The organism is Cupriavidus sp. SIMBA_020 (assembly GCF_046535395.1).
Classification (GTDB): Bacteria; Pseudomonadota; Gammaproteobacteria; order Burkholderiales; family Burkholderiaceae; genus Cupriavidus; species Cupriavidus campinensis.
The window spans coordinates 340768-397711 of record NZ_JAWRWU010000001.1 but is presented as its reverse complement, the minus strand read 5'-3'; the positions used below and the strand labels follow the sequence as shown (position 1 = coordinate 397711).

The 56944-nt window shown below is 66.1% G+C and carries 48 protein-coding genes and 4 tRNA genes (2 of these 52 running past the window's edge); 33 read left to right on the top strand and 19 right to left on the bottom strand.

Annotated features, from left to right (window positions below):
- Together SB751_RS01810 and SB751_RS01805 are read right to left on the bottom strand one after the other, a co-directional pair.
- Positions 1 to 525, bottom strand: the 5' end (the start) of a protein-coding gene (locus SB751_RS01810; protein ID WP_144195898.1) for an NAD(P)/FAD-dependent oxidoreductase. 579 nt of this gene lie to the left of the window's left edge; only the first 525 of its 1104 coding nucleotides appear in the window; its start codon is at positions 523 to 525; its stop codon lies off the left edge, out of view.
- Positions 526 to 567: 42 nt separating this feature from the next.
- A complete protein-coding gene (locus SB751_RS01805; RefSeq protein WP_144195896.1) occupies positions 568 to 1269 on the bottom strand; it encodes a FadR/GntR family transcriptional regulator in 702 nt (233 codons plus the stop codon).
- Positions 1270 to 1458: 189 nt separating this feature from the next.
- Here SB751_RS01805 and SB751_RS01800 point away from each other — a divergent pair, with 189 nt between their 5' ends.
- Positions 1459 to 2412, top strand: coding sequence for a flagellar brake protein (locus SB751_RS01800; RefSeq protein WP_211942942.1), 954 nt, complete (start codon positions 1459 to 1461; stop codon positions 2410 to 2412).
- 99 nt (positions 2413 to 2511) lie between these two features.
- Here the strand turns inward: SB751_RS01800 and SB751_RS01795 are convergent, their stop codons facing one another.
- Positions 2512 to 4191 carry an electron transfer flavoprotein-ubiquinone oxidoreductase gene (locus tag SB751_RS01795; protein WP_144195892.1) on the bottom strand — a complete coding sequence of 560 codons (1680 nt, stop codon included), beginning with the start codon at positions 4189 to 4191 and terminating at the stop codon, positions 2512 to 2514.
- A 311-nt stretch (positions 4192 to 4502) separates the two neighbouring features.
- Here SB751_RS01795 and SB751_RS01790 point away from each other — a divergent pair, with 311 nt between their 5' ends.
- From SB751_RS01790 to SB751_RS01770, 5 genes are all read left to right on the top strand, one after another.
- Complete coding sequence (locus SB751_RS01790) at positions 4503 to 5288, top strand: SDR family oxidoreductase (RefSeq protein ID WP_144195890.1); 786 nt, start codon at positions 4503 to 4505, stop codon at positions 5286 to 5288.
- A 288-nt stretch (positions 5289 to 5576) separates the two neighbouring features.
- Positions 5577 to 6170: a TRAP transporter small permease gene (locus SB751_RS01785; protein ID WP_211942943.1), complete on the top strand. Its 594-nt coding sequence runs from the start codon at positions 5577 to 5579 to the stop codon at positions 6168 to 6170.
- Positions 6167 to 7471, top strand: coding sequence for a TRAP transporter large permease (locus SB751_RS01780; RefSeq protein WP_144195886.1), 1305 nt, complete (start codon positions 6167 to 6169; stop codon positions 7469 to 7471). The genes SB751_RS01785 and SB751_RS01780 overlap by 4 nt, the downstream gene beginning before the upstream one ends.
- 37 nt (positions 7472 to 7508) lie before the next feature.
- A complete protein-coding gene (locus SB751_RS01775; protein ID WP_144195884.1) occupies positions 7509 to 8537 on the top strand; it encodes a DctP family TRAP transporter solute-binding subunit in 1029 nt (342 codons plus the stop codon).
- Between the two features lie 22 nt (positions 8538 to 8559).
- Entirely contained in the window at positions 8560 to 8958 is a 399-nt protein-coding gene (locus SB751_RS01770; protein WP_144195882.1) for an acyl-CoA thioesterase, read from the top strand.
- A 21-nt stretch (positions 8959 to 8979) separates the two neighbouring features.
- Here SB751_RS01770 and SB751_RS01765 read toward each other — a convergent pair whose 3' ends face one another.
- A complete protein-coding gene (locus SB751_RS01765; protein ID WP_144195880.1) occupies positions 8980 to 9525 on the bottom strand; it encodes a PAS and helix-turn-helix domain-containing protein in 546 nt (181 codons plus the stop codon).
- 211 nt (positions 9526 to 9736) lie between these two features.
- Here SB751_RS01765 and SB751_RS01760 point away from each other — a divergent pair, with 211 nt between their 5' ends.
- On the top strand, positions 9737 to 10435 hold the full coding sequence (locus SB751_RS01760) for a CoA transferase subunit A (RefSeq protein ID WP_144195878.1): 699 nt from the start codon (positions 9737 to 9739) through the stop codon (positions 10433 to 10435).
- A gap of 11 nt (positions 10436 to 10446) precedes the next feature.
- Positions 10447 to 11085 carry a CoA transferase subunit B gene (locus tag SB751_RS01755; protein WP_144195876.1) on the top strand — a complete coding sequence of 213 codons (639 nt, stop codon included), beginning with the start codon at positions 10447 to 10449 and terminating at the stop codon, positions 11083 to 11085.
- 94 nt (positions 11086 to 11179) lie between these two features.
- Here the strand turns inward: SB751_RS01755 and SB751_RS01750 are convergent, their stop codons facing one another.
- Entirely contained in the window at positions 11180 to 11956 is a 777-nt protein-coding gene (locus tag SB751_RS01750; protein WP_144195875.1) for a 3-hydroxybutyrate dehydrogenase, read from the bottom strand.
- Positions 11957 to 12129: 173 nt separating this feature from the next.
- Between SB751_RS01750 and SB751_RS01745 the strand changes: the two genes are divergently transcribed.
- From SB751_RS01745 to SB751_RS01670, 16 genes are all read left to right on the top strand, one after another.
- Positions 12130 to 13011 (top strand): alpha/beta fold hydrolase, encoded by an 882-nt coding sequence (locus SB751_RS01745; protein ID WP_144195873.1) that lies wholly within the window; start codon positions 12130 to 12132, stop codon positions 13009 to 13011.
- A gap of 39 nt (positions 13012 to 13050) precedes the next feature.
- Positions 13051 to 13413: a RidA family protein gene (locus SB751_RS01740; protein WP_144195871.1), complete on the top strand. Its 363-nt coding sequence runs from the start codon at positions 13051 to 13053 to the stop codon at positions 13411 to 13413.
- Between the two features lie 16 nt (positions 13414 to 13429).
- Entirely contained in the window at positions 13430 to 15661 is a 2232-nt protein-coding gene (locus tag SB751_RS01735; RefSeq protein WP_144195869.1) for a RelA/SpoT family protein, read from the top strand.
- A gap of 21 nt (positions 15662 to 15682) precedes the next feature.
- A tRNA-Val gene (locus tag SB751_RS01730) sits at positions 15683 to 15759 on the top strand.
- Between the two features lie 375 nt (positions 15760 to 16134).
- On the top strand, positions 16135 to 18042 hold the full coding sequence (gene thrS / locus SB751_RS01725) for a threonine--tRNA ligase (protein WP_144195867.1): 1908 nt from the start codon (positions 16135 to 16137) through the stop codon (positions 18040 to 18042).
- A gap of 47 nt (positions 18043 to 18089) precedes the next feature.
- Positions 18090 to 18611 carry a translation initiation factor IF-3 gene (gene infC, locus SB751_RS01720; protein ID WP_144195865.1) on the top strand — a complete coding sequence of 174 codons (522 nt, stop codon included), beginning with the start codon at positions 18090 to 18092 and terminating at the stop codon, positions 18609 to 18611.
- 167 nt (positions 18612 to 18778) lie between these two features.
- Positions 18779 to 18976 (top strand): 50S ribosomal protein L35, encoded by a 198-nt coding sequence (gene rpmI / locus SB751_RS01715; protein ID WP_006575466.1) that lies wholly within the window; start codon positions 18779 to 18781, stop codon positions 18974 to 18976.
- Between the two features lie 26 nt (positions 18977 to 19002).
- Entirely contained in the window at positions 19003 to 19359 is a 357-nt protein-coding gene (gene rplT / locus SB751_RS01710; protein WP_092292801.1) for a 50S ribosomal protein L20, read from the top strand.
- A gap of 181 nt (positions 19360 to 19540) precedes the next feature.
- Positions 19541 to 20566 (top strand): phenylalanine--tRNA ligase subunit alpha, encoded by a 1026-nt coding sequence (pheS, locus tag SB751_RS01705; RefSeq protein WP_250025345.1) that lies wholly within the window; start codon positions 19541 to 19543, stop codon positions 20564 to 20566.
- A gap of 66 nt (positions 20567 to 20632) precedes the next feature.
- Positions 20633 to 23080 (top strand): phenylalanine--tRNA ligase subunit beta, encoded by a 2448-nt coding sequence (gene pheT / locus SB751_RS01700; protein ID WP_410747745.1) that lies wholly within the window; start codon positions 20633 to 20635, stop codon positions 23078 to 23080.
- Between the two features lie 74 nt (positions 23081 to 23154).
- Positions 23155 to 23571, top strand: a complete 417-nt coding sequence (locus tag SB751_RS01695; RefSeq protein ID WP_144195859.1) for an integration host factor subunit alpha — start codon at positions 23155 to 23157, stop codon at positions 23569 to 23571.
- 182 nt (positions 23572 to 23753) lie between these two features.
- Positions 23754 to 24188 carry a MerR family transcriptional regulator gene (locus tag SB751_RS01690; protein WP_144195857.1) on the top strand — a complete coding sequence of 145 codons (435 nt, stop codon included), beginning with the start codon at positions 23754 to 23756 and terminating at the stop codon, positions 24186 to 24188.
- A gap of 64 nt (positions 24189 to 24252) precedes the next feature.
- Positions 24253 to 24329, top strand: a tRNA-Pro gene (locus tag SB751_RS01685).
- A gap of 473 nt (positions 24330 to 24802) precedes the next feature.
- On the top strand, positions 24803 to 25219 hold the full coding sequence (locus SB751_RS01680; RefSeq protein WP_144195855.1) for a hypothetical protein: 417 nt from the start codon (positions 24803 to 24805) through the stop codon (positions 25217 to 25219).
- A gap of 179 nt (positions 25220 to 25398) precedes the next feature.
- Positions 25399 to 25617 (top strand): hypothetical protein, encoded by a 219-nt coding sequence (locus SB751_RS01675; protein ID WP_144195853.1) that lies wholly within the window; start codon positions 25399 to 25401, stop codon positions 25615 to 25617.
- Between the two features lie 77 nt (positions 25618 to 25694).
- Entirely contained in the window at positions 25695 to 26093 is a 399-nt protein-coding gene (locus SB751_RS01670) for a hypothetical protein (protein ID WP_144195850.1), read from the top strand.
- A 38-nt stretch (positions 26094 to 26131) separates the two neighbouring features.
- Here the strand turns inward: SB751_RS01670 and SB751_RS01665 are convergent, their stop codons facing one another.
- The 5 genes from SB751_RS01665 to SB751_RS01645 form a co-directional block, all read right to left on the bottom strand.
- Positions 26132 to 31009 (bottom strand): NAD-glutamate dehydrogenase, encoded by a 4878-nt coding sequence (locus SB751_RS01665; protein WP_313816944.1) that lies wholly within the window; start codon positions 31007 to 31009, stop codon positions 26132 to 26134.
- Between the two features lie 141 nt (positions 31010 to 31150).
- Positions 31151 to 31672, bottom strand: coding sequence for a MarR family transcriptional regulator (locus tag SB751_RS01660; protein ID WP_144195846.1), 522 nt, complete (start codon positions 31670 to 31672; stop codon positions 31151 to 31153).
- Between the two features lie 292 nt (positions 31673 to 31964).
- Positions 31965 to 32297, bottom strand: a complete 333-nt coding sequence (locus SB751_RS01655; protein ID WP_144195844.1) for a hypothetical protein — start codon at positions 32295 to 32297, stop codon at positions 31965 to 31967.
- A 195-nt stretch (positions 32298 to 32492) separates the two neighbouring features.
- A complete protein-coding gene (locus SB751_RS01650) occupies positions 32493 to 33473 on the bottom strand; it encodes a Bug family tripartite tricarboxylate transporter substrate binding protein (RefSeq protein WP_144195842.1) in 981 nt (326 codons plus the stop codon).
- A gap of 218 nt (positions 33474 to 33691) precedes the next feature.
- Positions 33692 to 33767, bottom strand: a tRNA-Lys gene (locus SB751_RS01645).
- Between the two features lie 116 nt (positions 33768 to 33883).
- On the opposite strand from SB751_RS01645, the gene SB751_RS01640 reads away from it, so the two are divergent.
- Both SB751_RS01640 and SB751_RS01635 read left to right on the top strand, forming a co-directional pair.
- Entirely contained in the window at positions 33884 to 34783 is a 900-nt protein-coding gene (locus tag SB751_RS01640) for a LysR family transcriptional regulator (RefSeq protein ID WP_410747744.1), read from the top strand.
- Between the two features lie 124 nt (positions 34784 to 34907).
- On the top strand, positions 34908 to 36296 hold the full coding sequence (locus tag SB751_RS01635) for an 8-oxoguanine deaminase (protein ID WP_410747743.1): 1389 nt from the start codon (positions 34908 to 34910) through the stop codon (positions 36294 to 36296).
- Between the two features lie 73 nt (positions 36297 to 36369).
- Here the strand turns inward: SB751_RS01635 and SB751_RS01630 are convergent.
- Positions 36370 to 36445 (bottom strand) — tRNA-Lys (locus SB751_RS01630).
- 257 nt (positions 36446 to 36702) lie between these two features.
- On the opposite strand from SB751_RS01630, the gene SB751_RS01625 reads away from it, so the two are divergent.
- Positions 36703 to 36966 (top strand): DUF1488 domain-containing protein, encoded by a 264-nt coding sequence (locus tag SB751_RS01625; RefSeq protein WP_061959393.1) that lies wholly within the window; start codon positions 36703 to 36705, stop codon positions 36964 to 36966.
- A 122-nt stretch (positions 36967 to 37088) separates the two neighbouring features.
- On the opposite strand, the gene SB751_RS01620 is transcribed toward SB751_RS01625, so the two are convergent.
- The 7 genes from SB751_RS01620 to SB751_RS01590 form a co-directional block, all read right to left on the bottom strand.
- Positions 37089 to 38993, bottom strand: a complete 1905-nt coding sequence (locus tag SB751_RS01620) for a SulP family inorganic anion transporter (protein WP_144195836.1) — start codon at positions 38991 to 38993, stop codon at positions 37089 to 37091.
- 27 nt (positions 38994 to 39020) lie between these two features.
- Positions 39021 to 39818: an exodeoxyribonuclease III gene (gene xth, locus SB751_RS01615; RefSeq protein WP_144195834.1), complete on the bottom strand. Its 798-nt coding sequence runs from the start codon at positions 39816 to 39818 to the stop codon at positions 39021 to 39023.
- 40 nt (positions 39819 to 39858) lie between these two features.
- Positions 39859 to 40257, bottom strand: coding sequence for a hypothetical protein (locus SB751_RS01610; protein WP_144195833.1), 399 nt, complete (start codon positions 40255 to 40257; stop codon positions 39859 to 39861).
- A 42-nt stretch (positions 40258 to 40299) separates the two neighbouring features.
- Positions 40300 to 42387, bottom strand: a complete 2088-nt coding sequence (locus SB751_RS01605; protein WP_211942947.1) for a M3 family metallopeptidase — start codon at positions 42385 to 42387, stop codon at positions 40300 to 40302.
- Positions 42388 to 42520: 133 nt separating this feature from the next.
- On the bottom strand, positions 42521 to 43375 hold the full coding sequence (gene folD, locus SB751_RS01600) for a bifunctional methylenetetrahydrofolate dehydrogenase/methenyltetrahydrofolate cyclohydrolase FolD (protein ID WP_144195829.1): 855 nt from the start codon (positions 43373 to 43375) through the stop codon (positions 42521 to 42523).
- A gap of 261 nt (positions 43376 to 43636) precedes the next feature.
- Entirely contained in the window at positions 43637 to 44269 is a 633-nt protein-coding gene (locus tag SB751_RS01595) for a response regulator transcription factor (RefSeq protein ID WP_092292841.1), read from the bottom strand.
- Positions 44270 to 44433: 164 nt separating this feature from the next.
- Positions 44434 to 47022, bottom strand: coding sequence for a PAS domain S-box protein (locus tag SB751_RS01590; RefSeq protein WP_410747742.1), 2589 nt, complete (start codon positions 47020 to 47022; stop codon positions 44434 to 44436).
- Between the two features lie 370 nt (positions 47023 to 47392).
- On the opposite strand from SB751_RS01590, the gene aceE reads away from it, so the two are divergent.
- The 5 genes from aceE (at position 47393) to SB751_RS01565 (ending at position 55533) form a co-directional block, all read left to right on the top strand.
- Complete coding sequence (gene aceE / locus SB751_RS01585) at positions 47393 to 50080, top strand: pyruvate dehydrogenase (acetyl-transferring), homodimeric type (RefSeq protein WP_144195825.1); 2688 nt, start codon at positions 47393 to 47395, stop codon at positions 50078 to 50080.
- 181 nt (positions 50081 to 50261) lie between these two features.
- Positions 50262 to 51947 carry a dihydrolipoyllysine-residue acetyltransferase gene (aceF, locus tag SB751_RS01580; protein WP_144195823.1) on the top strand — a complete coding sequence of 562 codons (1686 nt, stop codon included), beginning with the start codon at positions 50262 to 50264 and terminating at the stop codon, positions 51945 to 51947.
- Between the two features lie 72 nt (positions 51948 to 52019).
- Complete coding sequence (locus SB751_RS01575) at positions 52020 to 52679, top strand: MFS transporter (RefSeq protein ID WP_211944309.1); 660 nt, start codon at positions 52020 to 52022, stop codon at positions 52677 to 52679.
- Between the two features lie 39 nt (positions 52680 to 52718).
- Positions 52719 to 54536 (top strand): dihydrolipoyl dehydrogenase, encoded by a 1818-nt coding sequence (gene lpdA / locus SB751_RS01570; RefSeq protein WP_410747741.1) that lies wholly within the window; start codon positions 52719 to 52721, stop codon positions 54534 to 54536.
- 184 nt (positions 54537 to 54720) lie between these two features.
- The gene (locus SB751_RS01565) at positions 54721 to 55533 is read left to right on the top strand and encodes an SAM-dependent methyltransferase (RefSeq protein WP_410747740.1); all 813 of its coding nucleotides are present in this window, start codon (positions 54721 to 54723) and stop codon (positions 55531 to 55533) included.
- Positions 55534 to 55644: 111 nt separating this feature from the next.
- Here SB751_RS01565 and phaP1 read toward each other — a convergent pair whose 3' ends face one another.
- Positions 55645 to 56223: a TIGR01841 family phasin PhaP1 gene (phaP1, locus tag SB751_RS01560; protein ID WP_144195815.1), complete on the bottom strand. Its 579-nt coding sequence runs from the start codon at positions 56221 to 56223 to the stop codon at positions 55645 to 55647.
- Between the two features lie 441 nt (positions 56224 to 56664).
- Here phaP1 and SB751_RS01555 point away from each other — a divergent pair, with 441 nt between their 5' ends.
- Positions 56665 to 56944 carry the beginning of a histone deacetylase gene (locus SB751_RS01555; RefSeq protein WP_144195813.1) on the top strand. Its footprint extends 656 nt past the window's final position, so 280 of the gene's 936 nt are visible here — the first part of the coding sequence; its start codon is at positions 56665 to 56667; the stop codon falls past the right edge of the window.

Genomic DNA, 56944 nt, shown 5'->3' with positions numbered 1-56944 from the left:
GCCCGTGCGGACCGGCGACTGCACGGCCAGCATCGCGCCGGCGTTCTCGGCATCGCCCAGCAGCGCGGTCATCAGGCCATGGCTGTCGATGATGCCGGTGGAGGGCGAGAGCAGCGCGGCATGGCATTCGAGCTGCGGCTCCAGTGCGCGCGCCGCGTCGCGGCTCAGCAGCGCCATGTCGTGCACGCCGTTGGCCTCGGCCTTGGCGCGGATGCCTTCGAGCGTGGCCACCTGCGCGGCGCTCGTCGCCACGATCAGCTTGCCGCAACGCTGGTGCGGCACATGGTGGGAGGCGCAGAAGTCGTACAACATCGCCTTGCCGCGCACGCACAGTTCCGCCTTGAGCGAGCCCTTCGGATAGTAGATGCCGGCATGGATCACCTCGCTGTTACGCGCGCTGGTGATGGTGCCGAACGCGTTCTCGGCCTCGAGGATGATGACTTCGCGGCCCTGCAGCGCCAGCGCGCGCGCCACGGCCAGCCCGACCACGCCAGCGCCGATCACGACGCAATCCACTTGTTCCATGTGAGGGTCTCCTTGGTGTCTTGTCTCGGAATGTCTTGAAATTCAGGCCAGGCCCATGCGGGCGGCGGCTGCGGTCAGGTGCGCACGGGCCGCGGCGCGCGCGGCGGCCGGGTCGCCGGCGGCGATGGCTTCGACCAGCGCGGCATGCTCGGCATCGGCGGCACGCGGCGTGCCCTGCGTGGCGGCAAGGCGCGCGCTGTTCTCCCACGCATGTTGGCGCGCCACCAGCAACTGCTGGCTGACGAAATCGGTCAGGCCGGTGAAGCAGGGGTTGTGCGTGGCGTGGGCGATGGCGTGATGGAAGGCGATGTCGGCCGCCGCCGCACTCGGGAAGTCGGTGGCATGGGCGGCCATCGCGGCCAGTGCGGCCCGGATGGCGGCGAGGTCGGCGGCGGTGCGGCGCATGGCGGCCATCTCGGCGCAGGCGGTCTCCACCACGCGGCGCAGCTCGAACAACTGCGCCAGTGTCGGGCCCCCATCAGGCTGGCTCGCCACGCGCCAGACCTGGCCGCCCGGCGTCTCGGATACATAGGCGCCGGAGCCCTTGCGGGTGACGACTACGCCATCCGCCTTCAGCAGCGCGATAGCCTCGCGGACGATGGGCCGGCTTACCTCGAAGTTTTCGGCCAGCGCCGATTCGGCGGGCAGGCGCGCGCCGGCGGCGAAACGGCCGGCGGCGATGTCATCGCGCAGCGTCTGGGCGAGGCGGCTGGCAAGCGAGGCGGGGCGGGACAAGGGGTCCATTGGGATGGGGGCGGGCGCAGAAGGTGTCAGGCTGTCTGACAGCTTTTATCGATTTGGCTGATTCTGGCGGCTCCGCCGTCCAGCGTCAAGCCGGGTTTGCGCGAGTTTTACAATTTCTGCCCCGGAGGAGGGGTCAAGCTTGGCGGCTGGCGGTCGATAGTGACTGATTACATCGTGGAGACTCAGGCCATGATCCAACTTTCTCCGCAAGACCTGCCCGTCGGCCAGCCATTGCCCTGGTCGCTACATGACGGTGAAGGCAACCTCGTGCTCGGCAGCGGCAGTGTCATCCCGGACGCGCGCGACCTTGCGCTGGTCTTTCGCCACGGCACGGTCTGCCGTCCCGACGACATGCCAGAAGCCGGCAACGAAGCCGATGGCACCGGCCTGGCGCGGCTCGCCGCCGGCCCGCTCGGCTTGCAGGTGGGCACGCTGCTGCATGTGAAAACGCCCGGCGATGCCTCGCGCGCCGCCGCCAGCCGCCTGATCGGCTTTATCGATCAGGGCCTGTTCGTGACCTGGCCCACGCTTGGCGGCCGGGATCTGGCCGTGCAGGCCGGCGAGACCGTGCTGCTGCGCGGCTTCTCGGGGCAGGCGATCCACAGTTTCACCTCGACGATCACGGCCGTGTGCCGCAGCCCGTTCCGCTACCTGGTGCTGTCCGCGCCAGCGCAGACCGATCAAATGCCTGTGCGCAGCGCTGCCCGCGTGCCGACGCGGCTGGCTGCGTATCTGGTGGAAAACGGCGTGGGGGAGGCGGGTGCGCCGTCGATGGACAGCGCACCGGAAATGGCCGCCGACAGCGCCTCGAATAGCACGCCCGACGTAGACACTCACGTGGCCAGCGGTCTGGCGCGGCTTGGCCTGCTGTCCGACCTGAGCACGGGCGGGGCGCTGGTGCAGACCTCGCATCCGGCGCCGCCGGTGGGCCGGAAGGTGCGGCTGAGCTTCCAGTTGCGCACGGCGTCGCTCGACGCCGAGGTCATTGTCGATGGCTGGGTACGCAGCGCGCCGTCCGCATCGGAAGACGACGAGTTTCCGGCCTTTGGCGTCGCCTTCGACGCGCTGGGCGAACGCGAGCTGACCTTGCTCCAGTGCTTTATCTACGAGCAGTTGCTGACCAGCACGCGCCTGCAGGTTTGACCTCCGGTTGCCGATCGATCGGCAATCGTGTCGCCATGAAAAAAGCCGGCCACTGGCCGGCTTTCCTCCGCTCAGGCCCGCATCGCTGCGCGGCCTGGCTTACATCCCTACGTAGTTCGGACCGCCCGGGCCTTCCGGCGTGACCCACACGATGTTCTGCGTCGGGTCCTTGATGTCGCAGGTCTTGCAGTGCACGCAGTTCTGCGCGTTGATCTGCAGGCGCTCCTTGCCTTCATCGTTCTGCACGAACTCGTACACGCCAGCCGGGCAGTAGCGGCTTTCGGGGCCGGCGTACTTTTCCCAGTTGATGTCCACCGGCACGCTCGGGTCCTTGAGCGTCAGGTGGGCCGGCTGGTTTTCCTCGTGGTTCGTGTTGCTGATGAACACCGAGGACAGGCGGTCGAACGTGAGCTTGCCGTCCGGCTTCGGATACTCGATCTTCGGGCAGTCCGCGGCCGGCTTCAGGTAGACGTGGTCCGGCTTCTCGCGGTGGATGGTCCACGGCGGGTTGCGGATGCCGAGCTTCGGCAGCAGCCATTGCTCGATGCCGGTCATCAGCGTGGCCGTGGTGCGGCCCTTCTTGAACCACTGCTTGAAGTTCTTGGCCTGCAGCAGTTCCTTGTGGAGCCAGCTGGCTTCGAATGCGGCCGGGTAGGCGGTCAGCTCGTCGTGCTGGCGGCCGGCCTGGAGGGCGTCGTAGGCGGCTTCGGCGGCCATCATGCCGGTCTTGATCGCGGCGTGGCTGCCCTTGATGCGCGAGGCGTTCAGGTAGCCCGCGTCGCAGCCCACCAGCGCGCCGCCCGGGAATACCGTCTTCGGCAGCGACAGCAGGCCGCCGGCCGTGATGGCGCGCGCGCCGTAGCCGATGCGCTTGCCGCCTTCGAAATACGTGCGGATCTCCGGGTGCGTCTTGAAGCGCTGGAATTCCTCGAACGGCGACAGCCACGGGTTGGTGTAGTCCAGACCGACCACGAAGCCCACGGCCACCTTGTTGTCCTCCATGTGATAGAGGAAGGAGCCGCCGTAGGTGGCGGGGTCGAGCGGCCAGCCAGCCGTGTGGACCACCAGGCCCGGCTGGTGCTTGGCCGGGTCGATTTCCCAGAGTTCCTTCAGGCCGATACCGTAGCTCTGCGGGTCCTTGCCGGCATCAAGCTGGTACTTGGCAATCAGCTGCTTGCCGAGGTGGCCGCGCGCGCCTTCGGCGAAGATCGTGTACTTGGCGTGCAGCTCCATGCCGAGCTGGAAGTTCTCGGTCGGCTCGCCTTCCTTGTTGATGCCGAGGTTGCCGGTGGCCACGCCCTTGACCGAGCCGTCATCGTTGTAGAGGACTTCGGCGGCCGGGAAGCCCGGGAAGATCTCCACGCCCAGCGCCTCGGCCTGCTGGCCGAGCCAGCGCACGAAGTTCGACAGGCTGACGATGTAGTTGCCTTCGTTGTGGAAGCACTCGGGCAGCAGCGGGGCGCCCTTGGAGCCGGTGTCGTTGAGGAACAGGAACTTGTCCTCGGTGACCGGCTGGTTCAGCGGTGCGCCCAGCTCTTTCCAGTTCGGGAACAGTTCGTTGAGCGCGCGCGGGTCCATGATGGCGCCCGAGAGAATGTGCGCGCCCGGCTCGGAGCCTTTCTCCAGCACGCACACGTTGACGTCGCCGCCTTTCTCCGCCGCCAGCTGCTTCAGGCGGATGGCCGTGGCCAGGCCGCCAGGGCCGCCGCCGACGATGACGACGTCGTACTCCATGGCTTCGCGTGGGCCGAATTGCTCCAGGAGTTGTTGCTGATCCATTGTCTCTAACCCTCTGTTTCTTCTGGGCGGCAATACTGCCGCAGGCTTGCAGCCCGTGATCCGGCAAGGCGGTGGGGGAGCTGCGATTGTGGAGATCTGTGAGGGCCCCGGCCAGGATCTAGGCGTTTTTCCTCTTTCCCTTTAGGGGCCAAGTTCTTAGAATCTCCGGCATTGTCCGGGACTCGACACCCTCAGGCAAGATATTTTTTGGAACGACCGTTCTTTTTTTTGGTATGCTGCCTTTCGCCCAGCAGATGGGGCCTGGCGGCACGCATCGGGCCTCGGCCGGATGCCTCCACACCGAGGTAATTATGGGTTTGTCGATCAATCTGGAAGGCAAGGTCGCGCTGGTGACCGGTGCCTCGAGCGGGCTGGGCACGCGCTTCGCTCACGTTCTGGCCGCCGCTGGCGCCAAGGTGGTTCTGGCCTCGCGCCGCACCGAGCGCCTCAAGGAATTGCGTGCCTCGATCGAGGCCGATGGCGGTAGCGCCCACGTGGTGCGGCTCGACGTGACCGACCCGGACAGCATCCGCTCCGCCGTGGCGCATGCCGAGACCGAGGCCGGCGCCATCGATATCCTCGTCAACAATTCGGGCGTCTCCACCACGCAGAAGCTGACCGACGTGACGGCCGAGGACTTCGATTTCGTCTTCGATACCAACACACGCGGCGCGTTCTTCGTGGCCCAGGAAGTGGCCAAGCGCATGATTGCGCGGGCCAAGGGCGCCGAGAAGCAGGGCAATCCGCTGCCGCAGGCGCGCATCATCAATATCGCGTCGGTGGCTGGGCTGAAGGTGCTGTCGCAGATCGGCGTGTACTGCATGAGCAAGGCCGCCGTGGTCCATATGACCAAGGCGATGGCGCTGGAGTGGGCGCGCCATGGCATCAATACCAATGCGATCTGCCCCGGCTATATCGACACCGACATCAACCATCATCACTGGGAAAGCGAGGCGGGCCAGAAGCTGATCCAGATGCTGCCGCGCAAGCGGCTCGGCCAGCCGGAAGACCTCGACGGCCTGCTGCTGCTGCTGGCGTCCGATGCCTCGCGTTTCATCAATGGCGCGGTGGTCACGGCGGACGACGGCATGGTCTGAGCATCGGTTGAGCGTGGTCTGGGCGTGGTCCGAGGCCGCACTCCAGCGACAAGAATTGCCGAATACCGCACAATCCTGATGCCTGCCCCGCAACGCGCCACAAGCGCGGCGAGGCGGGCGCGTGGGCGAGCAGGGCTTATCCGGTCCCCTGCGCGTCCAAAGTTGTGCCGCGAGAGGCCAGAGTTGGCATAATCGCCGCTGGCTTCGCATGAAGTCCTTACATAAATAATCAGAAATATGCCGCAGCGGCCGCAATGGCCCGACGGCCCGGACCGGAGGCCGGGGGAGATGGTGCAAGACAATGAGGCACGGCGCGACGCCGTGCCGCAACACGTCGTGGATTCGGTGGTCATTCCCGAAGCCGCCGACGAAGCCCGCGACAGTGAATTCCGCATTTCGCCGCGTATCGAGGACTGGATTGGCGTGATCGTCATGGTGCTGCTGGTGGCCATTACGTTCGCCAACGTGGTGGTCCGCTACTTCACCGACGAATCGTTCGCCTGGACCGAGGAGTTCTCGGTCTTCCTGATGATCGTGCTGGCGCTGGTCGCCGGCAGCGCCGCCGTGGCGCGCGACCGCAATATCCGCATCGAGTTCTTCTTCGAACGGGGCAGCGCCGCGCGGCAGAAGCGGCTGGCCATCGTCTCCGCGCTGGGCGTGGCGGTGATGTTCCTGGCGCTGGCGGTGCTCGGCGTGCGGATTACCTGGGATGAATACGCGTTCGGCGAGACCTCGCCCGGCATTGGCGTGCCGAGCTGGTGGTACTCGATCTGGCTGCCCGTGCTGTCCGCGGCGATCGTGCTGCGCGCGCTGGCGCTGGCCTGGCGCAATGTCCGCGCGCTGCGGGCGCTTAGCGAGCAGGGCGGGGAGGGCGTGCAATGACGCTCGTCGCCATTATCCTGTTCGTGGTCTTTATCGGCCTGATGCTGCTGGGCGTGCCGATTGGCGTGTCGCTGGGGCTGGGCGGGCTGGTTGCCATCGGCTTGTCCAACCTCGACACCCAGATGTTCGGCCTGCTGGCCGTGCCGCAGAACTTCTACGCTGGCCTGGCCAAATACCCGCTGCTGGCGATTCCGATGTTCGTGCTGGTGGGGTCGATTTTCGACCGCTCCGGCGTGGCGGCGCGGCTGGTGACCTTCGCGATTGCCGTGGTGGGGCGTGGCCCGGGCATGCTGCCGCTGGTGGCGATTCTCGTGGCGATGTTCCTCGGCGGCATCTCGGGCTCGGGCCCGGCCAACGCGGCGGCCGTGGGTGGCGTGATGATCGCGGCGATGTCGCGCGCGGGCTATCCGCCGGCGTACAGCGCGTCCGTGGTCGGCGCGGCGGCGGCTACCGACATCCTGATCCCGCCATCGGTCGCCTTCATTATCTATAGCGTGCTGGTGCCGGGCGCATCGGTGCCGGCGCTGTTCGCGGCGGGCATGATTCCGGGCCTGCTGGCCGGCGTGGCGCTGATCGTGCCGGCCGTGTGGCTGGCGCGCAAGCACAACATGGGGCATATCGAGGCCGGGCTGCCGCGCCCGCCGTTCTGGAAGAGCCTGCGCGAAGCGGCCTGGGGGCTGGTGGCGCCGTTCCTGATCCTCGGCGGCATGCGTGCCGGCTGGTTCACCCCGACCGAGGCCGCCGTGGTGGCCGTGGTCTACGGGCTGTTCGTCGGCATGGTGATCTACCGCAGCATCGGCCTGCGCGACCTGTTCGTGATCTTCCAGGAAGCGGCCGAGACCTCGGCGGTGATCCTGCTCGTGGTGGCGCTCGCGGGCATCTTCGCCTACGCGCTGTCCACGCTCGGCGTGATCGACCCGCTGGCCCATGCCATCGCCAATTCCGGCCTGGGCGAGTACGGCGTGCTGGCGCTGATCGTGCTGCTGCTGATGACGGTGGGCATGTTCCTGGACGGCATCTCGATCTTCCTGATCTTCGTGCCGCTGCTGCTGCCCATCTCGAATGCCTTCCACTGGAACCCGGTGTGGTTCGGGGTGGTGCTGACGCTCAAGGTGGCGCTGGGCCAGTTCACCCCGCCGCTGGCCGTGAACCTGATGGTGTCGTGCCGGATTGCCCGCGTGCGCATGGAAGAAACCGTGCCCTGGGTGATCTGGATGCTGCTGGCCATGTTCGTCGCCATGCTGATGGTGCTGGCCTTCCCGCCGCTGGCCACGTGGCTGCCCGACTACCTGGGCTATTGATCGAAATCAAACTAGAAACCGACGAGGAGATTCCCGCATGAAACGCCGTGCCCTGATGTTGTCCGTAGCCGCCACGATTGCCGCCGCCGCCCTGGCGCCGGCCGGTGCGATGGCCCAGAGCTACAAGTCCGAGTACAAGATGTCGCTGGTGCTGGGCCCCGCGTTCCCCTGGGGCAAGGGCGGCGAGATCTGGGCCGACCTGGTGCGCCAGCGCACCAGCGGCCGCATCAATATCAAGCTGTATCCGGGCACCTCGCTGGTGGCCGGCGACCAGACGCGCGAGTTCTCGGCCATCCGCCAGGGTGTGATCGACATGGCCGTGGGCTCCACGATCAACTGGTCGCCGCAGGTGAAGGAGCTGAACCTGTTCTCGCTGCCGTTCCTGATGCCCGACTACAAGGCGCTGGACGCGCTGACGCAGGGCGAAGTCGGCAAGTCGATGTTCGCCACGCTGGAGAAGGCCGGCGTGGTGCCGCTGGCCTGGGGCGAGAACGGCTTCCGCGAGGTGTCCAACTCCAAGCGCGAGATCCGCAAGCCGGAAGACCTCAAGGGCCTGAAGCTGCGCGTGGTGGGCTCGCCGCTGTACATCGAGACCTTCAACGCGCTGGGCGCCAACCCCACGCAGATGAGCTGGGCCGATGCGCAGCCGGCGATGGCCTCGGGCGCGGTGGACGGCCAGGAGAACCCGCAGAGCGTGTTCGCCGCCGCCAAGCTGTACACGGTGGGCCAGAAGTACGTGACCACCTGGGGCTACGTGGCCGATCCGCTGATCTTCGTGGTCAACAAGCAGATCTGGGAGTCGTGGACGCCGGCTGACCGCGAGATCGTGAAGCAGGCCGCCATCGACGCTGGCAAGCAGGAAATCGCACTGGCCCGCAAGGGCCTGGTGGAACCCGGCGCGCCGGCGTGGAAGGAGATGGAGCAGCACGGCGTGAAGGTGACGCAGCTGAGCCCGGCCGAGCACGACGCGTTCCGCAAGGCCACGGTCAAGGTCTACGACAAGTGGAAGAAGCAGATCGGCTCGGACCTCGTCGCCAAGGCGGAGACGGCGATCTCCAAGCGATAAACGAGTGCGTCCGGGATTTGCGATGAAACACGTCTTCACCTGCGTCATGCCCATCCGCTGGGGCGACATGGACGCCATGGGCCATGTCAACAACACGGTCTACTTCCAGTACCTGGAGCAGGCGCGGATCGAGTGGTTCCGGTCGATCGGCCGGAACGGCAAGGATGAGAACGGCCAGGGGCCGGTCATCATCAACGCTCACATGACATTTTTGAAACAATTGCGATTCCCGGGCGACATCGAGCTGCGCGTCTACGCGGGCCAGGTTGGCCGCACGAGCTTCGAGACGCGTATCGAGATCCGCCGCACGGACCTGCCCGACGTGATCTGGGCCGAGGGCGGCGCCAAGGTGGTGTGGAGCGATTACGCGGCGGAGAAGTCCGTTCCGGTGCCCGAGGCCATCCGGGCGCTGATCGCCTGATCCGGCGGGGTGCAACGCCCCCTAGTGATTCACCAGCCGCTGCACCAGGTCCACCGCCGTGTGGGCGCCGTACTTCTTCATCAGCCGCGCGCGGTAGATGTCCACCGTGCGCGGGCTGATCGACAGCAGCTTGCCGATTTCCTTGCTGGTCTTGCCGTCCACCAGCTGCGCGGCGATGTCCCGCTCGCGCGCCGTCAGGTCGGCCGTGACCGGCCGCTTCTGCGACAAATCCTCGAAGGTCCAGATTCCTGCCCCAAGCGGCTCGCGCCGGTCCAGCGCGCGGCCGGTGACGTGGCACCAGAACAGTTCCCCGTCGGCCCGCTTCATGATCCGTTCGTCCGAATACATGCCCTTGGTGTTCATGATCGGCACGATGCGGGCGCCGGTGCGCTCGAACTCGTCGGCGGTGGGGTAGAGCACCTGGAAGGACTCGCCCACCAGCGCGTCGCGCGTGGTGTGGAAGATCCGGCAGACCTCGTCGTTACAGTCCTCGATCACGCGCGCGCGTGACAGCACCAGCCCCACCGGGGCGAGCTGGAAGGCGGTCTGGTAGTCGATGGGGGGCATTGTCCCTTATGTACTTTTACGTAATGGCGCTGGCGGCACCCGTTGACGTATGCTTGCGGTCGGCAGCGGATGCCAGCCAGTCACCCGGCTGACAGCCGATTGTACCGTTACAATTTCCCGGCGTGGCGCCCGGCGCCCGTGGGACCAAAATGCCGAGGGACCGCCCCCATCCGGGGAGAATCCCCGCCGGACTACCGAGGAAGGAGCAAACATGAACAAGGTCTACGCCAGCGCCGCGGAGGCGCTCGCGGGCGTCGTGCGCGACGGCCAGACGATCGCCGTGGGCGGTTTCGGCCTGTGCGGCATCCCCGAGGCGCTGATCGCCGCCCTGCGCGACAGCGGCGCCAAGCAACTTACCTGCATCTCGAACAACGCCGGCGTGGACGGCTTCGGCCTGGGCCTGCTGCTGGCCACGCGCCAGATCAGCAAGATGATCTCGTCGTACGTGGGCGAGAACAAGGAGTTCGAGCGCCAGTACCTGGCCGGTGAACTGGAGCTGGAATTCACGCCGCAGGGCACCCTGGCGGAGAAGCTGCGCGCCGGCGGCGCCGGCATTCCCGCCTTCTTCACCAAGACCGGCGTGGGCACCATCGTGGCCGACGGCAAGGAAATCCGCGAATTCGACGGCCAGCAGTACGTCATGGAGCGTTCGCTGACCGCCGACGTGGCACTGGTCAAGGCCTACAAGGCCGACAAGGCCGGCAACCTGGTCTTCCGCCGCACCGCGCGCAACTTCAACCCGATGTGCGCGATGGCCGGCAAGATCACCGTGGCCGAGGTCGAGGAAATCGTCGAAGTGGGCGAGATCGACCCGGACGACGTGCACCTCGCCGGCATCTTCGTGCAGCGTCTGGTGCTGAACGCCACCCCCGAAAAACGCATCGAACAGCGCACCGTGCGTGCCAAGTAAGGAGAGACATCATGGCATGGACACGTGACGAAATGGCCGCGCGCGCGGCCCGCGAACTCCAGGACGGCTTCTACGTGAACCTCGGCATCGGCCTGCCGACGCTGGTGGCCAACCACGTGCCGGAAGGCATGGAGGTCTGGCTCCAGTCCGAGAACGGCCTGCTCGGTATCGGCCCCTTCCCGACCGAGGAAGAGGTGGACGCCGACATGATCAATGCCGGCAAGCAGACCGTGACCACGCTGGCGGGTTCGTCGATCTTCTCTTCGGCGGACTCGTTCGCGATGATCCGCGGCGGTCACATCAACCTGGCCATCCTGGGCGCGATGCAGGTCAGCCAGCGCGGCGACCTGGCCAACTGGATGATCCCGGGCAAGATGGTCAAGGGCATGGGCGGCGCGATGGACCTCGTGGCCGGCGTCGGCCGCGTGGTGGTGCTGATGGAACACACCGCCAAGAAGAAGGATGGCACCGAGGACATCAAGATCATGGCCGACTGCAACCTGCCGCTGACCGGCGTGGGCGTGGTCAACCGCATCATCACCGACCTCGGCGTGATCGACGTGACCTCCGATGGCCTGAAACTCGTGGAAACGGCGCCCGGCGTCAGCCGCGAGGAAATCCAGGCAAAGACGGGCGCGACACTGCTGTAAGCGGATCGCCGCTTACGCGGTTGAAAGCCTGAAAGCCAAAACCCCCGCCAGCGCAAGCCGGCGGGGGTTTTTGTCTTGGGGCGGGGCTTTGGCCTTACTGGGCCACCCAGCCGCCGTCCATGTTCCAGATCGCGCCGCGCACCTGGCGGGCGGCTTCACTGGAGAGGAACACGGCCAGCGCGCCCAGTTCCTCGGGCGTCACGAACTCGCCGGACGGCTGCTTTTCGATCACCAGTTCGCGCTTGGCCTGCTCGACCGGAATGCCGTCGCGCTGCGCGCGCGCTTCCACCTGCTTCTGCACCAGCGGCGTCAGCACCCAGCCCGGGCAGATCGCGTTGGCCGTCACGCCGGTCTGCGCGGTTTCCAGCGCGGTGACCTTGGTGAAGCCGACAATGCCGTGCTTGGCGGCCACGTAGGCGGACTTTTCCGCCGACGCCACCAGCCCGTGCGTGGAAGCCACGTTGATGATCCGACCCCAGTTCTTGGTCTTCATCGACGGCAGCGCGAGCCGCGTCGTGTGGAAGGCGGAGGTCAGGTTGATGGCGATGATCGCGTCCCACTTGTCCGTCGGAAATTCTTCAATTTTCGCGACAAACTGGATGCCGGCGTTGTTGACGAGGATGTCCACGCCGCCGAAGTCGCGCTCGGCGTAGCGCATCATGTCCTCGATCTCGGCGGCGCGGCTCATGTCCGCGGCGTGGTAACCCACCTGGATGCCGCCGCCAGCGCGCGCGATCTCGGCCTTTGCGCCGTCCACGTCACCAAAACCGTTGGCGATGATGTTGGCGCCCTGCGCGGCCAGTGCCTGCGCGATGCCGAGTCCGATCCCACTGGTCGAGCCAGTCACCAGTGCCGTCTTGCCTTTGAGCATGTAAGCCTCCGTCGGGAGTAGGGGGGTGATGTGCTGTGGCATTGTACTCGCAGGGCGTACAATCCTGCTTTGCCCAAACGCCCGGAATCTTCCGGAGCGTGGTCGTAATTCGCTGAGAATTGCGGCCAGCATGCGCCCCCGAAACGCAGTCCCCACCCTCGCAGGGAGTTCAGATGTCTTCCAGCCCGCGCCTCGGCTTCGTTCAGTGCATCAGTCCCGCCGGCCTGCATCGCATGGCCTATCACGAGTGGGGCGACCCGGCCAATCCGCGCGTGCTGATGTGCGTGCATGGCCTGACTCGCACCGGGCGCGACTTCGATACCGTGGCGCGTGCCCTGTCCGGCGACTATCGCGTGATCTGCCCTGACGTGGCGGGGCGCGGGCGCTCGGAGTGGCTGGCCGATCCGCGCCGCTACATCGTGCCGCAATATGTCTCGGACATGGTCACGCTGATCGCCCGGCTCAACGTGGAGCAGGTGGACTGGTTCGGCACGTCGATGGGCGGGCTGATCGGCATGGGGCTGGCGAGCCTGCCAAAATCGCCGATCCGCAAGCTGCTGCTCAATGACGTCGGCCCCCGGCTGGCCCCGCAGGCGGTGGAGCGCATCGGCGCCTACCTTGGGCTGCCGGTGCGCTTCAAGACCTTCGAGGAAGGGCTGGCCTACCTCCAGACCATCAGTGCTTCGTTCGGCCGGCACACGCCCGAGCAGTGGCGCGAGCTGAACGGCGCGATCCTGAAGCCGGTGCAGGCCGCCGAGGGCATGGAATGGGGGTTGCATTACGATCCTGCGCTGGCCGTGCCGTTCAAGGAGACCACGCCCGAGATGGTGCAGGCCGGCGAGGCCGCGCTCTGGGCGATGTTCGCGGCCATCCAGGGCCCGACGCTGGTGGTGCGCGGCGCGCAGTCCGATCTGCTGCTGCGCGAGACCATGGCCGAGATGCAGGCGCGTGGCAAACAGGTTTCCACGGTGGAAGTCCCCGATGTGGGGCATGCACCGACATTTATCGATCCGGCCCAGGTGGCCATCGCCCGGGACTTCTTCCTGGGCACGTGAGGCCGCGCCGGATCCCATCCCGAAATCAATGGAATTGCGATGAGTACCAATGCCCTGAAGCGCGCCCATGTTGGCGCGCGCCTCTCCGAGTACGCGGTCTACAACGGCGTGGTCTATCTGGCCGGCCAGGTACCGGAAGTGGACCCCAAGGCAGACCTGCGCGGCCAGACGCGCGAGGTGCTGGGCCATATCGACCGCCTGCTGGCTGAGGCCGGCAGCGACAAGACGCGCATCCTGTCGTGCCAGATCTTCCTGACCGACGTGACCCGTATCGGCGAGATGAACGAGGTCTGGGATGCCTGGGTGCCGCAGGGCAACACGCCGCCGCGCGCCACCGTCGAGGCGAAGCTGGCCAATCCCGACTACCTGATCGAAGTGGTGGTGACGGCCGCGCTGCACTGATGGTGGATGGTTTGACATGGTGACGTCCACCGATCTCACGAGTCAGGTCGCAGGCGTGCCCGATGCCGGGCTGGTCGAGCGCGCGCTGGCGTTCGTGCGCGAGACCGCCGACGGGGCGCAGCCCGCGATGCTGCCCACCGGCGAGACCGTCCTGTCTCACGCCGAGGGGATGCTGCGCATCCTCGACGGCCTGCGCGTGGACGACGCCGCGCGCGCCGCGGCCTGCCTGTTCGCGATGGCGGCCTTCGTGCCGGACACCGAGCCGCAGATCGAGCCGCGCTTTGGCGAGGAAGTCGCGCGGCTGGTGAAGGGCGTGCGGCAGCTGCTGCGCATCGGTGCCATCGCGGTGTCGCAGACCGATGTCTCGGAATCGTCGAAATCCGAGGTCGCTGCCCGCCAGGAACAGGTGGAGGCGCTGCGCAAGATGCTGCTGGCCTTCGCCCAGGACATCCGCGTGGTGCTGGTGCGCCTGGCGTCACGGCTCCAGACGCTGCGCTGGCTCGCGCAGACCAAGAACATGCCGCTGCCGGGCGTGGCGCGCGAGACGCTGGATATCTACGCGCCACTGGCCAACCGGCTCGGGATCTGGCAGATGAAGTGGGAGCTGGAGGATCTCGCCTTCCGCTTCGAACAGCCGGATACCTACAAGCGCATCGCAAAACTGCTAGACGAGAAGCGGATCGAGCGCGAGAGCTATATCTCGCAGGCGATCGAGCGGCTGCAGTCGGAACTGGCCTCGGCCGGCATCCCCGCCGAGGTCACCGGCCGGCCCAAGCACATCTACAGCATCTGGAAGAAGATGCGCGGCAAGGAACTCGATTTCGCCGATTTGTACGATGTGCGCGCGTTCCGCGTGATCGTGGACGACATCAAGGATTGCTACACGGTCCTCGGCATCGTCCACCATATCTGGCAGCCGATTCCGCGCGAGTTCGACGACTACATCTCGCGGCCGAAGTCCAACGGCTACAAGTCCCTGCACACGGTGGTCATCGGCGACGATGGCCGCGCGTTCGAGGTGCAGATCCGCACGCAGGAGATGCACCACTTCGCCGAATACGGCGTGGCGGCGCACTGGCGCTACAAGGAAGCCGGCAGCAAGGGCTACAGCGGGCAGTTCTCGGCCAGCGAGCGCTACGACGAGAAGATCGCCTGGCTGCGCCAGTTGCTGGCGTGGAAGGACGATGCCGACCACTCGGTCGCGCACGAGGATTCGCCGTGGGAGCAGCTCAAGCATGCGGCCATCGACGACCATATCTATGTGCTGACCCCGCAGGCGCGCGTGGTAGCGATGCCGCAGGGCGCCACGCCGGTGGACTTCGCCTATTACCTGCATAGCGACCTCGGCCACCGCTGCCGGGGCGCGCGCGTGGACGGGGCGATGGTGCCGCTGAACACGCCGCTGCGGAACGGGCAGACCGTGGAGATCGTCGCGGTCAAGCAGGGCGGGCCGTCGCGCGACTGGCTCAATACGGAGCTGGGCTACCTCGCCAGCAGCCGCGCGCGGGCCAAGGTGCGCGCGTGGTTCAACGCGCTGGACTCGCAGGAGACCATCGCGCAGGGCCGGGCACTGATCGAAAAAACCTTGCAGCGCGAGGGCAAGACCGCGGTCAACCTCGACGACCTGGCCAGCCGGCTCCACTTCAAGACCCCGGACGAGCTGTTCGCGGCGGTGGCGAAGGAGGAGTTCAGCCTGCGCCATGTGGAGCATGCGCTGCGGCACCCGGAGGGCGAGGCGCAGCCACAGTTCAACGAGGAAGAAGCCGTCACCAAGAAGAGCCGCGCGACCAGCGTGGCGCGCGGCGCCAAGAGCGGCGTGCTGGTGGTGGGCGTGGACTCGTTGATGACGCAGATGTCCCGCTGCTGCAAGCCGGCGCCGCCGGACGAGATTGTTGGATTCGTCACGCGGGGGCGCGGCGTGTCGATCCATCGCCGCAATTGCCATACGTTCCAGCAACTGTCGTCGCGTGCGCCCGAACGCGTGATCCAGACGGCGTGGGGCAAGCGCAGCGACGCCGTGTACCCGGTGGACATCCACGTGGAAGCCGTGGACCGCCAGGGCCTGCTGCGCGACATCTCCGAAGTCCTCTCGCGCGAAAAGATCAACGTCACCGGCGTGAAGACGCTTTCGAGCAAGGGCGTAGCGCGGATGCAGTTCACGGCCGAGGTCTCGGAGGCCACGCAGTTGCAACGCGCGCTTTCCATCATCGAAGATGTACAAGGGGTGTTGCAGGCGAAAAGAAAGTGATGCTATACTTGCGGCTTCGCTAGGCTCGTAGCTCAGCTGGTTAGAGCACCACCTTGACATGGTGGGGGTCGTTGGTTCGAGTCCAATCGAGCCTACCAACGAATTGCAGTAAAGCAGTAAAAATACGTATTACCCCGTCGGCATCGAAGGCTGGCGTGACGGCAGATCCGATCGACTTCTACAGGCACGGAAACGCATCATGAACAAGACAACTCGAACTACTACCGCTGGTCAGCGACAGTAGTCGAGGTGCGCCTTCGCCCCGGGGTGATCCGGGTAGATTGAGAAAAACGCGGCCTTGGCCGCGTTTTTTTTCGTCTGTCGTTCGCCAGCGGCCTGATAAGCTGCCGCATCGTCCGCGATGCGCGGCAAGGAACAAATGGTGGCTGGCCTCGCCGCTACCGCAGACATTGACTTTGATCCGCCCGCCAAGGCGCAGAATGCTGGCGAGCGGACCCCTCAAAAGGTGCAAGATGATCGCAATCACGCTGCCGGACGGTTCCCGTCGCGAATTTCCCGGCCCTGTCACGGTGGCCGAAGTGGCCCAGAGCATCGGCTCGGGCCTGGCCAAGGCGGCACTTGCTGGCAAGGTGGATGGCCAGCTCGTCGATACGAGCTACCGGATCGACCGTGACGCCGCGCTCGCCATCGTGACGGACAAGGATGCCGATGGCGTCGACGTGATCCGCCACTCGACGGCTCACTTGCTGGCCTACGCCGTCAAGGAGCTGTATCCCGAGGCGCAGGTGACGATCGGTCCGGTCATCGACAACGGTTTCTACTACGACTTCGCCTACAAGCGCCCCTTCACGCCCGAAGACCTCGTTGCCATCGAGAAGAAGATGACGGAGCTCGCCCGCAAGGACGAGAAAGTCACGCGCGAAGTGTGGAACCGCGACGAGGCGGTGGCGCTGTTCGAGTCGATGGGCGAGAAGTACAAGGCCGAGATCATCGCGTCGATTCCGGCGGACCAGGAAATCGGTCTCTATCGCGAAGGCAATTTCGTCGATCTGTGCCGCGGCCCGCACGTGCCGTCCACGGGCAAGCTCAAGGTGTTCAAGCTGATGAAGGTGGCTGGCGCCTACTGGCGCGGCGACTCGAACAACGAGATGCTCCAGCGCGTCTACGGCACGGCCTGGGCGAAGAAGGAAGACCAGGACGCCTACCTGACGATGCTGGAAGAGGCCGAGAAGCGCGATCACCGCAAGCTCGGCAAGCTGCTCGACCTGTTCCACCTGCAGGAGGAGGCGCCGGGCATGGTGTTCTGGCATCCGAAGGGCTGGCAGGTCTGGCAGGCGGTGGAGCAGTACATGCGCGGCCGCCTGGGCGCAGGCGGCTATGAAGAAGTCCGCACGCCGCAGGTGATGGACCGTTCGCTCTGGGAAAAGTCCGGCCACTGGCAGAACTACAAGGAGAACATGTTCGTCACGGAATCGGAGAAGCGCGACTACGCGATCAAGCCGATGAACTGCCCTGGACATGTGCAGATCTTCAACCACGGGCTGCGTTCGTACCGGGACCTGCCGCTGCGCCTGGCCGAGTTTGGCGCCTGCCATCGCAACGAGCCGTCCGGCGCGCTGCATGGGCTGATGCGCGTGCGCGGTTTTGTGCAGGATGATGCACACATCTTCTGCACGGAAGCCCAGATCGTGGAAGAAGCGAAGGCGTTCAACGAACTCGCGTTCTCGATCTATGACGATTTCGGCTTCAAGGACGTGGCGGTCAAGCTGTCGCTGCGCCCGGCCCAGCGCGCTGGCTCGGACGAGATCTGGGACCATGCCGAGGAAGGCCTGCGCCTGGCCCTGCGCGCCTGTGGCGTGGAGTGGGAAGAGCTGCCGGGCGAGGGCGCCTTCTACGGCCCGAAGGTCGAATACCACATCAAGGATGCTATCGGCCGCTCGTGGCAGTGCGGCACGCTGCAGCTGGATCTGGTGTTGCCGGAGCGGCTGGGTGCCGAATACGTCGCCGAGGACAACTCGCGCAAGCGTCCGGTCATGCTCCACCGTGCCATCCTCGGTTCGTTCGAGCGCTTCCTGGGCATCCTGCTCGAAAATCACGCGGGTGCTTTGCCCGCCTGGCTGGCGCCGGAGCAGGTGGTGGTCCTGAATATTGCCGATTCGCAATCGGAATATGCCGAAAGCGTCGTGCAACTCTTGCAAAAACAAGGGTTTAGGGCCAAGGCCGATTTGCGTAACGAGAAAATTACGTATAAAATCCGCGAGCATTCTCTCCAGAAGATTCCCTACCTGCTGGTAGTGGGCGAAAAGGAGAAGGATGCCAATCAAGTGGCCGTGCGTGCCCGTGGCAACGTGGATCTGGGTGTGATGCCCGTCTCCGCGTTTGTGGAACGTCTCCAACAGGACGTTGCCAGCAAAGCCTGAGGGTGATGAGCACGGCTTGTTTTTTTGTCTTCTTGAGGTAACGGAACATCGCTACAGACAAAGGTCACCGTATCAACCGTGAGATCAGCGCGCCGGAACTGCGCCTGGTAGGGGTTGATAACGAGCAGCTCGGCATCGTCAAGTTCATGGACGCATTGCGCCTGGCCGAGGACAAGGACTTGGATCTCGTGGAAATCGCGCCCAACGCGGCTCCACCCGTGGCCCGCATCATGGACTACGGCAAGTTCAAGTATGAGGAAGCCAAGCGCGCCCATGACGCCAAGCTCAAGCAGAAGATCATCCAGGTCAAGGAAGTGAAGTTCCGTCCTGGCACGGATGATGGCGACTACAACGTCAAGCTGCGCAACCTGAAGCGTTTCCTGGAGGATGGTGACAAGACCAAGATCACGCTGCGTTTCCGCGGCCGTGAGATGGCCCACCAGGAAATCGGTGCGCGCATGCTGGAGCGTCTGAAGGCGGACCTGGAGGAGCTGGGTCAGGTCGAGCAGATGCCGAAGATGGAAGGCCGCCAGATGGTGATGGTGCTGGCCCCCAAGAAGAAGAAGTAATTCTCGCGCGGGGCGACGGCCGGGATGTCACGTACATCCCGGCGTCGTGCTGCGCGGAAAACCGTACGTGGTCCCCGTGGCTGCGTACAACAACAAGTGGATGCGGGTCTTGCAAGCGTCGGCGTGAGCCGTCCACCTGCATGCATGTCATAGAGCTGGAGTTTTTCATGCCTAAGATGAAGACCAAGAAAAGCGCCTCCAAGCGCTTTACGGCGCGCCCGAACGGTTCGTTCAAGCGCGGCCAGGCCTTCAAGCGTCACATCCTGACCAAGAAGACCACCAAGAACAAGCGTCAACTGCGCGGCACCCAGGACGTCCATGAGACGAACCTGAAGTCGGTTCGCGCGATGATGCCCTACGCATAACCCAACGACAACGAAAGGAGTAATACATGCCTCGAGTCAAACGTGGGGTCACTGCACGGGCCCGTCACAAGAAAGTCATCGACGCTGCCAAGGGTTACCGCGGCCGTCGCAATAACGTCTATCGCATCGCCAAGCAGGCGGTCATGCGTGCTGGCCAGTACGCATACCGCGATCGTCGCAACAAGAAGCGCGTGTTCCGTGCGCTCTGGATTGCACGTATCAACGCGGCAACGCGTGAGCATGGCCTGACCTACAGCGTGTTCATGAACGGCCTGAAGAAGGCTTCGATTGAACTGGACCGCAAGGTGCTGTCGGACATGGCTATCCACGACAAGCCTGCCTTTGCCGCCATCGTCAACCAGGTGAAAGCCTCCGTTGCCTGATGCCGGCTGCGGAAGCGCCCCAGGGCGCTTCCGGGCAAGCGCCGACCGCCAGGTCTGCTGAAACGGGGCTCCTCACCGAGCCCCGTTTTCATTTCGAATGCCGTGTCATGCACAGTGAAACGGCACCCGAAATGAGATACCGCACACAGTGCTAACCCTTTCCACGATTGCCGTCATGTCCCTGGATCTGGATCAAATCGTCGCCGATGCACAGGCCGCCTTCGCCGCCGCCAACGACAACGCCACGCTGGAAAACGAAAAGGCCCGCTTCCTGGGCAAGACCGGGGCGCTGACCGAGCTGCTCAAGGGCCTGGGCAAGCTCGACCCCGAGGCGCGCAAGACCGAAGGCGCGCGCATCAACCAGGTCAAGCAGCAGGTGGAAGGTGCCCTGCAGGCGCGCCGCCAGGCGCTGGCCGATGCGCTGATGAACGCGCGCCTGGCCGCCGAGGCCATCGACGTGACGCTGCCCGGCCGCGCCGTGTCGCGCGGCAGCCTGCATCCGGTCATGCGCACGTGGGAGCGCGTGGAGCAGATCTTCGGCTCCATCGGCTTCGACGTGGCGGATGGTCCCGAGATCGAGACCGACTGGATGAACTTCACCGCACTGAACAACCCGGACAATCATCCGGCCCGTTCGATGCAGGACACGTTCTATGTGGACGGCCGCGACAGCGACGACAAGCTGCTGCTCCTGCGCACGCACACCAGCCCGATGCAGGTGCGCTACGCGCGCATGCACGTGCAGAAGCACGCCGGCAGGCCGATGCCGCCGATCAAGGTGATCTGCCCGGGCCGCACCTACCGTGTGGATAGCGACGCCACGCACTCGCCGATGTTCAACCAGGTGGAAGGGCTGTGGATTGGCGAGCATGTGAGCTTCGCCGACCTGAAGGGTGTCTACACCGATTTCCTGCGCAAGTTCTTCGAGCGCGATGACATCCAGGTGCGCTTCCGCCCGTCGTACTTCCCGTTCACCGAGCCGTCGGCGGAAATCGACATGGCCTTCGGCAGCGGCCGCTGGCTGGAGATCTCGGGCTCGGGCCAGGTGCATCCGAACGTGCTGCGCAACATGGGCCTCGACCCCGAGCGCTATATCGGCTTCGCGTTCGGCTCCGGCCTCGAGCGCCTGACGATGCTGCGCTATGGCATCAATGACCTGCGGCTGTTCTTCGAGGGCGACGTGCGCTTCCTGCGCCAGTTCGCCTGACCAGCCCCAGGCCGCATCGCTCATCGTCACAGAACATCACAGAATACCTACCGGATCAGAAGCGCCATGCAATTCTCGGAATCCTGGCTTCGTACTTTCGCCAATCCTGAAAAGATCTCTACCGACGCGCTGTCGCACAGCCTGACCATGGCCGGGCTCGAGGTGGAAGAGGTTGGCCCCGTTGCGCCGCCGTTCAGCAAGATCGTCGTGGCCCGTGTGCTGGCCACCGAGCGCCACCCCAACGCTGACCGCCTCAACGTCTGCCAGGTGGATGCCGGCACCGGCGAGACGCTCCAGATCGTCTGCGGCGCGCCTAACGTCAAGCCTGGCATCCTGGTGCCGTGCGCCATGGTCGGCGCCGTGCTGCCGCCGGCGGAAGCAGGCGGTGCGCCGTTCGAGATCAAGATCGGCAAGCTGCGCGGCGTGGAAAGCTACGGCATGCTGTGCTCGGCGCGCGAACTGAAGCTGTCCGAGGACCACGGCGGCCTGATGGTCCTGCCGGACGACGCCCCGGTCGGCCAGGATATTCGTCAGTATCTGGATCTGGATGATCAGATTTTCACGATCAAGCTGACGCCGAACAAGGCGGACTGCCTGTCGATCCACGGTGTGGCGCGTGAAGTTTCCGCGTTGACCGGCGCGACGCTGACGCTGCCGGACATGAAGCCGGTGGCCGTCACGCTCGCCGACAAACTGCCCGTGAAGATCTCGGCGCCGGACCTCTGCGGCCGTTTCTCGGGCCGCGTGATCCGTGGCGTGAACGCACGTGCCGCCACACCGGCGTGGATGGTGCAGCGCCTGGGGCGCTCGGGCCAGCGCAGCATCTCGGCGCTGGTGGACATCTCCAACTATGTGATGCTGGAGCTGGGCCGTCCGAGCCACGTGTTCGACCTCGACAAGATCCACGGCGGGCTGGACGTGCGCTGGGGCCGCAAGGGAGAGCAACTCAAGCTGCTGAACGGCAACACGGTCGACGTGGACGAGCAGGTGGGCGTGATCGCCGACGACAAGGAGATCGAAAGCCTGGCCGGCATCATGGGCGGTGACAGCACTGCTGTGTCGCTGGACACGACCAATATCTACCTGGAAGCCGCATTCTGGTGGCCGAACGCCATCCAGGGCCGCGCGCGCCGTTACAACTTCTCGACCGATGCCGCGCACCGCTTCGAGCGCGGCGTGGACTACGCCACGACGGTGGAGCACATCGAGCGCATTACCGCGCTGATCCTCGACATCTGCGGCGGCCAGGCCGGCCCGGTGGACGATCAGGTGGTGAACCTGCCCGAGCGCAAGCCGGTGAGCCTGCGCGTGGCGCGTGCCGAGCGCGTGCTGGGCATCGAGCTGTCGTCGGCAGAGATCGCCGACGTGTTCCAGCGCCTGAACCTGCTGTTCACGCGCTCGGAAGGTGCCGAGGGCGAGGTGTTTGCCGTCACGCCGCCGAGCTACCGCTTCGACATCGAGATCGAGGAAGACCTGATCGAGGAAGTGGCGCGTATCTATGGCTTCGAGCGGATTCCGGCGCTGCCGCCGATCGCCGAGAGCGAGATGCGTCCGACCAACGAGGCACGCCGCTCTACCCACGTGGTGCGTCACGCGCTGGCCGCCCGCGATTACCAGGAGGTGATCAACTTCGCCTTCGTGGAAGAGAAATGGGAGCGCGACTTCGCCAGCAACGACAACCCGATCCGCCTGCTGAACCCGATCGCGAGCCAGCTGGCCGTGATGCGTTCGACGCTGCTCGGCGGGCTGGTGGACAAGGTCCGTTACAACCTCAACCGCAAGGCCGCGCGCGTGCGCCTGTTCGAAGTGGGCCGGGTGTTCCATCGTGACGGAAACGTGACGGATGGCGGCCTGACCGTGGCCGGCTATCACCAGCCGATGGTGGCCGCCGGCATCGCCTACGGCCCGGCGTTCGACGAGCAGTGGGGCATCGCCACGCGTCCGGTGGACTTCTTCGACGTGAAGGGCGACGTGGAGTCGCTGTTCCACCCGCGTACGGCGCGCTTCGAGCCGGTGGCGCATCCTGCGCTGCATCCGGGCCGCGCGGCGCGCGTGATCGTGGACGGCAAGCCGGTTGGCGTAGTGGGCGAGCTGCACGCGCGCTGGCTCCAGGAATACGAACTGACCCAGGCGCCGGTAGCGTTCGAGCTGGACCTGGATGCGCTGCGCGACGTCGGTCTGCCGGCGTACACAGAGATCTCGAAGTTCCCGGCCGCCGTGCGCGACCTGGCCGTGGTGGTCAAGCAGTTGGTGCGCGTGCAGGACCTGCTCGATGCGATGCGCGCGGCGCTGGATCAAGGCGGTTTTGGCCACTACGTGCAGAGCCTGGCGCTGTTCGACGAATTCCGTCCGAAGGCGGCTTCCGCCGCGATCGGGGCCGACGAGAAAAGCCTTGCGTTCCGTGTGACGTTGCAAGATACTGGGGCGACCCTCCAGGACGAGACGGTCGACAGCGCAGTGCGCTGTATGATCGATGCACTGGCAGCGGGCTTCTCGGCCCGGCTGCGCGGATAGGTCGCTGAAACCTGGGGCGCCCGGGCACAGCTCCCGGGCGGATCGCCAGACAGACCTCAGAAGAGCGATCAAGAATGAACGATCGAGACGCGAATTCCATGAATGCTGCAGACCTGGGCGAGGTCAGCGATCGGCACGCCGACTCACTGGACGACGCATCGCCGGAAGCCCGCGCGACCGAAGTGCCCACCCTCACGAAGGCCGAACTCGCAGAGATGCTGTTCGACCAGGTTGGCCTGAACAAGCGTGAATCCAAGGACATGGTCGAAGCCTTCTTCGACGTGATTCGTGAAGCCTTGGAACACGGTGACAGCGTCAAGCTGTCCGGCTTCGGCAACTTCCAGTTGCGCGACAAGCCGCAGCGTCCGGGCCGCAACCCCAAGACGGGCGAAATCATCCCAATCACCGCGCGTCGCGTGGTGACGTTCCACGCCAGCCAGAAACTCAAGGGTCTGGTCGAGGAGCGCGCCGGTCTGGCGGTGCCGGGCTGACGTTCCGGCGCCCGGGTTTTCCCGCTGGCGCCTCCCGGCTCGTCGCGGTCGTCCGACACGCCACGCCCTTGCCTCGAACGGTGGATTGCCCGCGGCACTTGCAGTCTGTATCCTGCAATGCTCGCGCGCATGTCGCGCCAACCGAGTCGCGCCTTTCGGCCTGACGCCTGACTTCCCATCGCATGTCGGAAAAATCCAGCGAGCGCGTTGCGCTGCCGCCGATTCCCGCAAAACGCTACTTCACGATTGGCGAAGTGAGCGAGCTTTGCGCCGTCAAGCCGCACGTGCTGCGGTACTGGGAGCAGGAGTTCACCCAGCTCAAGCCGGTGAAGCGGCGCGGCAATCGGCGTTACTACCAGCATCACGAAGTGCTGCTGATCCGGCGTATTCGCGAGTTGCTGTACGAGCAGGGATTCACCATCAACGGGGCGCGCAACCGCCTCGATGATGGTCGCCATCATGGCCTCGGCGCGGCGCTGGAGGAGAGCGAGGCCGAGCCGATGGCGCCGGTTGCCACGGCGCCGGTGCTGTCGGTCGATCTCAATAGCTTGCGCGGTGAGCTGGTGGCAGTGCAAAACCTGCTGGCGCAATTGAAGGAGATCGCGCGGCATGGATAATTTTGCAATGCGCCGTGCCAATGACTAGCCACCAATGAATTGTTGCTGATATAATCTTTTGCTTCGGGGCGTAGCGCAGCCTGGTAGCGTACCTGCATGGGGTGCAGGTGGTCGGAGGTTCAAATCCTCTCGCCCCGACCAGACAAGAAACCCGCTTGGTGTCAAAGCCAAGCGGGTTTTTCTTTGGCGGGTTTTTTCGGCAATACGCGCGGGTCTGGTCGCCCGGCGCTTGATGCGCCGCAAAACTTCTTTACATTTCCTGCGTTCCCTCCCGCAGCGTCGTCGCCTAGCCTTGGACGATGATTTGAAACGCAGGGTGAGTCATGAGTTGGCGTGATATTTTCCTGATTGGTACCGGCTGGGTCGGTGCCTGCGTGGCGGTGGGCTGGCTGCTGACCACGGTGGTGAAGCTCCTCGAATGAACGGCGCGTTCCGCGCGCAATCCTCGACGAAACAACGCCGCCCGATTTTCTCGGCGCGGCGTTTTTCATTGTGGCCTGCCGCCCCAGCGTTTGAATGCACCGTGCAGGTCGCTTTGGTATAACCTGAAATCAGGGAACCCCCGCTCCTCCTGCGCGTCTCGCCATAGGAGAGCATCGCTGCGGGAGGGCGCGATGGGGCAACGTGAAATCAGGGCCTGCTGGTTTGGCGCGGGCGTGCTGGTTGGCGCGATGGCCGCGAGCCTGTGCGCAATGCGCGCCATGGCGCGCGCCCGGGCCGATGTGTCGGCAGATTTGTCGCCGGAAGTATCTCCGGAAGTATCTCCGGCCGCCTTGCCCGTCGAGGATGCCGCCCGGGCACCGTCTGCAGCGCCGGAGAGCGGCGCTGACATGTTCGAATACCGCGGCTTCGTGGTGCACCTGTTCTGGCAGGCGCTCGCCCCCGCCCGGTACAAGGCATGGTGCGATATCTGGGAGGCCGGCGCGGTGGTGCAGGAGGCGGGCGGCCCGCCGGCCACGTATCCGACTGCCGCCGAGGCACGCATGGCGGGCGGCGCGTGGGCGCGGCACTGGATCCAGAACAACGGCTGATGCAGCAGATCGGGTAAGACGCAGCCCGCCGCGTGGCCCGATCGATCCCAACCTATTCTCAACCTAACGCCGCCCGTGGCGCCCGCTATCCCGCCAAGGTAGGGGCCAAATGGCGGCCCTGCAAGGTGTGACGCGACAGACACACGTGTTACGATTTGCAGCGTCTTTTGGAGTCCGTGATGTTTGTATGTCAGAACCAACCCTGTGGTGCGCGATGGATGCCCGCCGAGGTGGTGATCAAGAACGAGGGGCAGGGCCCCATCTTCCGCTGCCCGCTCTGCGGCGCGCGCAACCGCCTGATGGCCTCGCACCGTGCGGACGGGAGCATCGACTACAAGCAACTCCGGCGCGAAGCCTCCGGCGCGGACGCCGCGCCGCCGAAGGCCCGACGGAGCTGATCGACGCAAGGGGGTCGACGCGCATGGCGAAAAGCAAGACGCCTCAAGCCGGCGACTGTGGGACCGTTAAGACGGAGATGGACATTAGCGACTTATCCCACGACGCCGCCTCCAATGCCGAACTCATTGGATGGTCAGGTGCATCCCCACAAGTGATTGCCCGCGTGCTCAATGCCGCGCTGGCCGCGCAGGACCTGTCCGGCTTCGCCGCATTGCTGTCCGACATCGCGCGCGACCGCGGCCTGAAGGGTGCGCGCGGCACGCACCAGTCGATCTACGACATGCCGTACGCAAGCCTGCTGCCACGTCAGAAGCACCTGCTGGCCGATGCGTTCGACCTCTTCCTCCGCCTGGGCCTGGAGTTCCGTGCGCGCGGCGACGGCAGCGACGACCTTGACGGCGCCGATGACGACGACCTGCCCGCACTGCGCGACATGGACGACGATGACGATGTCATCGACGCCGACGAGCGCTGATCTTCAGTTGTAACCGCTGAATCGCCGTCCACTGCCGCTCAGGCGCGCTCCAGCAAGCCGATTTCCTTCACCGCAACGGACAGCATCGACAACGCCGAGGCCCCCGTGGCGCCCGACGCGCGCTGGTCGGCCAGCATCTGCGCGAAGCGGTCCAGCGCCACCTGGCGGCTCTTGCGCCAGTCCTCGATCAGCGTCGGTGCGTCGTCCACCTCGCGCGACTGGCCCAGCACGCTGGTGGTCAGGGCGCGCTTGAGCCGGCCCAGGTCTTCCAGCGTGGTCGTGCGGGCGAGCAGGTCCCAGTGGGTGTCCGCCGGCAGCGAAAACGCGCGCTCGCGCAGCCAGCCGAAATTGAGTTCCGAATCGAGGGCGAAGTAGACCGCCGCCACGGTATCCAGGCTGCGCTGGCAGCTGGCCGCCACCTCGGCCACGTCGAGCGCGGCCGCGGCGGCATCGCTGGCCGCCACACGCAGGGCGAGGTCGTCATCCACACCGGCTTCGATCAGCGTCATTGCCCGCTCGGCCATGGCCTCGGCGCCCTCGGGCGGCAGCAGCTTGGGCAGCTGCGGCGTGAGCCAGCGCGCGGCTTCGACGAAGCGCGTCGCGCCCGGCTCCACCGTGCCGCCGCCACGCAGGTAGCGCACGAACCAGAGTGTGGCGCGCTCGAGCAGCCGCGCCAGCGCGCCGAACATCTGCGCCTGGATGGCGTCGTCCACACGGTTGTCGAAGGCGTCGATGCGCGCCCAGAGCCCGGACAGCCCGAACACGTCGCGCGCCAGCAGGCAGGCGCGCACGATGTCGGCCGGACGCCCGTCGGTCTCTTCCATCAGGTGATGGATGAAGGTCGGCCCCACGCGGTTCACGAGGATGTTGGTCAGGTGCGTGGCCAGGATCTCGCGCCGCAGCGGATGGCGCTGCATCGGCTCGGCATGGCGCACGCGCAGCGGCTCGGGGAAGTAGTCGGCCAGCAGCGTGGCGACGAGGGCGTCCTCGGGCAGGTCCGAGACCAGCAATTCGTCGTACAACCACATCTTGCTATAGGCCAGCAGCACCGCGCGTTCGGGCGAGGTCAGCCCCGCGCCGAGTGCCTTGCGTTCGGCGATCTCGTCCTCGGGGGGCAGGAATTCGAGCGGACGGTTGAGCCGGCCCGCGCGCTCCAGCCAGCGGATCAGCCGCGCTTCGGCGTCGAGCAGCTCCGTCGCCTGACGGCCCGCCACGGAGAGCGCCTGGGTCTGGTAGTAGTTGTCCTGCAGCACCAGCAGGCCCACCTCGTCGGTCATCTCGGCCAGCAGCGTGTTGCGCTGCTTGATGGTCATCTCGCCATCGGCCATCACGATGCCTAGCAGAATCTTGATATTGACCTCGTGATCGGAGCAATCGACGCCGGCCGAATTGTCGATGGCATCGGTATTGATCCGGCCCCCGTTGCGCGCGAACTCGATGCGCCCAAGCTGGGTGAAGCCGAGGTTGCCGCCTTCTCCCACCACCTTGCAGCGCAGTTCGGCGCCATTCACGCGCACCGCGTCGTTGGTGCGGTCGCCGGCCTGCTGGTGGGTCTCGGACGTCGCCTTGACGTAGGTGCCGATGCCGCCGTTGTAGAGCAGGTCGACGGGCGCCATCAGCAGCGCGTGGATCAGGTCCGCCGGCGACAGCGTGCTGGCCGTGATGCCCAGCGCCGCCTGCACCTGCGGCGTGAGGGCGATGGTCTTGGCGGTGCGCGGATAGATGCCGCCGCCCGCCGAGATCAGCGCGGTGTCATAGTCGGCCCAGCTTGAGCGGGGCAGGGCGAACAGGCGCGCGCGCTCGGCCAGGCTCCTGGCACAGTCGGGGTCCGGATCGAGGAAGATGTGCCGATGATCGAACGCGGCCAGCAGCTTGATGTGCGGAGAAAGCAGCATGCCGTTGCCGAACACGTCACCGGACATGTCGCCAATGCCGACCACCGTGAACGGCGTGGTCTGGATATCGACGCCCATCTCGCGGAAATGGCGCTTCACGCTCTCCCACGCCCCGCGCGCGGTGATCGCCATCTTCTTGTGGTCGTAGCCGACCGAGCCGCCCGAGGCGAAGGCGTCGTCCAGCCAGAACCGGTACTCGCCCGAGATGGCGTTGGCGTAGTCCGAGAACGTGGCGGTGCCTTTGTCCGCGGCCACCACGAGGTAGGGGTCCGATTCGTCGTGGCGCACCACCTCGGGCGGCGGCACGATCTCGCCGGAGACGAGGTTGTCAGTCAGGTCGAGCAGCCCGCGCAGGAAGGTCTGGTAGCAGGCCACGCCCTCGGCCAGATAGGCGTCGCGGTCGGTGGCGGGCGGCGGGCGCTTGACCACGAAGCCGCCTTTCGAGCCCACCGGCACGATCACCACGTTCTTCACCATCTGCGCCTTCATCAGGCCCAGCACCTCGGTGCGGAAGTCCTCGCGCCGGTCCGACCAGCGCAGCCCGCCCCGGGCCACGCGGCCGCCGCGCAGGTGCACGCCCTCCACGCGCGGCGAGTAGACCCAGATCTCGAACATCGGCCGTGGCTCGGGCAGGCCCTGCACCAGCGCCGGATTGAACTTGAACGAGACGTAGGGGCGCGGCTGGCCATCCGCGTCGCGATGGAAGTAGTTTGTACGTACCGTGGCCGCGATCACGTTCAGGAACAGGCGCAGGATGCGGTCCTCGTCGAGATTGGGCACCTTGTCGAGCGCGGCGTCGATCTCGGCCAGCAGGCGCTGGGTGCGCGTCTCGTCACCCGGCGTGGCCACGGCCGGGTCGAAGCGGGCCACGAACAGCGCCACCAGCAGCGCGGCGATATTCGGATTGCTGGTCAGCGCGCGCTCGATATAGGCATTGCTGAAGGTGGAGCCCACCTGTCGCAGGTACTTGGCGTAGGCGCGCAGGATGGTCACGTCGCGCGCGGCCAGCCCGGCGCGCAGCACGAGGCGGTTGAAATCGTCGTTTTCGATCTCGCCGTTCCAGGCCCGCGCGAAGGCGTCCTCGAACAGGGGCTTCACGCGCTCGATCTCCACGTCCAGGGGCCGCCCATCGGCGTCGGCGGCAATCTCGAGGCCGAAATCGTGGATCCACACCGGCGCACCGGCATCGGGCTCGATCAGGTAGGGGCGCTCCTCGTCCACGCGCACGCCCAGATGTTCGAGCATCGGCAGGCTCAGGGACAGCGCGATGGGCTCGCCGGCGCGGAACACCTTGAAGCGGAACGCGCCCGGCGCAGCCTCGATGGGCCGGTACAGGTTCATGGCGAGGCCGCTCGGGTGCTGGCGCGCGTACTCCATCAGCTCGATGTCGCGTACGGCGGTGCGGGCGGCGTAGTCCTCGCGGTAGCCGGCGGGGAAGGCGTCGCAGTAGCGGCGCAGCAGCACGATGCCTTGTTCCTCGCCCCGGCTGACGTGGAGCGCGGTGGCCAGGTCGTCCTGCCAGCGGCGCGTGGCCTGCACGATGCGCGCTTCCAGCTCGCGCGTATCCACCTCGGGCATGGCGCCCGGCTCGCCGCGCACGGTCAGCTGGATGCGCGCCAGCGGGGATTCCGACAACAGCGGCGTGAACTCGCAGCCGGTGCCATGGAACGCCTCCATCAGCAGCTTCTGGATGCGCTGGCGCAGGTCGGTGTTGTACTTGTCGCGCGGCACGAAGACCAGGCACGAGATAAAGCGGTCGAAGCGGTCGCGCCGCACAAAGAGCCGGATGCGCTGGTGCTCCTGCAGCCGCAGGATGCCGATGGCGATCTCGAACAGCTCGTCCTCGTCGGCCTGGAACAGGTCATCGCGCGGATACTGCTCGAGGATGGTGACCAGCGACTTGTACAGGTGGCCCTTGGTCAGGAAGCCGGCGCGCGCCAGGATATTGGCGCACTTGCGCCGCGCCAGCGGGATCTCGCTGGTGCTGACCATATAGGCCGAGGACGTGTACAGCCCCACGAAGCGCCGTTCGCCGAACAGCTTGCCGTTGGCGTCGAGCAGCTTCACGCCCACATAGTCGAGGTAGCCGGGCCGATGCACGGTCGCGCGCGAGTTGGCCTTGGTCAGGAAGATCGGCGAGGCCCCTTCGATGACGCTCGCGGCGGCGGCGGGCAGCGGGGTCAGGTCGTCCTCGCCCGGCTCGCGCAGCGCCTCGCGCAGGATGCCCGCGCCCGAGCCCGGTACGCCGCGCAGGAAGTACTGCCCGTCGCGCGGCACCAGCTCGTAGTCGCGCTGGCCGAGGAAGGTGAAATGGTCGTCCAGCATCCATTCGAGGAAGGCGCGCGCCTCGACCGATTCCGCGCTCGCGGCGTCCGGCGCGTGGCCCATGCTGGCGATGGTGTCCTCAGCCACCTGCTGCATGCGCGGCCAGTCTTCCACGGCGGCGCGCACGTCGCCGAGGATGCGGGCGATGCCGGTGCGCAGCGTCTCCAGCCGGGCACCTTCGCCGGTACGGTCCACCTCGAAATGCATGAACGATTCGAGCCGGCAGGTGGTGTTGCCGGCCGGGTCGGCGTCGTTCCGCCCGCCCAGGCCCACCCGCAGGATCGTCCCCTTGGCGTCGCGGCAGATGTTGAAGACCGGGTGGATGGTGGAGTGGAGCGTCAGGCCGAGCCGGTTGATCTCCATCGTGATCGAATCGACCAGGAACGGCATGTCGTCGTTGACGATCTCGATGATCGTATGGTCAGAGTGCCAGCCGTGTTCCTCGAGCTTCGGGTTGTAGACCCGTACGCGCGCGGTGCCGGGCACGAACTTCTGGGCGGTCTGCCAGTGGGCCATGATCGCGCCGTAGAGGTCCGCTACGTTGCGCGCGAGCAGGTCCTCGGCATCGGCCAGGTCGTAGTAGTGGCGCAGCAGGGGTTCCAGCAGCCCGAAGGTGGCGGCGGGGAGCCGCTCGCGCGCGAGCGCGACGAGGTCATCCAGCAACTGCGCGACTTTTTCTTCGTTTTCCGGAGGCATGGCATCTCCTCGGCGTGTGCCGGTGCATGCTCATACTGTAGGAAAGTTTTGACCTGCCCGGGTGACAAAACCACGCCAGCGGGCAGGTGAGACGGGCGAGGCGCCCGGGGGATCAGATGCGGGTCAAGCGATTCACGCGATTCACGCGGCCACGGCGCGCAGCGCGGCGCGGCTGACCTCGGGCGGCACGACCACGGAGCTTTCGGAGCGCTCCCATGCCGCATTGCGGCGATGCCGCTCGGCATGGTCCTCCAGCGTGCCGGTCATGCGATGCAGCAGGCCGGTCAGCGCCACGCGCTCCTCGGCATTGAACTGGCCCACCGAGACCGAGTGCAGGGCCTTCACGCCCTGGCCGGCACGGTCCAGCCGCGCGGCGGCGCTGGCCGCGATGCGCGGGGCGCCATTGGCCTCGAACGCCAGCCAGCCTTCTTCGCGCAGCTCGGTGAGCAGGCGTTCGGTCTGGGCCACGTCCATGAACACGGCGGTCGACAACGGCAATCCGCGTCGGAAGGTGCCGGTGTGGATGGCGCGCAGCAACAGCCATTTCGGATAGGTCAGCCCCGAGACAGACAAGGTCTGTTCGAGGGCGGCTTGCCACGCGGTAACGGCGTCGACAAGCGCGAGCACGATCGGCTCATTGATTTCGAGTGCTTTCGGCTGCATTGGCTCAGGTCTCCCAATCTGGGTTTGCCGCCTGCTTGCATCGTCTGTGCATGGGCCGGTGCATTGGCCGGCCCGGGCGGCACCGGTGCCTGCCTCTGTTCATGGGCGGGTCATCCGGTAGGCGAGACACTACCAGTAATGTCTATACATTGGTGTGACAGATCGGGTAAGTCCTAATCAGCCTTTTGCACGAGGTGCCGTGCGCAACCCGTGGCGGGGGAAAAGTGGGGCCAAAAACAAAACAGCCCGCGACATGCGCGGGCTGTTTTCGTCAAACGACGACCTTGGTCGATTATTGCTTCTTGGCGCCGTCGGTATAGACGTCGGGCTTGCCGGACTTCGCGCCATCGGTGTACGGGTCAGCCTTGCCGACCTTGGCACCGTCCGTGTACGGATCGGCCTTCTTCGGGGCGAGATCGGTCTGGGTGGATTTCTTCGCGCCGTCGGTGTACGGGTCGAACTTGCCGGCCTTGGCCGTGTTGGCGTGCGGGCTGGCCTTCTTGGTATGGCTGCCGCTGTGGATGTCGCCGCCGTCCGTGTAGTTCTTCTGTGCGTGCGCCAGCTGCATGGTGCCCAGGCCAGCCAGCGCAGCAATGATCAGGGTCGGTACGGTCTTCTTCAGCATCTTCAATCCTCGCAGGTAATGCGCCATATCCGGGAATTCATCCGATTTCGTCAGATTCCGTGCAGATACGGCAGATGAGAAAAATGGCTTTGTTATTACTGTACCGGGGTGCGCGTGCAGCAGCCAGCAATTTTGTAGAAACTGCGCTCGGGAGATGCTGCCGCCACGCCACGGTGGCGGCAGCACAGGCAGGTATTACTCCAGCGTGATGTTCTGGTCTACCGCGATCTTCTTGCGGAGGTCCAGTTCGCGCTTGATCTGGGCGGCGTACTGCTGCGAGGTGTTGCCGTCCGGGTAGGCGCCGCTGTCATGCAGGCGCTTCTTCACGGCGGGGTCCTGAAGTGCCTTGATCGCCGCATCGTGGATCTTGGCGACGATGGCGGGCGGCGTGCCGGCCGGTGCCACCAGCCCGTACCAGGCCATGTTGTTCATGTCCTTCATGCCTTCTTCGGCGAAGGTCGGCACGTCGGGCAGGCCCTCCACGCGCTTGGGCGCGGCTACGGCCAGCGCGCGCAGGCGGCTGGACTGGATGAACGGCATGGACGACGGCAGGTTGTCGAACTGGGCGTTGACCTGGCCAGCCAGCGTGTCATTCAGCGCGGGGCCCGATCCACGGTACGGAATGTGGACCATGTCGGCCTTGGTGAGGTACTTGAACAGCTCGCCATCCAGGTGCGAAATGCTGCCCTTGCCGGCCGAGGCGTAGCTGTACTTGCCCGGGTTGGCCTTCAGCAGCGCGACGAATTCCTTGAGATTCTTGGCCGGCACCTTGGGGTTCACGGTCAGCACGTTCGGCACGTTCACCAGGTTGGTGATCGGCGCGAAGTCCTTGATCGGATCGTACGGATTCTTGGCGTTGGTGGCGGGGTTGGTCGCCATCGTGCTCACAGTGGCGATGCCGAGCGTGTAGCCGTCCGGCGCGGACTTGGCCAGCGCATCGGCGCCGATCGCGCCGCCGCCACCGCCACGGTTCTCCACCACCACGGGCTGGCCCAGTTCACGGCCCAGCGCGTCGGACACGGCGCGTCCGACGATGTCGGTGGTGCCGCCCGCCGCGAACGGTACGATCAGGCGAATCGGCTTGTTGGGATACGCCTGCGCGTGGGCGATGCCCGCTTGCGCCAGACCCAGCATGGCCAGGGCGACGGCCGCGCCCGCTTTCAGAACTGCTTTCAAGAGATGCCTCCGATATTGTCTTGGTTCCGCAATACGGAACTTCGTTCCGTGATGTGCGTCGACAGGCATTCAACCCTGAAAGGGTTCTGTAGGGAAATCGGTGAGAACCCGGTGGGCGGGCGGGAAAGTGCGGCGCAATGCCGCTGAGGCAAAGCAAACCGGGTGCTGCAAAGCAAAAAGCCCGGAACCTTGTGGATTCCGGGCTTTTCTGAATTCGCTGGTGGGGCGTGAGTGACTCGAACACTCGACCTACGGATTAAGAGTCCGCTGCTCTACCAACTGAGCTAACGCCCCAACGAAGAAAAAGATTGTAGCAAGGTACCGAATACGACGCAAGTCCCTCGGCGCATTTTTTTGCACCGCAATGCCAGCGGATTACAATGCGCGCACTTCGGCTTTCGGGCATCTCCATGCACGCGCGCGTTCTGCGGTATTTCGACGAGGTGGTCCGGCGCGGCTCCATCCGCCGCGCGGCCGAGCATCTGCACGTGGCGCCGACGGCCATCAATCGCCAGATCCTCGATCTGGAGGCCGAGCTGGGTGCGCCGCTGTTCGAGCGCATCCACAAACGGCTGCACCTCACCCCGCTGGGCGAGATAGTGCTCGCCCATGTGCGCCAGACGCTACGCGAGCACGATGCGCTCCAGGCGCGCATCGCCGAGATCAAGGGCGCGCGGCGCGGCATGGTCACCGTGGCCACCACCTCCGGGCTGGCCGGCGCGCTGATGCCCTCGCTCGTCCACGACTTCCGCCAGCAGCACCCGGGCATTGCCGTACGCGTGGCGGACCTGCCGGTGGACGGCATTGTCGCCGCGGTGGAGCAGGGCGGTGCCGACCTCGGGCTCGGCTACGACCTGCCCGAGGTGGCCGCCTTCCGCGTGGCCGCAAGCCGGGACTGGTCGATTGGCGCGGTGGTTGCGCCGGGGCATCCGCTGGCCGCGCAGTCATCTGCGCTGCTCGCCGAGGTGGCCGGCTACCCGCTGATCCTCCCCGCGCCGACGCTGTCGATCCGCGCCCTCGTGGACGATGCCTTCGCCCGCCAATCCATCGACGTCACACCGGCCGTGGAATCGACCTCCGTGGTACTGATCCAGCGCCTGGCGGCGGCCGGCGCCGGCGTGGCGCTGCTCAATCCGCTCGATGTGATGGAAGACCGCGCGCGCGGCACGCTGGTCTTCGTGCCGCTGCGCGACGGCGGCCTGCAGCGCCAGACCCTGCGGCTGGTGGCGCGGGCGCGCGGGCCGATGAGTGCGGCGGGCGAGATGATGGCGCAGGCCATCGGCACGGCGCTGGACGGGCTGTTCCGCTGACTGGCCGGGTGGTTGCGGCGGGGTGTCCACAAATTGTGGACAGCTACGTCGAAATTTGACGCTTTGGCGCGATGGGTGGCGCCAGTAGACTCCGGGGTGTCCGCAACTTCGATACACCTTCGCCATGACCCTGATCCTCCAGCACGCCGATGTCCTAGTGACCATGGACGCGCAGCGCCGCGAAATCGCGGACGGCGCGCTGGTCGCCAGCGGTGCCGCCATCGAATGGGTCGGTCCCACCGCCGAGCTGCCGGAAGCCTGGCGGCGCATGGCCGACGAAGGCCGCGCCGAGGTCATCGACATGCGTGGCCACGTGGTCATGCCGGGGCTGGTGAATACGCACCATCACATGTACCAGAGCCTGACGCGCGCCGTGCCGGCCGCGCAGGATGCCGAGCTGTTCTCGTGGCTGACCAACCTCTACATGCTGTGGTCGCACCTGACGCCTGAGATGATCCGGGTGTCCACGCAGACGGCGATGGCCGAGCTGATGCTGTCCGGCTGCACCACGACGAGCGATCACCTCTACCTGTATCCGAACGGCGCGCGGCTGGATGATTCGATTGAGGCGGCGCAGCAGATGGGCATGCGCTTCCACGCGGCGCGCGGCTCGATGAGCGTCGGGCGCAGCCAGGGCGGCCTGCCGCCGGACGTGGTAGTGGAGTCGGAGGCCGCCATCCTGCGCGACAGCCAGCGGCTGGTGGAGCAGTACCACGACGATTCCCGCCACGCCATGCTGCGCATGGTGCTGGCGCCGTGCTCGCCGTTCTCGGTCTCGCGCGACCTGATGCGCGAGTCTGCGGTCATGGCGCGGCACTACGGCGTCTCCCTGCATACCCACCTGGCCGAGAACGACAACGACATCGCCTATTCGCGTGAGAAATTCGGCCTCACGCCGGCGCAGTACGCCGAGGAGCTGGGCTGGGTCGGGCACGATGTCTGGCACGCGCACTGCGTGAAGCTGGACGAGGAGGGCGTGGCGCTGTTCGCGCGCACCGGCACGGGCGTGGCCCATTGCCCGTGCTCGAATATGCGGCTGGCGTCTGGCATCGCGCCGATCCGGCGGATGCGGGATGCCGGTGTGCCGGTGGGGCTGGGCGTGGACGGCAGTGCATCGAACGATGGCGCCCATATGCTGGGCGAGGCGCGCCAGGCCATGCTGCTCCAGCGCGTGGGCTTTGGCCCGGCGGCGATGAGTGCGCGTGAGGCGCTGGAGATTGCCACGCTCGGCGGCGCGCGGGTGCTGAACCGTGACAACATCGGTGCGCTGGCGCCGGGCATGTCGGCGGACATTGTCGCCTTCGACATGTCGGGCGTGGGCTACGCGGGCGCCGGGCATGATCCGGTGGCGGCGCTGGTCTTCTGCACGCCGGGCAACGTGGCCACGAGCATCATCAATGGCCGCGTGGTGGTTCGCGATGGCGAACTGCTGACAGCCGACCTCCCCGTGGTGCTTGGCGATCACCGCCGGCTGGCGCGCACGCTGTTCGAGCGGGCGGCCGGCGCGGATTGATGCAAGCGCGCCTGGAGGGGCCGAGAATAAGAAAAGCCCGGAATCATTGCTGATTCCGGGCTTTTGAATTCGCTGGTGGGGCGTGAGTGACTCGAACACTCGACCTACGGATTAAGAGTCCGCTGCTCTACCAACTGAGCTAACGCCCCAACGAAGACCGAGATTTTATCACCGTTTTCGGCGTTGTCAAATATTCCATGCATCGCCCCGCGCCAGTGGCGCTCACGGCATTGTCATGTCGCCGTGCGACCCTGTCGCGCTCGGCGCCATGCCGACGGAACTTGCACGCCGTCGCGCTGGTCAGTGAGACGAATCGCATTCACATGGCACAGTGCAGGGGATCGCAGACGATAGGCGTCGAGCCATGTTAGGATGCTTCTCCACTTGCATATGGAGGGCTGTGATGATGGAAATCAAATTCCAAGAGCAAGATCGCTACGACATCAATAATGAGGGCCTGCTGTTCCACGCGATTGTCGATGGTGAGCAAGTGACCTGCGTGGTGACACGCGAGGCGCTGTGGGAAGGCTTCAGTGCCGACCAGGTGCTGTCGCTGGAAGAGGCGTTCCGCGCGGGCCGTGACACCATCGAGCGCGCCGCCGTGGTACTGATCGAGCAGGGCGTGCCCCAGCCGGTCGTGGTGAAGCGCGCCCACGTGGCGCCAGTCTGATGGCGCCGGCAACGGCGTCCGTGTAAGGCGACGGCAGCAACCCTCCGCCGCCGGTTTCGGCACGGTTTCCCTACCGGCCGGCGCACATTCTGGCTTAGATCCCTTAGTTTTTCGCGGTTTTTCTACCGGTTCAGGGCCTCGGTCTTGGCGGTTTCATGCATGCCGGTCTCCGGTGCGCCAGCCGCTTCGGCATCCGCTGGTACCGGTGTGGGCGCTTCTGCGCCACCGGGCTGCTGTGCGCATTCCTCGAAGATGCGCACGCGGCATTGCGCGCAGATTTCCGGCGACAGTTGCCGGACGATCGTGTGCAGTGCCTGCCGCTTGGTCTGGAAGATATGGTCGCGGCCGAGCTGGTCGGTGAAACCGGTCTGCTCCCAGGTCTCCAGCACCTGCGTGCGCGGGCGGTGGAAGTAGAGGTCGCCGCCGGCTGCGCGCCGCTCGGCGAGTTCCGTCTCCCACATCTCGGCGCCGGCCAGGTCGATGAAGTTCATGCTCTTGGTCATCGCCAGCAGGCGCGTCTGGCCGGGGTTGACCGTGCGCAGCCAGTGCAGCCGGTCTGTCACGTATTGCACCGCGCCGAAGTAGATCGCGCCTTCCATGCGCAGCAGCTTCAGCTGCGGGCATTCGGGCTGCGGGCGGCGGAGTTCGTCGAGGGGGGTGAAGCGGCGGCCGGGGTCGTCGGCGTCGGGCACGAGGCTGCGCACTGCGGGACGCGAGGTGCGATACAGGTAAGCCACCAGCGACAGGATGGTGCCGAGCAGCACGGCCATCTCCAGCCGGATCACCAGCGTGGCGGCGAAGGTGCCCACCGCGATGGCGAATTCCGTGCGCGAGAGGCTGGCGATGCGGCGCAGCCGCGCTAGATCGAGCAGGCCCCAGGCCACGAGCAGCAGCATCGCCGCGATGGCCGCCAACGGAATCTGCGCCAGTAGCGGGGCGCTGACCATGACCAGCACCACCAGCAGCACCGCCGAGAACACGCTGGCCAGCGGCGTCTGCGCGCCGGCCTCGAAGTTCGGCATCGACCGGTTCAGCGAGCCGCATGAGATATAGCCCGAGAACAGCCCGCCCGCGATATTGGACAGCCCCTGGCCGATGAACTCGCGGTTGGCATCCACATGCTGGCCCGAGCGCGCCGCCACGGCCTTGGCGATCGAGATCGACTGCCCGAGCGCGACGATGGTCAGCGCGGCGGCAATGCCGAGCAGGTCCGGCACGGTGCGCCAGTTGATGTCCGGCACCTGGAAGGGCGGCAGGGCCGACGGAATCGGCCCGATCACATTCACATGCTGCGCGCCTTCCCAGTGGTTGAGCGCCAGCGCCACGCCGAAGCCGCCCACCAGGCCGATCAGCATGAACGGCAGCCGGCGCGAGATGCGCCGCACCATCAGCGTGACCGCCAGCGTGACCGCGCCGACGATGACAGCGCTCCAGTTGATCGTGGCGGCATTCTCGAACAGGAAGCGGACCACGCCGAACGCGCTGGTGCCAGTGGGTACCGCCAGCCCGAACAGGTCCTTGAGCGCATAGAGCCCGATCAGCGTGGCCGCGCCGCAGGTGAAGCCGAGCAGCACCGACGGCGAGATGAAGTTGGCCAGCGACCCCAGCCGCAGCGCGCCTACCGCCAGCTGCAACACCCCCACGAGGATCGTCACGGCCAGCGCCAGCGCGATATAGGCGGGACTGCCCACGAACGCCACCGGACTCAGCATGGCGAACAGCGCCAGCGAGTTGGCATTGGTCGGCCCGGACATCACATGCCAGCTCGACCCGAACAGCGCCGCCACGATGCACGGCACCACGGCGGTATAGATGCCGTATTGCGGCGGCAGGCCGGCCAGCGTGGCAAACGCCACGCCCTGCGGCAGCACCAGCACGCTGCCAAGCAGCCCGGCGATGAGATCGGCGCGCAGCGTGGCCGGCGTCACGCGGCGGCGCCACGGGAACAGCCGGAGCAGGCGGTTCCCGGCATCCGCCGCCGGTTTAGGGGAATGGGGGGATTGTGGGGAAAGCGGGGGCGCGGTCATCCGGCGATGATGCCGCAGCCGCGCCGTTCAGTCGAGTTTCAGCGTGGCCACGACGGGTGTGTGGTCCGACGGCTGCTCCCAGCGGCGCGGCTCCTTGTCGATGCCACAAGTCGTGCAGGCCGCCGCCAGCGTGGGAGACAGCAGGATATGGTCGATGCGCAGGCCCGCGTTGCGGCGGAAGCCCATCATCCGGTAGTCCCACCAGGAGAACATCTTCTCCGGTTGTTCGAACAGGCGGAACGAATCGACGAGGCCCATCGCGATCAGCGCCTTGAAGGCGTCGCGTTCCTGGGGCGAGACCAGGTTCTGGCCCTCCCACTTGGCAGGATCGTGCACGTCGCGGTCTTCCGGGGCGATGTTGAAATCGCCGAGCAGCGCCAGCTTGGGGTAGCGCGTCATTTCCTCGCGCAGCCAGCGGGTGATGGCCTGGAGCCAGTCGAGCTTGTAGACGAACTTGTCCGAATCGAGCGCCTGGCCGTTCGGGAAGTAGGCGCTGATCAGGCGCACATCGCCGTAGGTGGCGGCCACCACGCGCTGCTGGGCGTCCTCGTAGCCGGGGATGTTGCGCACCACGTCTGCGGCCACCGGCATGGTGCCGTCGCGGGCGACGATCGCCACGCCGTTGTAGGTCTTCTGGCCCGTGTAGACGCTATGGAAGCCGGCCGCCTCGAGTTCGGCCAGCGGGTACTTGTCGTCGGGCAGCTTGAGTTCCTGGAGGCAGAGCGCGTCGATGGGCGTGCCGGCGGCGTCCTGCGCGGCGAGCCATTGCAGCACCTGTGGCAGGCGCACCTTGAGGGAATTGACGTTCCAGCTGGCGATTCTCATCGTTGTTCGGTGTGGAGTGTTCTTATTAGAGGGAGAGGACTCAGCCACCCAGCAGGTCGCCCTGGTCGAGGATGGCGTAGGCGATTTCCGGATGGGCGTCCATGCTGCGGCGGATTGCGGCGGGAATATTCTGGCGGGTCTTGCGGCACAGGCCCGGGCGGTCGGCCAGTTCGATGCGGAAGCCGCGCGTCGTGCGGACTTCGTTCGCGCTCGGCGTGATGGTCACCTCGATGCCCAGCAATTCGGCCATCCGGGCTTCCATGCGCCGCAGTTCCTCTAGCGAGGCCACCTGCTCCAGCCGTGCCACGAGCTTCTTTTCTTCCTGTAGCGTCAACCGCAGGATGCGATGGTCGGCCTGGGGGTCGTCCAGCAAGACCTCCCGGTTGCAGACGCAAGCGCCCGGCGGACATTCCTGACGAATCGGGAAAGGAAAGTCCATGGCCGGGCGCCTGGTCAGCGAAGCGGGATGGAGGTGTGACGATTACGCCGCCATGCCTCCGTGGCGCAGCAGCGCGTCGATCTGCGGCGCGCGGCCACGGAAGGCCACGAACGATTCCATCGCCGGACGGCTGCCGCCCACCGACAGGATCTCGCGCCGATACCGCTCACCAGTTGCCGAATCGAGCACGCTGCCGGACAGCTGCCCGGCTTCCTCGAACGCGGCGTAGACGTCGGCGGACAGCACCTCGGCCCACTTGTAGCTGTAGTAGCCGGCCGCGTAGCCGCCCGCGAAGATGTGGCTGAACGTGTTCGGCCAGCGCGACAGCGGCGACTGCGGCACCACGTGCTTGCTGTCGTTGATCTTGCGCGACAGCTCCAGTACCGAGGTCTGGCCCTGCGGGTCATAGTCGGTGTGCAAGTGCATGTCGAACGACGAGTAGACGATCTGGCGCAGCGTCATCATGCCGTTCTGGAAGTTCTTGGCCGCCAGCATCTTGTCGAACAGTGCGCGCGGCAGCGGGGCGCCGGTCTCGACGTGGGCGGTCATTTTCGACAGCACCTCGTATTCCCAGCAGAAGTTCTCCATGAACTGCGACGGCAGTTCTACCGCATCCCACTCCACGCCGTTGATGCCGGATACGCCGAGGTCGCCCACCTGCGTCAGCATGTGGTGCAGGCCATGGCCGAACTCGTGGAACAGCGTGATGACTTCGTCGTGCGTGAACAGCGCCGGCTTGCCGCCCACGGGCGCCGTGAAATTGCAGGTCAGGTAGGCCACCGGGGTTTGCACGGTGCCGTTGTCGCGCTCCTTGCGGCCACGCGCGTCGTCCATCCAGGCGCCGCCACGCTTGCCTTCGCGTGCGTAGAGGTCGATGTAGAACTGGGCGAGCAGCGCGCCCTGCGGCGACACCACGCGGAAGAAGCGCACGTCCTTGTGCCAGGTCTGGGCCTCGTCGGGGCGGATGCTGACCGAGAACAGCTTCTCGACCACGCCGAACAGCCCTTCGAGCACCTTCGGCTCCTGGAAATACTGCTTCACTTCGTCGTCCGAGAACGAATAGCGCTGCTGGCGCAGCTTCTCGGAGGCGTAGGCCACGTCCCACGGCTTCAGTTCGGCCAGCCCCAGCTCGGCTGCGGAGAACTGGCGCAGCTCGTCCCAGTCGCGCTCGGCGTAGGGGCGGGCCTTGACGGCCAGTTCGTCGAGGAACTTGAGCACGTCCGCAGGGGACTCGGCCATCTTCGGCACGAGCGAGACCTCGCCGTAGTTGTTGTAGCCAAGCATCTGCGCTTCCTCGCGGCGCAGCGTCAGCTGCTCGCGCATGTTGGCGGTGTTGTCCCAGTCGGCCTGGCCGCTGCCGTACTGTGCACCCAGTTCGGAGGCGCGCGTCACGCTCGCTTCGTACATGGTCTGGCGCAGCGCGCGGTCATCGGCGTATTGCAGCACCGGGTAGTAGGACGGGAAGTGCAGCGTGAACTTCCAGCCGGCCTTTTCATCCTTCTGCGCGGCGATCGCGGCGGCTTCCTTCGCATCGGCGGGAATGCCGGCCAGGCGCGACTCGTCTTCTATATAGAGGGCGTAGGCGTTGGTGGCGTCGAGCACGTGGTCCGAGAAGGCCTTGGAAAGCTGGGCCTGCTGCTCCTGGATCTCGGCGAAGCGGGGCTTGCGGTCTTCGGGCAGCTCAGCGCCGCCGAGGCGGAAGCCGCGCAGCTCGTTTTCGAGCAGTTGCTTGCGCGCAGGCGTCAGGCCCGCGAACTCGGGGCCGGTGGCCACGGCCTTGTACTTCTCGAACAGCGCGAGGTTCTGGCCCAGCGACGACCAGAATTCGGTCATGCGGGGCAGGTTGTCGGTGTGGACCTTGCGCAGCTCGGGCGTGTCCGCCACGGCGCTCAGGTGGCCCACCACGCCCCAGGCGCGGCCGAGCGGCTCGGTGGCGGCCTCGAGGGCTTCCACTGCGCTGGTCCAGGTGGCCGGGGTGGCCGGGTCTTCGGCGCGGGCCACGCCGGCCTGTGCGTCGGCCAGCAGCACGTCCAGCGCCGGGCTGATGTGCTCGGGACGAATCTCGGCAAAGCGGGGCAGGTCGGTAAAGTCGAGCAGGGGATTGGTAGCGCGGTCGTTGTTCACGGTCATGGCGGTTCTCGGTTGGCGAGCCTCGGTCTTTATACGTTCACACGTGCAAAGATGAGGCGTCTGCGCGGAAATTTCCAGTTCGACTTTCCTATCGGGCCGATTGGGGGCCGATTAGGACCCGGCGGCCAGCGGACTACAGGCCGGCTTCGCGCTCGGCGGCTTCGAGGGTGTTGATCAGCAGCATCGTGATCGTCATCGGCCCCACGCCGCCCGGCACCGGGGTGATGTGGCCGGCCACTTCGCGCACGCCGGCGAAGTCCACGTCGCCGCACAGCTTGCCGGCGTCGTCACGGTTCATGCCGACGTCGATGACCACTGCGCCCGGCTTGACCATATCGGCGGTGATGATGTTGCGGCGGCCTACGGCAGCCACGATCACGTCGGCCTCGCGCGTATGGGCGGCCAGGTCACGCGTCTTGCTGTTGCAGATTGTCACGGTTGCGCCGGCCTGCAGCAGCAGCATGGCCATCGGCTTGCCGACAATGTTCGAGGCGCCCACTACCACGGCACGCGCGCCGCGCAGCGGGTACTGGATCGATTCCAGCATCTTCATGCACCCATAGGGCGTGCACGGGCGAAACAGCGGGGCGCCGGTCATCAGCGCGCCGGCGTTGGCCACGTGGAAGCCATCGACGTCCTTTTCCGGGGCGATGGCTTCGAGCACCTTGTGGCTGTCGATGTGCTTCGGCAGCGGCAGCTGCACCAGGATGCCGTGGATCTTGGGGTCGTTGTTCAGGGCGTCGATGCGCGCCAGCAGGTCGGCTTCGGACAGATCGACCGGATAGCGGTCCAGCGACGAATGGAAACCGTTGTCCTCGCAAGCCTTGACCTTGTTGCGCACATAGACCTGGCTGGCGGAATCCTCGCCCACAAGCACCACGGCGAGGCCGGGCTGGTGACCCTTCTCGGTCAGGCGGGCGGCGCGCTGGGCGGCTTCGGTACGGATTTGTTTGGCAAGGGCGTTGCCGTCGATCAGTTGGGCGGGCATGGGATTCTGCGGGAGAGGCTGGGAAGTCGGGGCAGGCGGCGCGCGCGTGGCGGCGGCGTCGCGGACAAAGCCGGATTATAAGGGTTTGGCGCCCATCGGCGGGCAGTTGGCGCGGTGCAAGCTGCTCGGACGGGACAGTTTGTGGCACACCCAGTTCGGCATGATTGTGCTGTTTGCATTACTTTTTCCGCCAACCTCCTGATCGACGATCCATAAAAAAACGGCGCCTTTGCGCCGTTTTTTCCCCGTCCATCCAGCCGATCAGCTGTTGCGCGACAGGGCCAGTCGCAGCAGATCCGCCACGGTGTTCACGTTGAGCTTTTCCATGATGTTGGCGCGGTGCGCCTCCACCGTCTTGATGGAAATGCCCAGGTCGTCGGCGATCTGCTTGTTCAGCCGGCCGGCCACGATGCGCTCCAGCACCTGCTGCTCGCGCGTGGTCAGCTTGCCCAGCAGGTCCTTGGCGGCGCGCTGCTCGCGGGCGGCGGAATGGTCGGTGCGGGCCTTCTGGAGCATGCGCTCCACCAGCGCGCGCAGCTCGGATTCGTCGAACGGCTTCTCGATGAAGTCGATCGCGCCGCGCTTCATCGTGGACACCGCCATCGGCACGTCGCCGTGGCCGGTGATGAACACGATGGGAATGTCGATGTGCTCGGCCAGCATGCGTTCCTGCAGTTCCGGGCCGCTCATGCCGGGCATGCGCACGTCCAGGATCAGGCACGATACCTGGCCGGCATCGTAGGCGGACAGGAACTGCTCGGCGCTGTTGAAGCTGCGCACCTGGTAGCCATTGCCCTCCAGCAGCCAGGTCAGCGAGTCGCGCATGGCTTCATCGTCATCGACGATGAACACGGTCTCGCCACGATGCGGAGTGGGACTGGGCGTTGCGGTCATGAAGTCTCCTGGGGCAAATTCGTTAACGACCAAGTCGTTTGCAACTAAGTGTAACCGCCTCGCGGCATGCGCAACACTACCCGGTCGAGTGGCAGATCTGCGGCGACCCACCCAAGCCCCGCGGCGGAGGGTCTCATCGCGTCTGTCTCACCGGGGTGCCCGGGCTATTGCTCGGGGAGCGCAGGCTGCAGCGGCAACGTGATTTTAAACGTACAGCCGATCCCGTCCACATTGTTTTCCACCCAGAGCCGGCCCTGGTGGGATTCAATGATCGAGCGGCAGATATTCAGGCCCATGCCCATGCCGTCGGACTTGGTGCTGAAGAATGGCTCGAACAGCCGTTCCTTGGTGGCTTCGTCCACGCCCGGGCCCTGGTCGATCACGTCGATGCAGACGCACTGGCCGAATTCCACCGGCTCGATGCGCGCGTGCAGGCGCACCACGCCGGCGGCGCGCATGGCGGGCAGCCCGGCCATGGCTTCCACGGCGTTCTTGAGCAGGTTCACCAGCACCTGTTCGATCAGCACCGGGTCCACATACAGCAGCAGCGGCGGGGCGGGCAGGCGGGTGAGAATGGTCACGCGGCGGCGCGTGGCTTCCAGGTCGGCCAGGCCCACGGCGTCTGCCACGATGTCATGGAGGGACGCCTCGCGCCGCTGCGGCTGGCTGCGCTTCACGAAGCCCCGGATGCGACTGATGATGGTGCCCGCCCGCACGGCCTGCGCCGACGTCTTCTCGAGCACCGGAATCAGGTCTTCCGGCGTGCTGCGCCCCGAATGGAGCCGCGCCACGGCGCCCATGCAGTAATTGTTGATGGCCGCCAGCGGCTGGTTCAGCTCGTGCGCCAGCGACGACGCCATCTCGCCCATGGTGGTCAGCCGGCTGGTGAACTGGAGCCGTTCCTCGTGCTGGCGCGCCATTTCCTCGGCGGCCTTGCGCACCGTGATGTCGGTGGCGATCTGCATCTGCGCCAGGTGGCCGTCCACCCACTGGATATAGCGGCGGCGCACTTCGAACCATTTCTGCATGTCCGGCACGAAGACCTCGCGCGCATCGGACGCATACGGCATCAGCTCCGAGGCCGGCAGGCCGGCGTAGGCATCGACATAGTCGGTGTTGTCGCTCGACATCTGCTCGCGGTCGAAGTCGTCGCCGGCGAGTTTCAGGTGCCCCTCGGCCTCCCAGCCGAACAGCTGCCGGTAGTAGCGGTTGGCGAACAGCAGCTCGGCCTTGTCAGTGGCCAGCACGGACACGGCGGCGTCCAGGCTTTCCAGCACGGTCGTGAAGCGGTCGTGCGCGGCGGCCAGTTCCTCGCGGGCGCGCTTGGGCTCGGTGATGTCCGTCATCGAACTCATCCAGCCCGTATGGCGGCCCCGGCCGTCCACCAGCGGCGAGACGTACATCCGTGCGAAGAAGCTGCTGCCGTCGCGGCGCATCACGCGCATCTCGTAGCCGGTGGCGGGGGACTTGCCCTGCAGCGTCAGGTCGATCTGCTTCTGCATCTCCTGCTGGTCGTTGGGCGGCCAGTAGGGGAACGGCGGCACGCGGCCGACCAGGGCGCCCTCGGTCCAGCCCGTCATGCGGCAGAAGGCGGGGTTCACATACGTGATGCGGCCGTTCAGGTCGAGCGCGCGCAGGCCGATCAGCATCGAGTTTTCCATCGCCCGGCGGAACGAGGTCTCGGCCAGCAGGGCGCGCTGCGCCTCGGAGCGGCGGCTGGTGTGCCGCCACATGCTCCACAGGCTCCAGAGCAGGAAGCAGGACAGGCCCACCACCAGCCACAGCAGCATGTTGTTAGGCAGGTTCGACGGCGGCGGGTAGGCATCCGCGCGCAGCGAAAGCGAATGCCCGGGTGGATCAAGCAGCACTTCGTAGGACAGCGCATTGCCCGGCACGGGCCGCAGCGACGTGCTCGCGCGCGTCTGGTTGTTCTTGTCGATCAGCGAGAAGCGGTAGCGCTCCGTCAACTCGGGCGGCAGCAGGTGGGTCAGGATGCCGTTGATCGAATAGAGCGCGCCGAGGGTGCCGAGGAACTCGTTGTCCCGCACGATCGGCACTTCCATCAGCATGAAGCTGTCGCCGCGCTCGTTCATCAGCGGGCGGGAGTAGACCACGCGCTGGGTCTCGCGGGCGGCGTCGAAGGTGTCGAGGACTTCCGGCTCCAGCGGATGGTCGACGGTCTCCCGCAACCGGCCGGCAAACTCCGACGTGGACGGCAGCGACCAGCGGCCGCGCCGCGTGGCATCGAGCCAGTTCACAAAGACGATTTCCGGGTTCTCTCGCAAGATTTCCTGCGCGGCCGTGCGATAGGCTCCCTGGTCGAGCTGCGCGGCGGCGATGTCGCGCGCCAGCGAGGCCAGCTGGTCCTGGTTGCTCAGCAGCGAGAGCCGCACGCGCTGCTGCGCCCAGGCGGCGTCGCGGTACAGGGCGTCGCGCTGCTGCTGGCGCTCCGTCTCATGCAGCGACCACAGGATGACGCCCATCGCCACGGTGAAGAGCACAATGGCCACGAGCGGGATGAACATGAACCAGCTCGTCGCCACGAGGTTGCGCCAGCGCAGCCACCAGAGCCGGCGCGGCGCGGCGGCGAAGGGGCCGTCGGCTTCGTGGGCGTCGGCGCCATCGTGCGCTACGTCGTCATGGGGATCGCCGTCGCGTCCGGCGTGGGCCGCGTGCTGGGCGGCGTGGTGCGCGGCGGCAGACGCTTCCACCGTGGCCGGGGTCGCGGCCCCGGAGGGATTGGGGGGAAGCATGGCCGTGCGCAGGCCGGAGAGGAGTCGTTGGAAGAACTGCATAAGGGATTGACGGCTGACCGGCCAGTGTATAGGGATTATTGCGGTGCGTCGCTTGGGGAAAGCGCCTATGCGGCACCTGCTCAAGTTTGCGCGGATCGTGCCCCGGGCAGGGCTGGCGAGGAAGCGGCGTCCGATCAATGCGCGGGCGACATCGGCCTGCGGCGCGCGCGCTCTGGTGCACCGCCGCAATATTTCACATTATAAGAAACGAATCCGTAATCTGAAAATTTCGCTTGTCAGCCTCTGCTGTGCTTCCATAGAATCGCTTCGACCAGACAATGCGGGCGGATCTCGTGCGCTCGCCAGGAATTCACCAGGAGACAGTCTCATGTCAGCCGTACCAGAGCAGATTCTCGGCGCGAGCAGCGCCAACGACGCCGATCCCCAGGAAACGCATGAATGGCTGGATGCCCTGCAGGGCGTGCTGGCGGCCGAAGGTGCAGATCGCGCCGCTTTCCTGATTGAGAAGCAGATCGAATACGCACGGGTGAATGGCGTGACCCAGCCGTTCCACGCCGAGACGCAGTACATCAACACCATTCCGGTGGAGCAGCAGGCCCGCATTCCAGGCGACCAGGATATCGAGCACCGCATCCGCTCGTACACGCGCTGGAACGCGATGGCCATGGTGCTGCGCGCCAACAAGCACACCAACGTGGGCGGCCATATTTCGTCGTTCGCGTCGGCCGCCACGCTCTATGACGTGGGCTACAACCACTTCTGGCGCGCCCCGTCCGAGCAGAGCGGCGGCGACCTGGTCTTCGTGCAGGGCCACTCGGCGCCGGGCGTGTACTCGCGCGCCTTCCTGCTGGGCCGCCTGACCACCGAGCAGCTCGACAACTTCCGCCAGGAAGTGGACGGCAAGGGCATTTCGTCGTACCCCCACCCGTGGCTGATGCCGGACTTCTGGCAGTTCCCCACCGTGTCGATGGGCCTGGGCCCGATCATGGCGATCTACCAGGCGCGCTTCATGAAGTACCTGGACAGCCGCGGCCTGGCCAAGGCCGGCGACCGCAAGGTCTGGGCCTTCCTGGGCGACGGCGAGACCGACGAGCCGGAATCGCTCGGCGCGATCGGCATGGCCGGCCGCGAGAAGCTGGACAACCTCGTCTTCGTGATCAACTGCAACCTGCAGCGCCTGGACGGCCCGGTGCGCGGCAACGGCAAGATCATCCAGGAACTGGAATCGGAATTCCGCGGTTCGGGCTGGAACGTGATCAAGGTGGTCTGGGGCAGCCGCTGGGACCAGCTGCTGGCACGCGACACCAAGGGCCTGCTGATGAAACGCATGATGGAGTGCGTGGACGGCGAGTACCAGACCTTCAAGGCCAAGGACGGCGCCTACGTGCGCGAGTTCTTCTTCAACACGCCGGAACTGAAGGCCATGGTGGCCGACTGGTCCGACGACGACATCTGGCGCCTGAACCGTGGCGGCCATGACCCGCACAAGATCTACGCCGCCTACAAGGCCGCCAGCGAGCACAAGGGCCAGCCGACGCTGATCCTGGCCAAGACCATCAAGGGCTATGGCATGGGCGATGCCGGTCAGGCCATGAACGTGGCCCACCAGCAGAAGAAGATGCCGGTGGACGCGATCCGCAAGTTCCGCGACCAGTTCAACATCCCGGTGTCGGACGACAAGATCGAGGACGTGCCGTACCTGACCTTCGAGGATGGCTCGAAGGAACTCGAATACATGCGCGCCCGCCGCATGGAGCTGGGCGGCTACCTGCCCAGCCGCCGCCTGAAGGCGGAAGCGCTGCCGGTGCCCGAGCTGGCCGCGTTCGACGCGCTGCTCAAGGCCACGGGCGAAGGCCGCGAAGTCTCCACGACCATGGCCTTCGTGCGGATCCTGAACACGCTGCTCAAGGACAAGAAGATCGGCAAGCACGTGGTGCCCATCGTGCCCGACGAGTCGCGCACGTTCGGCATGGAAGGCCTGTTCCGCCAGGTCGGCATCTGGAACCAGGAAGGCCAGAAGTACGTGCCGCAGGATCACGACCAGCTGATGTTCTACAAGGAATCGCAGACTGGCCAGGTGCTGCAGGAAGGCATCAACGAAGCCGGCGCCATGTGCGACTGGATTGCCGCCGCCACGTCGTACTCGACGCACGGCGTGCAGATGATCCCGTTCTACATCTACTACTCGATGTTCGGCATCCAGCGTATCGGCGACCTGTGCTGGGCCGCTGCCGACATGCGCTCGCGCGGCTTCCTGCTGGGCGGCACCTCGGGCCGGACCACGCTGAACGGCGAGGGCCTGCAGCACGAGGACGGCCATTCGCACGTGTTCCACGCCGTGATCCCGAACTGCATCTCGTATGACCCGACGTTCCAGTACGAACTGGCCGTGATCATGCAGGACGGCATGCGCCGCATGTACGCCGAACAGGAAGATATCTATTACTACCTGACGGTGATGAACGAGAACTACGAGCATCCGGAAATGCCGGCTGGCGTGGAACGCGACATCGTCCAGGGCATGTACCAGTTCCGCAAGGGCGTGGAAAACAGCAACGCGCCGCGCGTGCAGCTGCTGGGTTCGGGCACGATCTTCCGCGAGGTGATCGCCGCCGCCGAGCTGCTCAAGAAGGACTGGGGCGTCGAGTCGGACCTGTGGAGCTGCCCGAGCTTCACCGAGCTGGCCCGCGAAGGCAATGCCGCCGAGCGCCACAACCTGCTGCACCCCACCGAGACGCCGCGCGAGTCGTTCGTCGCCCAGAAGCTCAAGGGCGTGCGCGGCCCGGTCATCGCCTCCACGGACTACATCCGCGCGTTCGCCGAGCAGATCCGTCCGTTCGTGCCGCGCCGCTATGTGGTGCTGGGCACCGACGGCTTCGGCCGCTCGGATACCCGCGAGAAGCTGCGCCACTTCTTCGAAGTGGATCGCCACTGGGTCACGCTGGCCGCGCTGAAGGCGCTGGCCGACGAAGGCGCGATCGGTCGTGAAAAGGTCGCCGAGGCGATCAAGAAGTACAACCTCGACCCGAGCAAGCCGAACCCGATGTCGGTCTGATTCCCGGACTTACACGCCTGAACCCCCCCGCAGTGCGGCACCCGCCGCGCCGCGGGCGCCCCCGGCTGGCCCGGCGGCGCCTTGCGGCGTGGCAACGTGACAGAAGCGTGAGGCGAGAGTAACCTCGCCGAGCGTTTGTCGTGTGTAGACGCGAGTGCCGGCTGCCCAGGAGAGACACTGAATGAGTCAAGCGATTGAAATCAAGGTGCCGGATATCGGCGACTACGACGCCGTACCCGTCATCGAAGTGCACGTGAAGCCGGGCGATACCATCAACGCGGAAGACGCGCTGGTGACGCTGGAGTCGGACAAGGCGACCATGGACGTGCCCAGCCCGCAGGCCGGCACCGTCAAGGAAGTCCGCATCAAGGTGGGCGACAACGTGGCCGAAGGCTCGGTGCTGGTGATGCTGGAACCGGCAGGTGCCGGCGCCGCCGCACTTGCCCCGGCCCCCGCTGCCGCGCCGGCCCCCGCTCCGGCGGCGGCTCCGGCCCCTGCACCCGCGCCCGCTCCCGCAGCGGCTCCGGCGCCCGCGCCGGCTGCTGGTGGCGGCGGTGGCGGTCTCGTGGAAGTCAAGGTGCCGGACATCGGCGACTACGACGCCGTGCCGGTGATCGACATCCACGTGAAGGTGGGCGACACGATCAACGCGGAAGACGCGCTGGTCACGCTGGAATCGGACAAGGCGACCATGGACGTGCCCAGCCCGCAGGCCGGCACCGTCAAGGAAATCAAGATCAAGGTCGGCGACAACGTGGCCGAAGGCACGCTGATCGTGGTGCTGGAAGCCGCCGGCGCTGCCGGCGCTGCTGCGGCCCCGGCCGCCGCCCCGGCACCGGCTCCGGCCGCTGCCGCGCCTGCTCCGGCGCCCGCTGCTGCTGCGGCCCCGGCTCCCGCCCCGGCAAACTCGGCACCCGCCCCGGCCGCCCAGGGCGTAACCGGCAAGGCCGCCCACGCCAGCCCGTCCGTGCGCAAGTTCGCGCGTGAACTGGGCGTGGACGTGTCGCGCGTACCCGGTACCGGTCCGAAGGGCCGTATCACGCAGGAAGACGTGCAGGGCTTCGTCAAGGGCGTGATGAGCGGCTCGACCGCCGCGCCGGCCGCAGCGGCTGCCGCTGGTGGCTCGGGCGTCGGCCTGGACCTGCTGCCGTGGCCGAAGGTGGACTTCACGCGCTTTGGCGAAGTGGAGAACAAGCCGCTTTCGCGCATCAAGAAGATCTCGGGCGCCAACCTGCATCGCAACTGGGTCATGATCCCGCACGTCACGAACTGCGACGAAGCGGATATCACCGACCTCGAAGCCTTCCGCGTGCAGCTGAACAAGGAAAACGAGAAGTCGGGCGTCAAGGTGACCATGCTGGCCTTCATGATCAAGGCCACTGTGGCGGCACTGAAGAAGTTCCCGAACTTCAATGCCTCGCTGGACGGCGACAACCTGGTGCTGAAGAAGTACTTCAACATCGGCTTCGCGGCGGACACCCCCAACGGCCTGGTCGTGCCGGTCATCAAGAACGCGGACCGCAAGGGCGTGCTCGAGATCAGCCAGGAAATGGGCGAACTCGCCAAGCTGGCCCGCGAAGGCAAGCTGAAGCCGGACCAGATGCAGGGCGGCTGCTTCTCGATCTCGTCGCTGGGCGGCCTGGGCGGCACCTACTTCACGCCGATCATCAACGCGCCGGAAGTGGCCATCATGGGCGTGTGCAAGTCGTACATGAAGCCGGTCTGGGACGGCAAGCAGTTCGCGCCGCGCCTGACGCTGCCGCTGTCGCTGTCGTGGGACCACCGCGTCATCGACGGCGCCGAGGCGGCCCGCTTCAACACGTACTTCGCCCAGCTGCTGGCGGACTTCCGCCGGATTCTGCTGTAAGCACGGCCCACGCGCGCGCCGGCGGCCTCGGTTGCCGGCGCGCGGGCCTGTACGAACTGCAAGGGGCGAGCCATGACGACGTGCGTAGTCGTAAGGAAGGGCGCCGAGGTGGCCATCGCGGCGGACGCGCTGGTCACGTTCGGCGACACGCGGCTGTCGCGTGCCTACGAGCGCAACCAGAAGGTGTTCCCGGTGGGCGAGAGCTTCGTCGCGCTGGCCGGCACCACCGCGCACTTTCCGGTGATGCGGGCGCTGCTGACGGGCATGGGCGACGAATGCCGGCTGCTGACCCGCGACGACGTGTTCCGAACCTTCCTCAAGGTGCATGAAAAGCTCAAGACCGAGTACTTCATCAACACCAAGGAAGACGAGGACGATCCGTACGAGTCGTCGCAGATCGTCTGCCTGATTGCCAATCCGGGCGGCATCTTCGGCGTCTATTCCTACCGCGAGGTGTTCGCGTTCGACCGGTTCTGGGGCATTGGCTCGGGGCGCAACTATGCGCTCGGGGCCATGCACGCGGTCTACGACCGGCCCGGCATCGGCGCCGGGGAGATCGCGCGGATCGGCGTGGACGCGGGCGTGGAGTTCGACAAGAGTTCGGCGGGTCCCATCGACGTGCATACCGTGCGGCTGCAGGCGCAGCCGGCACCCGCGCCGGTACCGGATGGTTCAAACGGTGCGAACGGCGCGGGTGGCGGGGCGGCAACCAACAACGACGGCGCGGCCTGAGCCCCAGGCGGGCAGGGCGCGCATCCCAGGAGGAAAAGCATGAGTGTGATCGAAGTCAAAGTGCCGGATATCGGCGATTTCGACGCGGTGGAAGTGATCGAAGTACTGGTCAAGGCCGGCGATACGGTTGAGGAAGAGCAGTCGCTGATCGTGCTGGAGTCCGACAAGGCCAGCATGGACGTGCCGTCGTCGTCGGCCGGCAAGATTGTGGACGTGAAGGTCAAGGTGGGCGACAAGGTGGCCAAGGGCACGGTGATCTGCACCGTGGAAGCCGGCGCTGCTGCTGCTGCCGCCCCTGCCCCCGCCCCTGCCCCCGCCCCGGCCGCTGCCCCCGCCCCGGCTGCCGCTGCCGCCCCGGCCGCCGCTGCACCGAAGGCCGCTCCGGCCCCGGCGCCGGCCGCCGCCACGCATGCCGGCAGCGCCGACATCCAGTGCGACATGCTCGTGCTCGGCGCCGGCCCCGGCGGCTACTCGGCCGCGTTCCGCTCAGCGGATCTCGGCATGAACACCGTGCTGGTGGAACGCTACGGCTCGCTCGGCGGCGTCTGCCTGAACGTGGGTTGCATCCCGTCGAAGGCGCTGCTGCACAACGCGGCCGTGATCGACGAAGCCAAGGCGTTGGCCGCGCACGGCATCCTGTTCGGCGAAGCCAAGATCGACCTGGATGGCCTGCGCCACTACAAGGAAACCGTGGTCGGCAAGCTGACCGGCGGTCTGGCCGGCATGGCCCGCGCGCGCAAGGTGCAGGTGGTGCGCGGCATCGGCACGTTCCTGGACCCGCATCATCTTGAGGTGCAGGAAACCGAAGGTGACGCCAAGGCCACGACCGGCAAGAAGACGGTGATCCGCTTCGAGAAGGCGATCATCGCCGCCGGCAGCCAGGCCGTGAAGCTGCCGTTCGTGCCCGAGGACCCGCGCATCGTCGATTCGACCGGCGCGCTGGAGCTGCCGGACATCCCCAACAAGATGCTGGTGATTGGCGGCGGCATCATCGGGCTGGAAATGGCCACGGTGTACAGCACGCTCGGCGCGCGCATCGACGTGGTGGAAATGCTCGACGGCCTGATGCAGGGCGCGGACCGCGACCTCGTCAAGGTCTGGGACAAGATGAACAAGCAGCGTTTCGACAACGTGATGCTGAAGACCAAGACGGTGGGCGTGGAAGCCAAGCCGGACGGCATCTACGTGAAGTTCGAGGGCGAGGCCGCGCCGGCCGAGCCCCAGCGCTACGACCTGGTGCTGGTGTCGGTCGGCCGTGTGCCGAACGGCAAGAAGATTGGCGCCGAGAAGGCGGGCGTGACGGTGACCGACCGCGGCTTTATCGAGGTGGACAACCAGCTGCGCACGAACGTGCCGCATATCTTCGCCATCGGCGACATCGTCGGCCAGCCGATGCTGGCGCACAAGGCAGTGCATGAGGCACACGTGGCAGCCGAGGCCGCGCACGGCGAGAAGGCTTACTTCGACGTCAAGCAGATCCCGTCGGTGGCCTACACCGATCCGGAAGTGGCCTGGGCCGGCCTGACCGAGGAGCAGTGCAAGGCGCAGGGCATCAAGTACGGCAAGGGCACCTTCCCTTGGGCCGCCTCGGGCCGCGCCATCGCCAATGGCCGCGACGAGGGCTTCACCAAGCTGATTTTCGACGAGGAGACGCACCGGATCATCGGCGGCGGCATCGTCGGCACCCATGCGGGCGACCTGATCAGCGAAGTGTGCCTGGCCATCGAGATGGGCGCTGATGCCGTGGATATCGGCAAAACGATCCACCCGCACCCGACGCTGGGCGAGTCGATCGGCATGGCAGCCGAGATCTACGAAGGCGTCTGCACGGACGTGCCGCCGCCGCGCAAGCGCTAAGCTTCGGCCGCAACGAGAAAGCCCGCCATCCCGGCGGGTTTTCTTTTGGATTGATATTTCGCAATTAACCGCCAAGCGGAGCCAGCGGGCGCCGGCCGCGAGCGGGCAGGGCGAACAGCGGCGGGGCTGTCCATCCGGCGTGGCGATTCCGGGGCCGATCTCCTAGCATCGTTGGGTGAACACGATGCGGAAGACACACCTGCTTGCCGCCGTGCTGTGCCTGGTGCTCCTGCCCGGCGCAGCCTGGTCGCAATTTGACGAACCGGGCAGCAAGCCGTCGATGGGCCAGCCGGGCAAGGACGTGATCTGGATCCCGACGCCCCAACCGCTGGTGAACCAGATGCTCGACATGGCGAAGCTGACGCCCGAGGATCGGCTCGTCGATCTGGGCTCCGGGGATGGCCGCCTGGTCATTACTGCTGCCAAGCGCGGCGCCACCGCGCGCGGCATCGAGTTCAACAATGAACTGGTCGAACTGTCCCGGCGCACTGCCCGGGCCGAAGGCGTGGCCGGCCGCGCCACCTTCGAGCACGCGGACATCTTCAAGTCGGATTTTTCCGATGCCACGGTCGTCACGCTGTTCCTGCTGCCGAGCGTGAACCTGCGTCTTCGCCCCACGTTGCTCGGCTTGCGGCCTGGCACGCGAATCGTCTCGAATTCGTTCGATATGGCGGACTGGCGGCCGGATGAGTACGTGCCGAGCGTCGAGGCCTGCCGGGGACCGTGCGGCGTCTACCTGTGGCTGGTGCCGGCCAGGGTGGCAGGGATCTGGGCGATGGGGAACAAGCTGCTGGTGCTGTCGCAGACGTTCCAGAAGCTGGAAGGCGTGATGCGCGAAGGCGAGCGGTCGACGCCGGTATGGGACGGCCGCGTGCGCGGCACGGAGATCGTCTTCACGATCGATGACGAGCGCTACGTCGGCCACGTGGATGGCCGCGAGATGCAGGGCGCCATCGAGGGTGGCGAGCCGTGGCGCGCCACGTTCCTCAAGCCGTAGCGCAATATCTCGGGACGAAAAAAACCCGGCCCCTCATCAGAGGGGCCGGGTTCTTGCCGACCCGGCGCCGTGGCCGGAGCCGGTGCGCGGGGCGGGCGAGGGCGCTACCGCTCAGGCGGTGGCAGCCGGCTTCTTGGTAGCCGTGCGGGCCGTGGCCGAGGCTTGCTGAGCAGCCTTGGTTGCGGCGGTGGCGGCGGCCTGGAAGTTGGTTTCGGCCATTTCCACGGCTTGCTTCGTGGCCTTCTGGACCGACTCGTACGCGTTGTTGGCGGCCGAGATGGCCGACTTCACGATGGCGACGGTCGATTCCGAACCGGCCGGGGCGTTCTTGGCGAAGTTCTCGACGAGCGCTTGCACGTTCTTCGTGCCTTCGGCCAGTTGGGCTTCGGCCACCTTGGTGAACTCGCTCTGCGTTTCCGAGGCGATTTCATACAGGTGACGCGAGTACGCCAGGGTCTTTTCGGCAACCGGCTGCACCAGCGAAGCCTGGATGGCCAGCAGTTCCTGGGCATCCTTGGCGGACAGGGCCTTCTTGGCGTTGTCGACGTTTTCGGCAAAGGTCGCCTTGACCACTTGCATGTTCAGTTCGACAAGCTTTTCAACGCCTTCGAATGCTTTGGTGGTCAGACCGAACAGGGTTTCCAGGTTGGCTTTTTGTGCGGCTGCAACTTGTTCCGGGGTCAGGATCATTGCTGGTCTCCAGTGGTGAACTTCAAGGTCAAGCAAAATAGAAATTAATCCGCCCGAATGTCAAAGCCATGAACGCAATGTCCTGGCCAGCCCGAGCGATGTATTGGTGTGCGGTCGAACCGGGCTTGTTAAAAAGCTTTGATGCGCCGCAACAATTCCTATTCTAAGGGCAGAAAAAAGCCTGTCAAGCGGTTTTGTTGCACTGCACAAGAAATAGCAGACATTGAGCAGACATATGCGTCGTAATGACCACGTAAGGGGCGCCGGGCAAGGGTTTATCCCGATGCGACTGCCATGATGCAACGCGGGGAAGGTCTGCTGTTTGATACGTTTTCACGCAATGCGGAACGCGGTGCTACCATCGCAGACTGCCCGGTCGATAAATGGTCACGCACCGTCACTTCCCGGGAATTTCCCGCCCGATCCCCCCGATCCGCCCCGATGCAAGCTTTCTACGCCGACCACTTCGTCCTGCCGCTGCCGCCCGGCCATCGCTTCCCGATGCGCAAGTACAGCATGCTGCGAGACGCGGTGGTGCGTGAAGTGCCGGGCCTGACCCTGCACGAGGCGCCCCGCGCCGACGACGCGGCGCTGGCACTGGCCCATACCGCCGACTACATCGCCGATGTGTCTTCCGGCCGGCTCGATGCCGCCCGACAGCGCGAGATCGGCTTCCCGTGGTCGCACGAGATGGTGGAGCGCTCGCGGCGCTCGGCCGGCG

Excerpts from the sequence above, each read along its gene's own strand:
- SB751_RS01805 (WP_144195896.1), bottom strand. The coding sequence starts at position 1,269 with ATGGACCCCTTGTCCCGCCCCGCCTCGCTTGCCAGCCGCCTCGCCCAG.
- SB751_RS01800 (WP_211942942.1), top strand. The coding sequence starts at position 1,459 with ATGATCCAACTTTCTCCGCAAGACCTGCCCGTCGGCCAGCCATTGCCC.
- SB751_RS01795 (WP_144195892.1), bottom strand. The coding sequence starts at position 4,191 with ATGGATCAGCAACAACTCCTGGAGCAATTCGGCCCACGCGAAGCCATG.
- SB751_RS01790 (WP_144195890.1), top strand. The coding sequence starts at position 4,503 with ATGGGTTTGTCGATCAATCTGGAAGGCAAGGTCGCGCTGGTGACCGGT.
- SB751_RS01785 (WP_211942943.1), top strand. The coding sequence starts at position 5,577 with ATGGTGCAAGACAATGAGGCACGGCGCGACGCCGTGCCGCAACACGTC.
- SB751_RS01780 (WP_144195886.1), top strand. The coding sequence starts at position 6,167 with ATGACGCTCGTCGCCATTATCCTGTTCGTGGTCTTTATCGGCCTGATG.
- SB751_RS01775 (WP_144195884.1), top strand. The coding sequence starts at position 7,509 with ATGAAACGCCGTGCCCTGATGTTGTCCGTAGCCGCCACGATTGCCGCC.
- SB751_RS01770 (WP_144195882.1), top strand. The coding sequence starts at position 8,560 with ATGAAACACGTCTTCACCTGCGTCATGCCCATCCGCTGGGGCGACATG.
- SB751_RS01765 (WP_144195880.1), bottom strand. The coding sequence starts at position 9,525 with ATGCCCCCCATCGACTACCAGACCGCCTTCCAGCTCGCCCCGGTGGGG.
- SB751_RS01760 (WP_144195878.1), top strand. The coding sequence starts at position 9,737 with ATGAACAAGGTCTACGCCAGCGCCGCGGAGGCGCTCGCGGGCGTCGTG.
- SB751_RS01755 (WP_144195876.1), top strand. The coding sequence starts at position 10,447 with ATGGCATGGACACGTGACGAAATGGCCGCGCGCGCGGCCCGCGAACTC.
- SB751_RS01750 (WP_144195875.1), bottom strand. The coding sequence starts at position 11,956 with ATGCTCAAAGGCAAGACGGCACTGGTGACTGGCTCGACCAGTGGGATC.
- SB751_RS01745 (WP_144195873.1), top strand. The coding sequence starts at position 12,130 with ATGTCTTCCAGCCCGCGCCTCGGCTTCGTTCAGTGCATCAGTCCCGCC.
- SB751_RS01740 (WP_144195871.1), top strand. The coding sequence starts at position 13,051 with ATGAGTACCAATGCCCTGAAGCGCGCCCATGTTGGCGCGCGCCTCTCC.
- SB751_RS01735 (WP_144195869.1), top strand. The coding sequence starts at position 13,430 with ATGGTGACGTCCACCGATCTCACGAGTCAGGTCGCAGGCGTGCCCGAT.
- thrS (WP_144195867.1), top strand. The coding sequence starts at position 16,135 with ATGATCGCAATCACGCTGCCGGACGGTTCCCGTCGCGAATTTCCCGGC.
- rpmI (WP_006575466.1), top strand. The coding sequence starts at position 18,779 with ATGCCTAAGATGAAGACCAAGAAAAGCGCCTCCAAGCGCTTTACGGCG.
- rplT (WP_092292801.1), top strand. The coding sequence starts at position 19,003 with ATGCCTCGAGTCAAACGTGGGGTCACTGCACGGGCCCGTCACAAGAAA.
- pheT (WP_410747745.1), top strand. The coding sequence starts at position 20,633 with ATGCAATTCTCGGAATCCTGGCTTCGTACTTTCGCCAATCCTGAAAAG.
- SB751_RS01695 (WP_144195859.1), top strand. The coding sequence starts at position 23,155 with ATGAACGATCGAGACGCGAATTCCATGAATGCTGCAGACCTGGGCGAG.
- SB751_RS01690 (WP_144195857.1), top strand. The coding sequence starts at position 23,754 with ATGTCGGAAAAATCCAGCGAGCGCGTTGCGCTGCCGCCGATTCCCGCA.
- SB751_RS01680 (WP_144195855.1), top strand. The coding sequence starts at position 24,803 with ATGGGGCAACGTGAAATCAGGGCCTGCTGGTTTGGCGCGGGCGTGCTG.
- SB751_RS01675 (WP_144195853.1), top strand. The coding sequence starts at position 25,399 with ATGTTTGTATGTCAGAACCAACCCTGTGGTGCGCGATGGATGCCCGCC.
- SB751_RS01670 (WP_144195850.1), top strand. The coding sequence starts at position 25,695 with ATGGACATTAGCGACTTATCCCACGACGCCGCCTCCAATGCCGAACTC.
- SB751_RS01665 (WP_313816944.1), bottom strand. The coding sequence starts at position 31,009 with ATGCCTCCGGAAAACGAAGAAAAAGTCGCGCAGTTGCTGGATGACCTC.
- SB751_RS01660 (WP_144195846.1), bottom strand. The coding sequence starts at position 31,672 with ATGCAGCCGAAAGCACTCGAAATCAATGAGCCGATCGTGCTCGCGCTT.
- SB751_RS01655 (WP_144195844.1), bottom strand. The coding sequence starts at position 32,297 with ATGCTGAAGAAGACCGTACCGACCCTGATCATTGCTGCGCTGGCTGGC.
- SB751_RS01640 (WP_410747744.1), top strand. The coding sequence starts at position 33,884 with ATGCACGCGCGCGTTCTGCGGTATTTCGACGAGGTGGTCCGGCGCGGC.
- SB751_RS01635 (WP_410747743.1), top strand. The coding sequence starts at position 34,908 with ATGACCCTGATCCTCCAGCACGCCGATGTCCTAGTGACCATGGACGCG.
- SB751_RS01625 (WP_061959393.1), top strand. The coding sequence starts at position 36,703 with ATGGAAATCAAATTCCAAGAGCAAGATCGCTACGACATCAATAATGAG.
- SB751_RS01620 (WP_144195836.1), bottom strand. The coding sequence starts at position 38,993 with ATGACCGCGCCCCCGCTTTCCCCACAATCCCCCCATTCCCCTAAACCG.
- xth (WP_144195834.1), bottom strand. The coding sequence starts at position 39,818 with ATGAGAATCGCCAGCTGGAACGTCAATTCCCTCAAGGTGCGCCTGCCA.
- SB751_RS01610 (WP_144195833.1), bottom strand. The coding sequence starts at position 40,257 with ATGGACTTTCCTTTCCCGATTCGTCAGGAATGTCCGCCGGGCGCTTGC.
- SB751_RS01605 (WP_211942947.1), bottom strand. The coding sequence starts at position 42,387 with ATGACCGTGAACAACGACCGCGCTACCAATCCCCTGCTCGACTTTACC.
- folD (WP_144195829.1), bottom strand. The coding sequence starts at position 43,375 with ATGCCCGCCCAACTGATCGACGGCAACGCCCTTGCCAAACAAATCCGT.
- SB751_RS01595 (WP_092292841.1), bottom strand. The coding sequence starts at position 44,269 with ATGACCGCAACGCCCAGTCCCACTCCGCATCGTGGCGAGACCGTGTTC.
- SB751_RS01590 (WP_410747742.1), bottom strand. The coding sequence starts at position 47,022 with ATGCTTCCCCCCAATCCCTCCGGGGCCGCGACCCCGGCCACGGTGGAA.
- aceE (WP_144195825.1), top strand. The coding sequence starts at position 47,393 with ATGTCAGCCGTACCAGAGCAGATTCTCGGCGCGAGCAGCGCCAACGAC.
- aceF (WP_144195823.1), top strand. The coding sequence starts at position 50,262 with ATGAGTCAAGCGATTGAAATCAAGGTGCCGGATATCGGCGACTACGAC.
- SB751_RS01575 (WP_211944309.1), top strand. The coding sequence starts at position 52,020 with ATGACGACGTGCGTAGTCGTAAGGAAGGGCGCCGAGGTGGCCATCGCG.
- lpdA (WP_410747741.1), top strand. The coding sequence starts at position 52,719 with ATGAGTGTGATCGAAGTCAAAGTGCCGGATATCGGCGATTTCGACGCG.
- SB751_RS01565 (WP_410747740.1), top strand. The coding sequence starts at position 54,721 with ATGCGGAAGACACACCTGCTTGCCGCCGTGCTGTGCCTGGTGCTCCTG.
- phaP1 (WP_144195815.1), bottom strand. The coding sequence starts at position 56,223 with ATGATCCTGACCCCGGAACAAGTTGCAGCCGCACAAAAAGCCAACCTG.